The organism is [Flexibacter] sp. ATCC 35208, from assembly GCF_001975825.1.
In the GTDB taxonomy this organism is placed as follows: domain Bacteria; phylum Bacteroidota; class Bacteroidia; order Chitinophagales; family Chitinophagaceae; genus Chitinophaga.
Genome location: NZ_MTKN01000036.1, coordinates 1 through 57671, shown reverse-complemented (window position 1 = coordinate 57671; position 57671 = coordinate 1). Strand labels below are relative to the sequence as shown.

Sequence of the window (57671 nt, the reverse complement as noted above, 5' to 3'; positions counted from 1 at the left end):
GCAGCAATCATAATATTTTTTCACCCCCTAAAATCATTATAAAATGGCAGATGACGGATCAGCACAGTCACAGACGGTGTGGCCTTTGGTCAAATTCTCCTTCAAGGTGATGTGGGACGGCGCAGAACTGATTTTCCAGGAAGTCACTGGGTTATCGTCCGAAACACAGATCATCGAATACAGAGGTGGCAGTAGCCCTGTATACTCCACAGTGAAAATGCCGGGTATACAGAAGTTCTCAAACATTACCCTGAAGAAAGGCATCTTCAAAGGTGACAAAGCTCTGTGGGACAAATACAGCGCTATCAAGATGAACACCTACAAACGCTCCAGCATCGTTATCAGTCTGCTGGACGAAGGTCAGCAGGTAGCGATGAGCTGGACATTGAAAAATGCCTTCCCATCAAAAATTACGGTGACAGACATGAAATCTGATGCGAACGAAGTGGCCGTAGAAACTATGGAAGTGGCTCACGAAGGTTTAGCTCCAAGTTGATAAATTATGCCGTTTCCCAACACCACTTATTATCCGCCTACGGGCTTTTTTTTCAAGGTGGCATTCGTAGGCATCTTTGGTATGCAGGAAGGCAACTTCATGGAAGTAAACGGCCTTTCTGTATCTATTTCGCCCGAAGAAGTAAAGGAAGGAGGAGAGAACCGGTTCACCCACCGGCTCCCTTCTCCTCCCAAATACGGCAACCTGGTACTGAAGCGGGGCATGGTCATCGAATCTCCGCTCATACTATGGGCACAGCAATGCATCAATGAATTTTCCATCAAACCGAAAACCATCATTGTACAACTGCTGGAAGAGAATGCTATGCCCATCGCTATCTGGTCATTCTTCAATGCATATGCCGTAAAACTGGATTATAGCGGCCTCACTGCCAAAGAAGGACAGATCGTGATTGAAACACTGGAACTCGCTTATGATTTCTTCGAAAAAACCTTGTAACCATGGCGCTTGAAATACGTGAACTGGTCATCAAAGTCACCATTACCTCAGGTCAGACACCCAGACTGGAAGTACCGGATGCAGCCCTGATCCGCCAACTGAAGGATAAGATTGTAAAGGAGTGTATGCAACAATTAAAAGCAGGTTTGAAAACCAGCGCTGAAGACAGATAAACGACGCACAATGCCACAACTGACCAAACTAAAAATAGAGGCGTACAGTGATATGGCCTGTACGCAATCTGTGGGCAAATCTATCTATGCCATGATCAATCCTGCCAGCTTTTCCAAAAGCTATATGACGGATTATAAGAGCAGTGAGGAAATGAATAAGAGCAAGGATACTAAAACATTCAAAAGCAGTGCTGCCAGGTTTGAACTGAGCCTGGTGATTGATGGCACAGGTGTGATACCGTTTCCTGACGGCATCAGATCTGTTGATGATTATATCGACAAACTCAGTGATGTGGTATCCCGTTATGATGGAAATCTCCATCACCGTCACTACCTGAAAATAATATGGGGTGATGTGCTGGTCACTGGTGTCAGTGAAGGCCTCACCATTAACTATAAATTATTCGATTCCGGTGGCGCTACCCTCCGTGCAGAGGCGAAACTCAGACTGGCAGAAACGAAAGACTTTCTGACCAAGAACAAGGAAGCAGGCAAAAACTCTCCGGATCTTACACATATACTTACCGTCAGGGCAGGAGATACACTGCCCCTGATGGCATACCGTATTTATGGCAATTCTTCTTTTTACATAGAGGTCGCACGGTTCAATAACCTGAACAGTGTGCATGCCATCCGCCCAGGTGATCAGTTGTATTTTCCACCACTTAAAAAGATCTAAATGCCGGCTTCATCACCCGCAAATATACAGGACGTCAATTTCACCTTCACCGTTGCAGTTGCAGACAACCCGGTGGAGGAAAAATATCCTATTGTATCTATACAAATCGTGCATGAAGTGAACCGTATCTCATACGCAGAAATCGTGATTGCCGAGGGGCTGAATGAAGATACGGAAGGCGATGCAGGTAATTTTCCCATCAGTGAGGGAGATGATTTCATTCCAGGTAATGAGATCGCTATTTCTGCAGGCTATGGTACAGGTGAGCAAACAGGTATCTTCAAAGGAGTGATCGTAAAACAGGCTATCACAGCCAGTGCAGAAGGTGGAACCAAACTGATCGTGACCTGCAGGCACAAGGCCGTGAAGATGACATACAACAGGAAGGAATGTGAATTTGACGCTATGACAGATAGTGCCATCATGAGCAAACTCGCAGGTAATTATAGTTTAACTGCCACCGTGACCAGCACCAGTTCGCAACTGGAAACCGTATTTCAGAAGATGTCGACAGACTGGGATTTCCTGCTCACAAGAGCGGCATTCAATGGTTTCGTTACTACCATGTATGACGATGATATCACGGTAGGGCTGCCTGATTTTAGTACAGACCCCGTACTTAGCATTGTTATGGGCGATTCCATCATTGACTTCAAAGGAGAAGTGAGTGCTGAAAAACAACCGCCTTCTTTACAAACAGCCGCCTGGGATCCCGGCACACTGGCATTGATCACAGCCGATGCTACAGAGCCGACTGTGACTACACCTGGCAATCAAACAGCCACGTCATTATCCGGCAAACTGGATCAGACGGCCTTCCAGGTCACCTCCACTGTTCCGCTGGTACAGGCAGACCTGAAGACCTGGGCAGACAATCTGCTCCTGCGTATGCGTATGAGCGCTGTAAAAGGGCAGGTTTCTTTTATTGGCAATGGCACAGTAAAACCTGGCGATATGATTACACTCAATGGAGTAGGTGCACGCTTCAATGGCAATGCATACGTAAGCATGGTCAGGCATACCATGGAAGAAGGAGAATGGACTACAACCGTAGGTTTTGGTTTCTCAGAAAAACCTATATACGATAAAGAACAATATTCCTACAGCAATGCAAATGGCCAGGTACCGCCTATTCATGGTCTGCAACTGGCCACGGTGGTTAAGATCTCCGCAGATCCGGGTTCCACCTACCGGGTGCAGGTAAAACCGGTATCTGCCTATGCAGAACAAAAAGGCATCTGGGCAAGACTCGCTAATTACTACGCCACATCAGGCGCCGGTGCGGTGTTTTGTCCGGAGGTCGGTGATGAAGTGATACTGGGTTTCTTGGAAAACGATGCCCGCTATCCCATCATATTGGGCTCGCTGTATGGAAAAGCAAATACACCCCCTTTATCACAGGCAGATGAAAAAAATAACATCAAAGCCCTCTACACGAGGAGCCAGTTGCAGGTGAATTTTGATGATGATAAAAAGATCATCAAAATAACCACCCCCGGTAATAATTCCATTACCATCAGCGATGAAGGCAAAAGTATTACGCTGCAGGATCAGAACAGCAACAGTATCAAACTGGATGATAGCGGTATAACCCTTAACAGTGCAAAAGACATCGTGCTCAAGGCAACCGGGAACATTACAATGGAAGCTACGCAAAAGCTGACTGGCAAAGCCACGCAAGACCTGGAACTCAATGGTATGAACATTAAGCAAACGGCACAGGTAGGTTTTACCGCGCAGGGCAACGCCTCTGCAGAACTTTCTGCTTCCGGTCAAACCGTGATCAAAGGCGGTATGGTGATGATTAACTAAAATAATAACAACATGGGAACTCCCGCAGCCAGACTCACCGATATGCATGTATGCCCGATGGTAACACCGGGCCTGCCACCAATATCACACGTAGGTGGCCCTATAACTGGTCCGGGTATGCCGACAGTGCTCATTGGCAAAATGCCGGCCGCTGTACTGGGCGATATTTGCGTATGTACCGGTCCGCCGGATACCATTGTGAAAGGTTCCGCTACCGTCATGATAGGTGGCAAACCTGCAGCCAGAATGGGCGACAGCACCGCACACGGTGGTTCAATTGTAATAGGATGTCCAACCGTATTAATAGGAGGATAACATGGATATACAATCATTCTTAGGTACAGGCTGGAGCTTCCCGCCTTCTTTTGACAAGGTAGGCCGCACCGCCATTATGGTATCCGATATTGCTGATATCGAAGAAAGCATTCGCATCATTCTCAGTACCATTCCCGGCGAACGACTGATGCAACCCACCTTTGGCTGTGATCTGAATAAGCTGGTCTTCGAAAATTTTGCTTCTTCCCTGATGGGCGAAATGAAGCATATGATCTACTACGCACTCCTGAATTATGAACCAAGAGTGAAAGACGTCAATATTGAATTGCTGAGCAGAGATGAGTTGAAAGGAATACTGCACATTCAATTGAATTATACGGTCATCATTACCAATACCAGGCATAATCTGGTATATCCGTTTTACTTCCTGGAGGGTACAAGTCTTACATGAAGCATCTCTTTGACTATATCAGAGATGGGGTTACTCAGTCAGAGCGTTACCTGCCCGCCTTGCATCCATCGTATGTAAAGATCGATGACCGCAGTCCCGCAGACCTGCTCATGCAGCTGGTGGAGTTTTCAAAACAGATCCGTTATTATAACCTAAAGAACGAACCAGATGGTCACTGGCAGGAATTTCTGCAGGGTGACCTGCGGGTTGTTTTACAATATATCGCACGATTAGATTTTGGCGCTTATCAGACCGTACAACAGGACATTCGGCAGGGACTTGAAAAAGCAGGCAATGAAGAACAACTAAGGGAAGGATTGACAGCCCTGTTTGATCTGTTATATACCATCGCCATCTTACTGGGCCATCAGCTGCAACTGGCCAGAACAGCAGATACAGCGGCGGCCTTCTGGAATTACATTGATCAGGTGATGGACAGTGTGGAACTCGATGTGTACCATCTGTTGAGTTACGAAACCCAGGCACTGGCGCTCTTTCAGCCAGGGACGACCTTACATACCGTCGATCCGTCAGGACAATTCGCCAGAAGTGCACAACGGGCTGCACAGTATCCACATCCCGGCACCTTTCTGGGTTATGAATCCCTGAATGAAATCTACAACCGCCTTCGTGCCACGTTCTATCAGGTGACCAGCGCCGCCAACCGGCAATTGAAATTGCTGGAACCAGAACATCAGCACCATCCGCATATCGGGCTGTTGCTCGCATTTCTTGAATTATACAAACAACTGCAGCAACAGATCAACGGACTCACAGCTCGGCATCTTGAATATTACTATACGACGGTACTCGGCATTCCTTTTAAAAACGCAGAACCGGATGTTGTACATGTGCTGATAGTGCCCATGCCCAATGCCCCTAATCAGGTATTGCCGGAAAATACCTTGTTCCCTGCGGAACTCGTGAAGGGGAAGCCCCATGTGCTATTCCGCCTGTTGTTCAAAATACCCGTATCGCAGACCAGGCTGGTCGCCCTGCGAACCGTGTTTGTTGGTCATCACAAACAGATAAGGGCTCGTGACGATGCGCAACAGGATATGGTAGAAACACAGTTATATATGAAGAAGCAGACCATTCCAACTGCGGCCGCATATTTGCCGGATGCACCTCCTGTACAGTCATGGCCTATGCTGGGTGAAGAACAGGCAGAACTGGGTGACAATAACCGGACCATGGATATCATGTCTATGGGTTTCATACTGGCATCACCGGTATTATGCCTCGAAGAAGGTGCCAGAACAGTGACGATTCATTTATATGGTACACCAGCAAGTTTTGAAAAGCTCAATAGCTATATTTCCAATCTCTCTGTTTTGATGAACAGAAAGGAAGATGTGTTAAAATGGGAACTGCTCTCCTCCGCATTCCAGATCTATTATACCGGGCCGGAAGGATGGCTTTTGATAAAGGAATATACAGCAAGGTTTACAACAGATGGTATACAGATTTCTTATACAATAGGTATGACGGCTCCTCCCGCTGTTGCATACAATCCAAAACTGCATGGCGAAAAGTACCAGATCGTACACCCGATGGTAAAGATCGAGCTCAATAACAGCAGCTTCCATCATCCCTATTCTTACCTGCAATACATGAAACTGGACAGGGTCACTATCCATGCAAAAGTAAAAGGATTCAGGTCGGTGCAGTTGCAGAATAATGTAGGCCCGTTGAGTGCGGCGAATCCATTTCAGTTATTTGGACCAGCCCCTACTGTCGGCAGCTACCTGCAGATCACAAATGCGAATATCTTTAACCGTTATACGAAACAGTTTACCCTGCAGCTGGAATGGCTGGACCTGCCTGCTGTAGAAGGCGGCTTTGATAACTGGTATGCAGATTATAATGCAGGCATAACGAACGATGCTTTCCAGGTAAGCCTAAGCAATATGCGGGATGGCGTCTTTCTGCCTGCAAAAGAAAAGCGGCAACAATTTCACCTGTTCAAATTAGGACAGGATAAGAAATTGTCAGAAAAAACAGACATCCGGCATATCGATTTTCTCAGAATAAATTTCAATAACAGTCCCCGGAAAAGTAGTTACTACGAAGATGGGGTGGTGAGACTGGAACTCACAGGACCACCAGATGCTTTCGGGCATCGCCTGTATACGCAGCTATTCCCGGAAGTTGTAACCCACAATGCGAATAAATGGGCCAAAAAGCGCCGGATCCCAAATCCACCATATATTCCCATTGTGAAATCTATCACAGTGGAGTATGACCTGGAACATACAGAAGTGTTCAAACCAGAACTGGTGGAAGATGTGAATCGGCATACGGCATTGTTACATATCTATCCTTTTGGGTACAGGCTGGCCTATCCGCAGGCAAATGAATCAGAATTTACTTTGCTGCCTGAAGTTGAACATGCAGCGAATTTATATATCGGGCTGGAAAAGGTAAAACAACAGGAAATCCTTTCGTTCTTATTTCAGCTGGAAGAAAAATATTATTCCGACACCACCGGCACACTGCAAAGCTATCAATGGAGCTATCTGCATAATGACAAGTGGTTGCCACTGGAGCAACAGCATATACTGGCGGATAGTACACAAAGCTTTATCCGGAGTGGCATCGTTGTATTAAAAATGCCGATGCTGGATGCCGGCGGCCATACCCGTCTGGAACCCGGTATTCAATGGCTGCGGTTGTCCTGTGCCGAAGCTCCTGCCACACGACCAATGGTGAAAGGCATCTTTCTCAATGCAGGTATTGTCAGAAGGGAACAGGCAGACACTGCGATAAGCACTAGTCTTCCCCCCTTATCTATCAAAAGCCTGCAGAAAGAAGTGAGAGGTATACAGCAGGTCTACCAGCTCTTTCCTTCGTTTGGTGGCAGACCAGCTGAAACAAAGGAAGAGTATTATGTACGTGTGAGCGAAAGGCTCCGGCATAAGAACAGACCAGTATTAGGCGTAGACATTATTCAAATGGTACTGGAAGCCTTCCCGGATATTCTCATTGCCAAGTATATCTCGAATCATGAAGATACAGGGCCAGACCTGCAACTGATCGTGGTACCCCGACTACAGAAAGGAATGGAAATGCCTGAGCCCAGAACTGACCTGGCCACACTCTACAGCATCCGTGATTATGTAAAAAGTCTGATGCCGCCTTATATGGAAGTAGCCGTACACAATCCGGTATACGAGAGAGTAAAGGTGATCTGCGATGTGCGCTTTTATGACAATGATAGCAACTATTACCTGAACAGAATGCAGGATGACATCCATCACTTCCTTACCCCATGGCTTTACGATAAAGATGCGGACCTGAGCATCGGTAGCAGGATTTACCTGACAGACCTGATCAGCTTTATCAGGAAACTGCCATATGTAACGTATATGACAGCATTTTCATTAGTACACTTTTTTACAGAAACGGATCCAAAGACGGGGGAAAAAACATATTGTGCACTGGATACTGCTTTGGAAGATGTTGAATTTATCATGCCTTCCACACCCGGAGCTGTATTAATCCCCGCCAATCACCACCTTATCAATGTTATCAGCGAATCAATATACAGGGAGCCTTCACCCATCGGCATCAATGGCATGATTACCGGCGAAGAGATGATAGTAGGCAAAAAGCTGCTGCCCAATTATGGACATACAGCAGATAACAATGATATGGAAGGAGAAATGATACGATTAAGTATTCACTCAAAATAATTACATTATGGCATCTAAAACATTAGGCAGAGAAGAGCTGAAAGAGCATTTTAAAAATGGGAAAATACCTACTGAAACCCATTTTGCCTTCCTGATTGATTCTGCCATCAATAAGCAGGAAGACGGGTTTGCAAAAGATGAAGAAAATGGCTTACAGGTAAAGGCGTTGGGTACTTCTAACAAATTGATCAGCTTTTACCGCAATACAAACGAACAATCGCCATTTTTCATGATGGAAAAAGATGAGCGCACCAGCCCGACCCTGCGCATGCAGGCATTTACCACAGAAACAGAAGAAGTAAAGCGGGATGCGCATAGTGTATTCCTACATTCCAATGGCAGTATGGGGTTGGGAGCACCCTGTAGTGAAAACACCCGATTGCAGGTCAATGGTTTTATTGCCATGGAGGGCCGTGTAGGCAATTATATTTGTGGCACGATACCCGCCAATGGAAAATGGCAGGATATACTAATAGGTCTCAATAATTGCCAGGCGATGGAAGTAATGGCAAGGGTTGGCATAAAGAATACAGGCCGGTTTGCCATCATGCATGCCATCGCTGTGAGTGCCTTTGGTAACGGGCGCAATAGCATTCGCAGTACGGATGCGTACTATGGTTTCTTCTGGAACAGACTTCGCCTGCGATGGAAAGGAAATACAAAGAATTATAGCCTGCAGTTACGCACAAACAGCAACTATGGTAAAGATGTAGAAATTTATTACAGGATCACCCGACTGTGGGATGATGCATCGTTCTTACCTGCTGAATGTTATCACTAATGAACAGTAAGCCTATACAGATCAAAAAGGAGGGGCCCTCTGATTATGAGAGACTGAGAGATGAGGCATTGGTCATGGTGCAAAAGTTATCCGGGCATATATGGACAGACTATAACATTCATGATCCGGGTGTGACCATGCTGGAACAGTTGTGCTTTGCAATGACGGACCTGCGCTACAAAACAGGTTTCCCTATAGAGGAAATTCTGGCCGGCCCCACAGGACATATCGATCCAAAGGCACATGCCTTTTTTAACAAAGGAGAAGTGCTGAGCTCAGGCCCGGTAACCACTACCGATTTCTGTAAACTCCTGCTTGGGCAGGTAGTGGGTGTAGAGCAGGTGTGGATAGAACCCGTGGTTGCGAAGTCTGGTAGTACAATCTGTAAAGGTATCTTCAAAGTATTGGTACAGCCGGATGAGAGCATTACCACCACCGGGCAATACGATCAGCTGAAAGAAGATGTCAAAGGTTGTTTGATGCGGTACCGCAGCCTGGGAGAAAACTTTGAAGAGATTACGATACTGCGTCCCCTCAACATAGCTATTAAGGCTGCAATACTCGTCGATGGCAAACAACACGTCAAGGAAACACTGGCCTATATCTGCAATACAATTGAGCAGACCATTCATCCCCCGGTAAGATTTCTCTCAGAAGCTGAATTGCTCGCAATGGGAAAGACCACGGAAGAAATCTACTCGGGTCCTTTGCTCTCCGGCGGCTTTATTCCTGATGAAGACCTCAAACCATTAAGGATACAGGTAGATCCTGCAGAACTAATCAAAGCCATTTCCAGCCTTGATGGCGTATTGCAGGTGAAGTACCTGTACCTCTCTCTGGATGGTAACAACTTTAGTAACAAACAGGTGCGCATACCATCCGGTTATTTTGCATCCGTTGATATCAGTAACAGTATGAATGATATCAGCATCGTCAGTGACCAGTTTGAACATCATTCGCAGGACGCGCTTTTCTGGAATGTATTCGAGCGGATCAAGGAAATCCGGAAACGACATTATACAGGACAGCAGGTAGCAATGATCGATACTACGCTGCAAAGTACATACAGAGATCTGGGTAAATATTATTCCATACAACATTTTTTCCCTGCTATCTATGGGATAGGACGGGAAGGCATTTCCAAAGATGAAACAGATGCAAGAAAAGCACAGGCGAAGCAATTAAAGGGATATTTGTTGTTTTTTGAGCAGGTACTGGCCAATTACGCGGCACAGCTGGGCAATATCAGCCATTTCTTTTCCCCTGCGGAGAAATCTACCTACTTTTCCCAATCCCTGGATGACGTTCCGGGTATAGCACAACTATTGGATCCGGGATACCTGGATGCATTGCCACAGACCGGAGAATCGAACGAACGGAAAGAGGCTGTTTTAGACCATTTACTGGCCAGATTTAATCTACCCTTGCTACCATATCCAATTACCCTCTTTCAGCGCTTATATGGAGGCATTAGCACCTTGGAATGGAAAGCAGGATTGCTCAAAAAACTGCCCGATTTGATGTATGCACGTATACAGGCAGAAGCTGGTGGGTATCAGGAAGCCCTGCGGCAATTGTTGTTCATACACCAGGAACAGGGCGAACGACTGACGGCCGTATTTGAGAAATCCCACCTGAGTATTACAAATGATCATCCTTCGGAGGAATTTACGGTGTATATATCCGATGAGATACTGCATGTGGTGAGTGAAATACCACCGGATGAAGAAGGTTATTATTTCGGGCATCAACCGCTGCATTTACTCAAATATGGAATTGATCCGGTGCATTACAGAATTGTGGAAAACCACGATCATTATCTTGTATTATACAAATCGCCCGGTCAGCGCATCTGGCAGGCAGTAGCCAGACATACCACCCAGGAAGCAGCCCTTGCTGCGCAGATAGCCATGATCCGGCATCTCAAAAACATCAGTATACAATCGGAAGGGTTTTATGTGGTGGAACATACCCTGCTCAAACCCTTGTTTACAGATCCTGTTTATGGATTCAGGGTGAAGAACAGCAAAGGAGAAGTGTTGAAAGAAGCACATCACCTCACCTTCGTGGATAGAGAAAAGGCCCTGGAGGATGTAAGCGGGCATATAGAATTCTTTGTTATGGCCACTCCCTGGCATGTGCTGCCTGAATCCTTTTTTAAGTTTAATATTACCATTGTACTCTCCGCATGGCCGGCCAGGTGCCAGTATGAAGAGTTCAGACGATTCACAGAATCACTGTTCAGGGACCTGACACCTACACAATACAAATTGAAATTCCGCTGGCTGGGCGTAAATGATATGCGGAAATTTGAGGCCGCTTATTTTGATCAGGACAATAAAGATAAAATACTTGACTTTCTCACATAAGATACAGCAGATAGTGATGGATGCGACCTTTACAGAAAGGGAGCTGGCTGGTGAATTGCAGGACAGGATCAGCCGCGTGTTCAATCAAAGTATAGAACCGGCTACGGCCACGTTGTTCAACCAATTGGGCGCGAACGGAGAAAGTGTGTGGATTGAGCGGCTGGAACTGGATCTGGGGGAGCTCGCGTATGACAATTTTGAGCAGCAAATAACGGATCGCATTATCGCAGCACTCCGTGATGCGCTGGAAGGCAAGCTGGAACTGTTGACGCAGGATACCGGCAATTTGTATTTTAAAGATGAAACGGAACGACTATATGCCTTGCTGGAACATTACCTGGTGACAGGTACCTTGCCATGGTGGGCGGATAGTAGCGAAGGCGCATTGCTGGATGAATACATGATCCGGCTGACCACCACTACACCGGATCGCTTTGGCAGGTTTATCATCGGCATTAGTCAGACAGACTATGTACTGCGCCGGATTGTCTACCACTTTTCCAGGCATACGCTGGAAAAGCTGATATCCTTACTGGAACCGGATCAGGCGGAGTTTATCTATGGTTACATTGCCAATGTGCTGATGCTGCAACAACAACGGCCAGCAGTTAAAGCCACGCAGGAAGAATTTGAAAAAATGGTGTGGCTGTTTGTACTTACTTATCTCGTAACAGATAACAGCGGTCAGTTTAACAGGAAGACGTTCATTCGCCGTAACCTGGAACAACTGGCGCATCACTTCAATATCGGCTATATACGATTGCTGTATACCTTCAGACAGGCATTGATCTTTTATAAAAAAGAAATACCGGCAGGCTCACTGGCTGCCCTGATCAGGGAACTGTATGAAGAGAAATTCTCGGATGTATCGCCTACCATTGCGACTACAAGGGAATCAGTGCTGGCGTATTTTTTACTCGTTACATCCGGAGATGTTATGGTTCGGCGTATATTGGATCCCTATGGTCCCAATGTACCGCTCCCTGCATCATGGATCGGGTATGACACCATACCGGATCAATCGGATAGGGAAGAGGTATGGCAACAGGCTGTGTTCCTGATTACCTTATTCTTAAGCGGTGAAGCCCTGCCATATTGGTTTACACAACTGCAACCCGGTTTACAAAATGGGCTCTTGCAACAGGCGATTATATTATTATACCGAAAAAGAGCCGTGTTGTTATTTTCCCTGTGGGAGAAGTCGGTGCGGTTCCCCCAAATCCGACTAAGAATGCACCAGCTGTTTGCCAAACCTGTCAATCCATTGGAAGAGCAGATTCAAAAACAACTGGCAGAATATGTAGAGCGCGATACCATCCGTTATTTGCAGGAGACATTGAATGACCACCAGACGGATAGCTTTATAGAGGTCTGGCGCAAAGCCACCGATAAAAAACGATTTTACACACAGGTATTGCAGGCGGCACCGGCGATACAACGAATTGCCCATTTACTGAGAGAAGAAGAATTCTGGTTACTATTGGCAGATGCACCCATATTCACGGTGGATATACTGAAGGAAATGCAGGAAGAACTCGTACTGCTGGGTGCCGACAATATTGAAAGGGAACGGATCCGGCATTTATTCAGGGTCTTTAACCTGCAATGGTTGGGAGGGAAATTGATCCTGAAAGATGCGGAGCAATATAAAAAGGCTTTACATGATTTCCTGAAACAGTTTGATGAAAGAGCAACCCGCCGTATATTACAGCCAATAACACCAGAAATTCCAAAGAAGAAGATGGCTACATCAGAACAGGAAGGTATACGTATCAACAATGCAGGATTGGTACTATTGCATCCTTATTTCCATACCTACTTCAACCGGTTGCAATTATTGCAAAATGGTAAATTCGTAGATTCAAAGGCGCAACAAAGGGCTATCCGGTTATTGCAACTACTCGTAGATGGCCGGACCGATCATGCAGAACATGAACTGGTACTAAATAAGATCCTTTGCAATTATCCGCTGGAACAACCATTGACACCAGATATTGAAATTACGCAACCTGAAAAGGAGTTAGCCGTCCAACTCATCAACGCTGCCATTCAGCAATGGGAGAAAATGAGAAACAGTAGTGTAGATAGTTTTCGCGCCAGCTTTCTACAACGTGAAGGATTGGTATGGCAGGCCCAGGACGCCTGGTTTCAAAAAGTGACGCCGCGGGGATACGATATTATTTTACAAACCCTGCCATGGAGTTTTGGTATGATCAAAACTTCCTGGACAGATAAATTCTTTTATACGGAATGGACACCCTGCTGATCAGTTCAAATGCCATCGTTTTACAACAGGAGTTTACGTGGCTCAGAGAGGTACTGGAAGTACGCATGCAGCAATACTTTGAAAAAAGTACTATCTCTTCCCCTGCGCCACCGGCATTACCTTCCGATGATTCAGTGTATGCGCGGATCCTGAAACACTACAATGTCACCATCCCCGAAAGGATCTTATTATTACTCGCACTCGCTCCCCATATCCAACCACAGTTGCTTGATATCTTTTACCTCAGGAATAGCACTTACGATAGAGGGTTTACAGAATTTGGAGGTATCAAAGGCCAGCAACACGGCGGCTTTCTGCCTACCGGAGAAACTGCCGCTTTTGTAATAGCAGGCGATCAGCTGGAACAGCGATTCCTCTTGCAACAATTATTAGGACCCGATCATTTCTTCGCCAAACATAATATCCTGCGTATTCAACCCGCACATGCAGATGAACCATTCTTTAGTGGCGCATTGCAGGTAACGAATGAATACCTCAGTTATTTTACCTTAGGTACACCTCATAAACCTGACTACAGTATACACTTTCCTGCCAAAAGAATTGAAACGGGTCTGGACTGGAACGACCTGGTACTGGATGAACGAACCATGGCCGAAGTCGATGAAATAAGAACCTGGGTTGAATATGGACAGACACTGCTGCAGGACTGGAAAATGAGTAACAAAATCAAACCCGGCTACCGGGCATTGTTTTATGGGCCTCCGGGTACCGGCAAATCCTTAACAGCCTGCCTGTTGGGTAAGACCTTCGGGCTGGATGTATACCGTATTGACCTATCCATGGTCGTATCAAAATTCATAGGAGAGACTGAGAAAAATCTGGCGGGTGTATTTGATCAGGCCATCAATAAAAACTGGATATTATTCTTTGACGAGGCTGATGCATTGTTTGGGAAGAGAAGCAACACCACCTCTTCAAATGACCGCTATGCAAATCAGGAAGTAGCTTACCTGTTACAAAGGATCGAAGATTTTCCGGGATTGGTGGTACTGGCTACAAACTTAAAAGCAAATATAGACGAAGCTTTTGGTCGCCGCTTTCAGTCGATGATCTATTTTCCTGTACCGGGGCCTGCACAACGTGAACGGCTCTGGCAACAATCATTCCCAGCACATGTGACCATGGAAGACGCTTCTCTGTTATCTGAGGTGGCTAAAAAGTATGAGATGACTGGTGGGGCTATTATCAACGTATCGCGACATAGTTGTCTTGCAGCTTTAAAAAGAGGCGATATATCCATCTTACAAAAAGATATACTGGCAGGGATCAGGAAGGAGTTTGGAAAAGAAGGGAAAACAATTTAGGGACTGGCAGAAAATGCCAGCCCCTGTTTTTATTATTCATCCTCTCCGCTATTCTTCATTTTCATGAGAACAGAATAGGCATTGTCTATCACATATTCTCCTTCAGGTAAAACAGTTTTTATTTCAGTGAAACCATCAGTATGCGCACCTAGTTCTACAGGCACCATGGTATACATATAGCCGGTATCCGCTTTGAACACATAGTTTTTACCCTGCCACTTTACAATCGCAGCATCCGGTAATGCTTTTACCTGCGCATTGTTCAAGGCAATTTCAGCATTCATAAACATACCCGGTACCAGTCGCTTATCGTATTTCTTCAGGTGACAGTGTACTTCTGCAGCATGTGTTTCATCTACACCCTGTGTAATGAAGTGTACTTCCGCCTGATATTTTTCACTGCTGTTATTCGACCAGGCAATCACTTCCTGCCCATGACTGATCTGAGAAATGTCTTTCTCAAATACAGTGAGACTCAGGTGCAGGTCGGCCGGATCCATCAGTTCAAACAACACGTCAGTAGGCGCTACATACTTGCCGGTGTTTACATTCACCTTGCTTACAAATCCACTGATGGGTGCGGGTATGCTGATCTGGCGACTAATGTTTGATGATTGCAGGTTTGCCGGATTGATGTTGATCAGGTGCAGTTTCTCGGAGAGAGAACGTACGATCACCTTCTGGCTTTCATAGTCGCTCTTTACCTGTTGCAATACTTTGTCGCTGTTCGCCTTGGACTGGTTCAGCTCCTGCTGACGGGCAAAATCTGCTTCAAGGAAGGTCAGCTTGTTTTTGGCCACAAGGTAATCTTCCTGTAACTGTACATACTGCGGATCTTCCAGCACTGCCAATACCTGTCCTTTCTTTACCTGCATCCCCGGCAGCAGGTTCATGGTCTTCAGATACCCACCCAATGGGATGCTGATAGAGACGAGGTTTTGAGGAGGTACGTCGATCACACCGTTCACCCTCAGTGAGGTATGCATCTTTTTCAGTTCAGGCTTCCCGGTGATGACACCTGCATTCTTGACCTGTATAGCTGACAATTGTACGATATTGCTGCTATCTACAGCATTCGTTTTGGTCGTTTCCTTATTACCGGATGAAGAGTGACAGCCGGTCATGATGATCAGTGAGCTTGCAAGAACGTTTAATATATCCCGCATGTTGAGTATTTAAATAAGTTAGTTAATTCCGCTGATTTTCTCGATGTCAAAAGCGGCATCGTTTGTTTCTATGATCAGATTATAATAGTTGCTCCGTGTTTCGATGGCCTGATTGATCAGGATCGTCCATTCGAGGTAACTGCTTTCGCCACTATACAATCGTTTGTTGGCACCTTCGATCAGGATACCGGCATTGGGCAATTGGATAGAAATATATGATGCTAACAGCTCCTGGTATCGGTAATAGCTGGTCAATGCCCGGTTCAGTTCCTGATCCAGCTGCTGTTTATTAGCCGCCATTTCCTGCTGCTGCTGTTGAATGAGGATATTACCTGCTTTTATACGCGCACGCTGTGCACCACCGAAGATAGGAATGCCTACACCTGCACTGACTGCGGAGAAGCGCGTGCCGCCACCGTAATACCTGTCAGTTCCTGTTACATTCTGGTAGCCGATAATGCTGCTATTTGCATAACCTATATTAATAGAAGGCAGCATTCTGCTCTTTTCCAGTTTGTATTCGGCACTGGTCGCATCCAGGTGTCGTTGTTGCAATTGCAGGATAGGGGAGTTGTTCAGACTATTGCTGTCCGGCAGTGCTGCCGGGTGGTATACCAGGGTATCACTCGCTGGAACCACAGGCGTGCTGCTGTTTAGCAACACACCAAACAACTGTAATGCGGCATTATAGTCTGTTTGCAGGATGGCCAGTTGCGAGGCGATCTGTAAGCGCTGGTTTTCTGCCGTCGCTTTTTCCAGTGCATCGGTATCACCGGTTTTGAGTCGCAAGGTCGCTTTGGCTACAAAGGCTGCATAGATGCTATCCGCGTTTTGAAGCAGTCGTTGTTTTTCCTGTAATACCAGCAGGAGGTAGAAGGTAGATTTCACCTTTGCCTTCAGCTCATTCTCTGAGTTACGGGTACTGGCCTGACTGATTTGCCATTGTGCAATACCCAGATCACGCTGGCGCTTGTAGACAGTAGGAAAATCAATCCCCTGAGAGATGGTGAACCTGTTATCATTCGCCATACTGTTGATATGTCCATATTCCGCACCAATTTGTGTCTTCTCAGGATTGAAACTGCTCTTGCGCAACATGGCATAATAATCTTCCCCAGATTTCGCTGCTTTGATATGCAGGTTATTTTTTACCGCCAGATCCAGTGATTCCTGCAAGCCCACCTTTTGTTGCGCATTCATAGCTGTTCCAACCAACAAAAGTATGCCCACAGCAACCCCTTTTTTATAAAAGCGGAATCCTTTTTCAAAAAGGATGTATAATACGGGTAATACAAAAAGCGTCAACATCGTAGATATGATCAAACCACCGATCACCACGGTGGCCAGTGGTTTCTGTACTTCTGCACCAGCACCTGCACTGACCGCCATTGGAATAAAGCCCAGTGATGGAACCAATGCCGTCATCAATACCGCACGCAGTTTGGACTTGGTTGCATGGATCACAATGCGGCGTACATCATGCCAGCCTTCACTCTTCAACCTGTTAAATTCATTCACCAGCAGGATACCATTCAATACTGCCACGCCAAAGAGCGCAATAAAACCTACGCCGGCAGAGATACTAAACGGCATGTCACGTATCCATAAAGCGAAGATGCCCCCGATAGCAGACAATGGGATCGCTGTATAAATGAGCAAACCCTGTTTCACAGACTGGAAAGCGAAATATAATAACAGGAAGATCAGCAATAACGCGATCGGCACTACGATAGATAAACGCTGTTTGGCATTTGTCAGGTTATCGAAAGCGCCGCCGTATACAATAGAGTATCCCAAAGGCAATTTCACCTCCACAGCTACCTTCTGTTGCAGCTCCTGTACAATGGTCTGTACATCACGACCATTTACGTTGAAACCGACAATTATACGACGGCGGGTATTTTCACGCTGAATCTGGTTCGGTCCTTCGATCTCTTTAATTTCAGCCACCTGATATAGTGGTATTTGCATACCATTGGCAGCAGGCACCAGCAGGTTTTCTACATCAGAGATGTTCTGTCTCGCTTCACCAGCTAACCGGACTACCATGTCAAATCGCTTCTCGCCCTCATAAACCACACCCGCACGCTGACCTGCAAAGGCCGTATTCACCACCCTGTTAATGTCGCTAACATTAAGGCCATAGCGGGCCATGGCATCGCGGTTGTAATTGATCACGATCTGTGGCATACCGGTTACGCTCTCAACATAAAGATTCACCGCGCCTTTCACGGTGTGGATGACCTCTCCCAGTTTGTTCGCATAGAATGCGAGTGAGTCAAGATCTTCACCAAAGATCTTACACACCACATCCTGACGGGCACCTGTCATCAATTCATTGAAACGCATCTGTACAGGAAACTGAAAACCAACACTGAGACCCGGTACCACAGAGAGCGCTTCTGTCATTTTCTGAGACAATTCCGGGAAGGTCTTTGCAGAGGTCCATGCCTTTTTATCTTTCAGGATCACCATCATATCCGCAGCTTCCAGCGGCATCGGGTCTGTAGGAATTTCCGCACTACCTATTTTCGTCACGACCTTTTCTACTTCGGGGAATTCTTTCAATAAGATACCAGAGGCCTGCTGCGTGGCTTTGATAGTCGTTTTCAGGTTACTACCTGTAAGCAGGCGGGTTTCTACGGCAAAGTCACCTTCTTCCAGTTGTGGGATAAACTCACCCCCCATTTGTCCGAGTATGATCACTGCTGCTGCCATCAATACCACGCAACCTGCAATAATAGTCTTTGGGAAGTTCATTACACGTCCCAACAACGGTTGATAGAACCGTTCCAGGCGTACCATCATTTTATCGGCCATTGAGGCCTTATGAGAAAGCTTTTTATTCAGACACAGGGCGCTCATCATCGGTACATATGTGATGGAAAGCAGGAATGCTCCCAATATGGCAAATGCCACGGTAAATGCCATTGGTTTAAACATCTTACCTTCAATTCCCTGCAAAGACAGGATCGGAATATATACAATGAGGATGATGATCTGACTGAATACTGCGGAGCGGATCATCGTTCCCGTGCTTTTATTCACCTCCGTATCCATCTGCTCCTGTGTAATCTTCGACAACTTAGAATGCGAGAACCGATGCAAAATTGCTTCCACTACGATCACGGTACCGTCTACGATCAGACCAAAATCAATCGCACCAAGGCTCATCAGGTTACCGCCTACACCAAACTTGTTCATCAGGATAATGGCGAACAACATGGAGAGGGGAATTACGGAAGATACTATCAGCCCCGCCCTGATATTACCCAAAAAGAACACCAGCACGAATACCACAATGAGTGCACCTTCCATCAGGTTGTGCTCAACAGTCTGAATAGCATTGTTCACCATTTTGGTACGATCCAGGAAAGGCTCTATGACCACGCCCTCCGGCAATGCTTTTTGTATTTCTGCTACCTTTTCTTTCACTCTTTTGATCACCGCAGAGGAGTTTTCGCCTTTCAGCATCATCACGACCGCACCGGCGACCTCGCCTTCTTTATTAAAACACATAGCGCCATAGCGGGTGGCAGCGCCAAGGTGTACTTCTGCCACATCACGGATAAGCAGGGGTACACCGTTGGTGAGATTCTTTACAACAATCTTTTCAATATCTGCAAGACTACCTGTCAGCCCTTCGCTTCGGATATAAAGTACGGTAGGACCTTTTTCAATATAAGCACCACCGGTATTCTCGTTATTCTTTTCCAGTGCGTTAAATACATCGGCGATGCTAATGCCGTAAGCTTTGAGTTGTTCTGGCCGTACGGCGATCTCGTATTGCTTCAGTTCACCCCCAAAACTACTTACGTCTGCCACACCGGGTGTACCGAGCAGGAGACGGCGCACCGTCCAGTCCTGCAGGGTACGAAGGTCCATAGGGGTGTATTTACCTTCATAACCCTTTTTGGGCCTTACTACGTACTGGTAGATCTCACCAAGCCCGGTAGTCACAGGTGCCATTTCAGGCTTTCCGATGCCATCAGGAATAGCATCCTGTACCTGTGCCAGTCGCTCGGCGATCTGTTGGCGAGCCCAATAAATGTCGGTTCCATCGTCGAAAACGACAGTAACGAGCGACAGCCCAAAGCGGGAAAAGCTTCTGAGTTGTTTCAGACCCGGTATATTACTACAGGATTGTTCAATCGGGAAGGTAATGAGTCGCTCTACATCCGGGGCTCCGAGAGCAGGAGATACAGTAAGTACCTGCACCTGGTTATCCGTAATATCGGGAACTGCATCGATGGGTAAACGGGTGACTTCAAAAGTGCCCCAGCCGATAAGGGCTATTACAAATAGCCCAATGATCAGCTTATTCTTTACAGAAAAGCTAATTATTTTATTTAGCATAATATATCAGATTCGATCAAATAGAAATTTCAGGAAGGGTGCCTTCCTTAGCTAAGAAATATGTAAGAAGAGGTTATGCACGTGGAGGACGGAAAAGGGCACTGGTAGCAGGATTAGGAAGACGATCGTCGTCCAGCTCCGGATATTTTATAGTGATATTGGTTACCGCCTGTACTTTGAGATTTGTAATTTTGGCAAATGGTATGAATACCTGATGAACGGTTGTGGTACTTACTTTTTTGAAGGGTAACTGGTTGTCGCGTTCCTGGTCACCGTCATTGACATCCTCACCCAAATAGTGCATGGAAAGAAACTCCACCACGCTCAGATTTCCATCTTGTGCGCGATGCTCAATATAGTGCATCACCAGTACCGGTAGCTTCATGAGCTGATCAAAGGAGAGGGTATGCAGCGTAAAGAGACCCATTAATATGTATAGGCGTAATTTTCCCACGACAGAGCAAAGATAAAAATTCTATCTTTACTCCGAAGCCTTATCTTATATTATGCAGGAAGATATACTGATACAAATCGGAAACAAGATTAAAGAGATTCGTAAAGCTAAAGGGATCACTGTGCAGGAGCTGGCCAGCAAGGCCGAAGTGAGCAAGGGTCTTATTTCACAGATCGAGAATAACCGTACTATTCCTTCTCTGCTGGTATTGATGAATATTATTACTTCGCTGGACCTGGACCTGAATGAATTTTTCAAGGGCATCGAGCAACAGGCGACCGCATCGCATGTGATTGTTAAGCGGAGCGAAGACTACTATGAATTCGAAAAAGAAAAGACAAAAGGGTTTAAATATAAGCGCATTATGACGTGCAACCTGAAGAACTTCCCGGTAGATATTGTGATGCTGGAACTGAAGCCAGGCGCGAAAAGAACCAATATGGTGAAGACGGAGGCCTATGAATATAAATATATTGTACAGGGCACTGTCGAGTACCTGATCAACAATGAGAAACATACCTTATATGCTGGTGATTCCATCTTTTTTGATGGCAGACAGGGGCATCGCCCAGCCAATATCGGGGAGGATACTGCCTTAATCCTGGTAGCTTATTTCTTTATTTAACAAGAGTTTTTTAAAAAACAACATTCCCGTAATCAAGAGCACCCCTCCACCTATCGTCATGATGCAACTAAACTGGGCCATTGTATCTGACCACTTCACTGTTTTAGCAAAGAATTCTTTATAGAAGAGTATTCCTACACTGCCGAGATAGCCAAGGGCGTCGCAGAGGTATACAAAATAGCCGGCATTGGCACGGATGTGAAACAGCGCAATCATCCTTTCAAAAAGAGCGACCTGAACGGGCACATATGCTAAGAATAGTCCTATGCCCAACCATAACATCCAGTTAAATCCAGAGATGAGGTGTACATGATATAATAAAGTACTAATACCTCCCATACCAATACCAGCAATGATTACACCCATAGTTACATGAAAAGCTTTTTCATTATTCTTTATTAAACTGAGTGCGCCAACCGCAACCAGCACAAAAATGCTGCAGAGTACTTCGGTTTGGGCAAGGACAGCTTTGTTCCAGTGTGCGTCAAGTTCATTCCAGATCTCTACAGAGAAGTTATCCCTGAAATCGCGCATGGTAGCAAGCATACAGTAGACGATCATAATACAGGCAATACCCGGCCCATATTGGCGAAGCACATTTGTTTTGTCTGCCTGCGTCATGGGTGGTCGTTCTGCCCGTAGTGCTTTATCTGCTTCGGAAGGAGCAGGAATGACAGAAAGCATCCACACAAAAAAGCAGAAGAAAGGAAATGCGATGGCGCCAATAGTAAATGGAAGCCAGAATTCAGAGATACCTGGAAAGAGACTATGGACTTCCAGGTAGGTAGTTTTTAAAATACCGCTTGCCGCGATAATACTGATGCTGAGACCAATAGATAGGACTTCAGTGTATTTACGCCCTTCAAGAAAACTGAAAACTACGCCCCAGATCATACCCAATGGGAGACCGTTAAAAAACAGGAAAATGAAATTATAGGGATAAGGTACCAGACCAAAAAATAACAGCGCAATAGCTGAAAACCCGACCAACCCGATAATGAGTTTTACCCTCGCTGCCGGCCGCAGTTCAGAAATGACTTTGATACCTATGAATTTGGAAGTCATATAACCCAGTACCTGAGAAATGATCAGGATGGATTTGTACCCCATCCCAAATAGTGTGTATTCGGAATATAGACCTGTAGACATCGGTTTACGAAAAGCATACATACAAAAGTAAGTGCCAAAAGAAGCGATCAGGCACCAGATGGTAAACCAGGGGCCGGAAGCATTTTTAAGTAAACGATGCATTAGTGAGAAAGTTTAATATTTGTAAATATATTTTACAAAAGTTGCGATTAGGTTAAGCCAACATTAATTAAAAATTAAGTCTTTTATACCTGTTAGCCTACAACCGCAGGCAAAACGCCCTCCACGACGAATTTTCGGGTTTTGCCGCAGCCGAAATCCGAAAATTCTCAATTGTTTAGTATTAGTAAATTAAACCACATCCCTTATTTTTACTATTACTTAACAATTTGTTAAGCCCAACTAAACTATTTCTTTTAGATATTTGCCAATATGCAACCGCAATTTTCATCAAAAGAAGGGGATATAAACCTATCCGAAAGTCGCCAACAATGGTTGACCCGGCACACAGACGCCGCCACAACTGCATTACTGGCTGCAGATGCAAAAGTATTCCTGCACCAATCACTCTCTACCCCCTGCATGGACGTACTATCCGGCGCAGCCGGTATATACATCATCAACCACCAGGGCAAAAAATACATGGACTTCCATGGTAACAGCGTCCACCAACTCGGTTACCAGAATAAATACATCACGGACAGGGTGAAAGCGCAGATGGATACCCTCGCTTTTTCTCCCAGAAGGTTTACCAACCAACCAGCTATCCGGCTGGCGGAAAGACTGACTACAGGAGAACTAAGCAGGGTATTATTTGCGCCGGGTGGCACCTCTGCCATCGGAATGGCATTGAAACTCGCCCGCGTGGTTACAGGAAAATACAAGACCATCTCTATGTACGATTCCTTCCACGGCGCCTCCATGGATAGCATCTCCGTAGGTGGGGAATACCAGTTTCACCAGGATATCGGCCCCCTCTTACCCGGTAATATCCATGTTCCACCACCAGATACACAACGTGGCATCTGGAAAGATGAAATGGCTTATGTAGACTACATAGAATATGTCATCGAAAAAGAAGGCGATATTGGCGCATTGGTAGCCGAAACCATTCGCAGCACAGACGTCATCATTCCATCTACTCAATACTGGAAAAGACTGAGAGAGATATGTACCCGCCATGGTGTGCTGCTGATACTGGATGAAATCCCTATCTGCATGGGTCGTACCGGCACCCTCTACGCCTGGCAGCAATACGACATCGTACCAGACATTGTTGTATTAGGCAAAGGATTGGGCGCCGGACTGGTGCCTATGGCTGCTATGCTCTGTAAAGAAGAATTTAATAAAGCGGCACATATATCATTGGGGCATTATACCCATGAAAAGAACCCATTAGGTGCTGCCGCCGCTCTGGCTGCACTGGACTACATGGAAGAATATAAGGTATTAGATCACGTAATGGAAATGGAAGCACATATCCGTTCCCGCTTGAAAAGTTATTCTACACGAGGCAAAGGAATGCTCTGGGCAATAGAAGCGGACAATGCAGAGCAGGCATTGTACCGCTGCCTGGAGCAGGGACTGAGTTTCAAAGTATCCAGCGGCAGTGTATTATCGCTATACCCGCCCCTGATTACGACCAAAGAAGAAATGGACCATGCACTGGACATCATAATCAACGCTATATGAAAAAACTTTTGACAGGTTGTATCTTATTATTACCAGCCTTCCTGAAAGCACAGGAGAAACTGCCTAAAGGTATCGAACACGTCATCATCATCGGGGTAGACGGCATGAGCCCTGATGGGATCAAACAGGCAAAAACACCTGTGATGCATAACCTCATCGCCCACGGCGCCGTAAAGTGGAATGTGAGGACTGTACTACCCAGCAGCAGTAGTCCCAACTGGGCAAGCATGATCATGGGTGCAGGCCCGGAACAACATGGCATCACGGACAATGACTGGCAACGCGACAAACATTCCCTGCCACCGGTAGTAGCTAATGAAGAAGGTATCTTCCCTACAATTTTTGGCGTACTTCACCAGCAATATCCCAAAGCCAATATCGGCGCGGTATACCACTGGGATGATTTTGGCCGCCTGTTCGAAAAGAAAGCCGTCAATCATGACCGCCATTTCAATACAGAAGACTCCACCGCTATTGATTTTATTCAATATATACGTGCAGAGAAACCGCTCTTTGCCTTTGTGCACTTCGATCACGTAGACCATGCAGGTCATGAATATGGCCATGGTTCACCATTATACTACCAGGCAGTCGCCAAAACCGATTCACTCATTGGCCGCATCATGGAAAGCATCCCACCAAACTCACTGGTGATCATCACTGCAGACCATGGTGGTAAAGGCAAAAGTCATGGCGGCGCCACACCTGAAGAAGCAGAAATTGCCATGATCTTTTCAGGCAAAGATGTAAAACCCGGTTATGTGATCACACAGCCTGTATATACATATGACCTGGCTGCCACCATTGCATTTGCCCTGCATGCCAGACAACCTTATGCCTGGATAGGCCGCCCTGTAAAGAGCGCCTTTGAAGGATTTTCCGAACCACAAAACTAATCACATGTCTATATCCACCTTATCCTTTACTGCGAACGGCATTACTTACCAACCACCAGCTGCACCTATTGTTGTGATCTGCCTGGATGGTTCTGCCGATGAATACCTGGACATTTCACTCGCTTTTGATCGCATGCCTCACCTGAAGAAGATGATTCAACAAGGCTACAGGGGAATGGTCAGAGGTGCATTACCCTCTTTTACAAACGTGAATAATTCTTCTATCGTAACAGGGGTTCCACCTGCAGTACACGGTATTAGTGGCAACTTTTTCTATGATGCGGCAATGGACCAGGAAGTGATGATGAATTCCGCCTCTTACTTACGTGCAGAAACCCTGCTGGCAGCAGCAGCAAATGCAGGTAGAAAAGTGGCGGTGGTCACGGCGAAAGAAAAGTTGCGGGATATATTATCTCATAATATGAAAGGCATTGCGTTTTCTGCAGAGAAGGCAGCAGCAGCTACTATAGCCACACACGGCATTGATGATGTAGAACAATTGACAGGTCAACCCACTCCCGCCATTTACAGTGCAGATGCCAGCCTGTTCGTCTTACGGGCTGGCAATGCTTTGCTGCGTGCCGGCAGAGCCGATTTCCTGTACCTGTCACTGACAGATTTTATGCAGCACACCTATGCGCCGGAAGCACCTGAGTCTTTATATTTCTATGCTGCCATCGATCATGAACTGGGTCAGTTGCTGGAAGCAGGTGCCATCGTAGGCGCTACCGCAGATCATGGTATGAATGCAAAACAATTACCTGATGGCAGTCCGAATGTAATCTATGTGGAAACCCTGCTGGATGAACAATTCGGCAAAGGCAGCCGCGTCATTTGCCCGATCACCGATCCCTATGTAAAACATCACGGCGCATTGGGCTCTTATGTAGTCGTGCATTTAAAAGATGCTTCCCAGACAGACGAAATAGGCCGCTGGTTACTGGCACAACCGGGTATTACAGAAGTGTATGACCGTGCTACCGCGGTACGCCTGCTGGAACAACCAGCCGATCGTATCGGTGACCTGGTGGTATTGTCCGCACGCAATGTTGTGCTGGGCCGTACACCTGCACACCATGACCTGAGTGCGCTGGATAGCGGACTTCGTTCACATGGTGGTCGTTATGAAGAAATGGTGCCACTGCTCATTTCTCACCCGCTGAATACAACCTATATGCGAAAAGCGGCAGGTGATGCCCGCAACTTTGATGTATTTGATTTTACAATTAATGGAACCGGTAAATAAACTATCCCTGCATTGCTATGCAGCGGGCAAAATAATACAGGGCACAGATCAGCTCACGATCCGTAGCCCTTACGATAACAGGGTGATTGGTACCCTCTCCACGGTAAAAGAAGCCGATACCCTGCACGCTATCGAAACGGCCTTACAGCCAAAAGCGATTATGAGCCATTTTGAGCGCTATCAGGTATTAAATCAGGCACAGATACTATTAAGCGCCAGAAGAACCGAATTTGCGGCTTTAATTAGCGCAGAATCGGGGCTCTGTATCCGTGAGGCGATGTATGAAACCGGGAGAGCGATCGATGTGCTCACGTTTGCCGCTATTGCCGCCCTGCAGGAACCCGGTCAGGTCTTATCCTGCGATGTCTCTCCACAGGGCAAAGCGAGAAAGATTTACACCGTACAGGAACCCCTGCCACTGGCGGTCGCGATCACCCCCTTTAACCATCCCCTGAACCAGGTGGCACATAAAGTAGCACCGGCATTAGCAGCCGGCACCCCTGTGATCCTGAAGCCCTCTGAAAAAACGCCGCTGACTGCCGTACGCTTTGTGGAATTACTATACGAAGCCGGATTACCGCCACATATGCTCAGCGTATTGCTGGGACCCACCAATGAGGTAGCAGGTATGCTGGTAAGCGATCCAAGGGTAGCTGTCGTCTCTTTCACAGGTAGTGTAGCTGTGGGTAAGCGCATTGCACAAACAGCCGGCTACAAAAAAGTGATCCTTGAACTGGGTGGCAATGATCCGCTGATCATACTCGACGACGCTGATCTTGATCTGGCAGCCACCCTGGCCGCTGAAGGCGCATTCCGCAATTCGGGGCAACGCTGCACCGCCGTGAAGCGTATATTGGTGCAGGAAAATATCCATGACGAATTTGTGTCGCGATTTATCAAAAAGGCCCAAACTTACGTCTGTGGTGATCCTGCCGATCCCGATACAATTGTAGGTACAGTGATCGATGAAGGCTCCGCTATTCACCTCGCACAGCTGATTGAAAAAGCAGTAACTCAGGGTGCAAATTTGGTACAAGGTGGCACCCGCAATGGCGCCCTATTGCAACCTGCGATCCTGACACAGGTATCACGGAATGCTGAAATGGTGGTACAGGAAGCATTTGGTCCGCTCGCACCGATAATGGCGGTAGCAAACCTCGAAGACGCCGTGAACGTAGCCAATAGCACTGCTTACGGCTTATCCTCAGGTGTTGTGACAAACAACCTGCAACACGCCATGTACGCCATCAAACATATCAAAGCCGGTACCGTTAATATAAACGAAGTACCGGGTTATCGTATAGAACATTCTCCTTTCGGAGGTATTAAAGACTCAGGACTGGGTATCAAAGAAGGTGTCACTGAAGCCATGAAGACATTCAGTTTCACCAAGACTTACTCCCTTCCATGGTAATATTATTCTTATGCAACAATTTGATTTGATCATAACCGGCGGCGGTATCCTCGGTACCTTCCACGCCTTTCACGCTTTACAAAAGGGATTGAAAGTGTTATTGCTGGAAAAAGACAGCTATCCCGTCGGCGCTACCGTACGCAACTTCGGACAGGTAGTTCCTTCCGGTCTGGCAGATAAATGGTTTAATTATGGCCTGACAGGTCTGGCACTCTACAAATCTATCCAGCAGAAAGGGGATATCTCTGTAAGACAAAACGGAAGTGTCTACATCGCATCTGATGACGATGAGCAATTACTGATTCACGAGCTGAAAACCCATTATGACAACATAGGTTATAATGCACTGTTGCTGCCAGCAAAAGAAATAAACGAACGTTACCCTGCTATCAAACGGGAATATGCAAAAGAAGCACTCTTCTTTCCTGAAGAGATCAGTGTGGAACCGGATAAGATGATTCATCGCCTGCACGCATACATGCAAGAATCATTCAATAATTTCCACATCTCCTATTACACCCCCGTTACAGCGATAGAAGAAACACAAAGTCAGATAAAAGTCAATAATCAGTTCCTGGCCAATAAAGTCATCATCTGCTGTGGCCATGAAGGTAAACTGCTATTCCCCGACATCTTCACCAACAGCGGTCAGGTAGTAAGCAAACTCCAGATGCTGCGCACCATCCCCATGCCAGAACTACAGCTGAATGGCAATGTTCTTACTGGCCTTACCATCCGCAGGTACGAAAGTTTCGCTGCCAATTGTCCTTCTTTCAACCACGTTCAAACCCCACAGCATTATGAAGAACTAAAGAAGTGGGGCATTCATATTCTCTTCAAACAGGCTACAGACAATAGCATCATCATTGGCGACAGTCATGAATATGCACCCGTCAGCCAATCCGACGATTTAGGCTTCCATACCAATCACTATATCAATGAACTGATCTTAGAAGAAGCTTCACATATCATTAATATAAAGAACAAACAAATCGCTACCTGCTGGAGCGGCTTCTATGCACAGCACAATGAAAAGAACATCTTTGAATATGACATCACTCCGCAAATTCATATCCGTACAGGAATAGGAGGGAAGGGCATGACCGCAGGTGCGGGATATGCGAAGGAAAGTGTGGACCTGCTTTATGGGAATTAATACCCAAACTGCGGAAAATTATTTTCATCAGGGGGCGTTCCGGGGCCATGAATAAAGGCCCCGGACACAGGCACAGGTTTTGCTTCATGCCTGAGTATGAAAAAGGCATTGATATTTTCAGCTTTCGCGATTTCTTTGATCGCAGGTTGCAAATCTGATACGAAAAAGACCACCGGCGGCGATGCCGCACAGCATTATGATATACCTGTCACCCCCAGGAACAACGAAATTACCCCTGCAAACGCGTACAATGGTCTTTTCCTTGAAACCAAAGATGTTGAGAAGTTCATCACTAACCAGAAACTGGATAGTAGCCTCGCTAACAGGTTGCGTAGCTTTTACAACGCACGCAACTTTGAATACGCCTGGTTCGATACCAGTGGTCTGAATGAACAGGCATATGGATTCCGTAGTTTATACGATTACAGTGTAGACACCAGCGAAAACAATAAAGCCCTGGAATATCGCCTCAATGCCCTTATGAACAATGAACCGGATTCAGCTGTCTCTGCTACCGATGCTAATATCGTAAAGACAGAGTTGCAACTGACACAACGCTTTATTAATTACTTCCTCGATGCACATAAAGATGATAAAGATGCCGTGAAAGCCATGGAACACTACGTGCCCATGCAAAAGAACGACATCCTGAAACAGGCAGATGCTGTCATCTCAGGCAAAGGTTATCACGCTACCGATATTCATAATGTATATGGTGATCTGACAAAAGAACTGGAGAAATATACCGACATCGCCAGAAAAGGTAACTGGGATAGCATACCTGTAGAAAAGAAAAAGAAATACAAGAAAGGAGATAACAGCCCTGTCATAGCCGCCATCAAACATCGCTTGCAGGCAACCGGTGAACTGGACGGCAAGGACACGACCGGTGTATACGACGATGCGCTGGAAGCTGCTATCAATAAATTTGAAGGTTCACATGGTCACACGCCAAAAGGAATTATCACGGATACCCTGATACGTGAAATGAATGTACCGGCCATTATCATCGTAGAAAAACTCCTGATCAACATGGAGCGTATGCGTTGGACACCACCAGTACCCGAAGGCAGACTCATCATGGTGAACATACCCGAATTCATGCTCCATGCATGGGATGGCAAGAACAAAGACTTTGACATGGCAGTCGTAGTAGGCAAGGAAGGTAAAGGTACCACCAGCTTCTCCGGCGATCTGAACCAGGTTGTATTCAGTCCTTACTGGAACCTGCCCAGAAGCATTATCAAAGAAGAAGTATTACCTGCCATGGCCAGAAATAAAGGTTACCTGGCCAGCCATCATATGGAAGTGACCGGCGAAAGAAATGGCGTACCAGTGATCAGGCAGGTACCTGGCAAAGAAAATCCATTGGGCAGGGTGAAATTCCTGTTTCCCAACAGCTTCAATATATATTTCCACGATACGAATCAAAAGGAATTATTCAACAAGGATCAGCGCGCATATAGCCATGGCTGTATAAGACTGGCAGATCCTGTAAAAATGGCCAATTACCTGCTGCGTGATCAGCCGGAATGGACATCAGAAAAGATTGATAGTGCAATGAACAGTGGAAAAGAAAAGTACGTCAGAGTGAAGAACCCGGTACCCGTTATGATTTCCTATTATACCACCTGGGTAGGCGCAGACGGTCAGCTGCATATGGTGGAAGACATCTATGACCATGACCGTAAAATAGCTGCGAAACTATTTACTGACGTGCATTAAAAATACCGTACATCCCCCTGGCCCTTTTCATTCCCCTGCGCATCTGCTGTTAACCTCTGATGTGTCTGTTGCGTGATAATGTGTCATTGAGCGCCGAGGCGTGTTGATGAAGAGGGGCCAGGGTGGATGAAAAACGGATCGTCTGTCTTTATTTGAAAATGGATGTTGTTAGGCAATCGTAGTATCGCCAGGCAGTGATTCCAGGATTCTGGAATGTGCCATATAGTATTTATCAGGACTATATAGGAAGAGGCAGGTGCCGTCTTTGATCATTTCAATGATCTTCCTGTGTACCTTTTCAGGGATAGCCGGACAACCTAAGCTGCGACCAATATAACCCTGCAAAGCAGCTAATTTCTCATTTACATATGCTGCGCTATGCATCACGATTCCACGACTCATCGCGTTGTCATTGATACCCTGTTCCTGACCTTCCAGACGCAGGCTATAACCATGCTCGCCTCTGTAGGTATCACCCGTTACATAAAAACCCAGGCTGCTTTTAAAGCTCTCCGGTGAATTGGAGAACGTAGTTGCTACATCCGTACCGGAATTGCGGCCATGAGATACGAGGGTGTTGAACAGCACTTTCCCATTTTTCAGATCAATAACAAACAGTCTTTTCTTACTGGAAGCAAGACTGAAGTCAACGATGGTGATCAGGTCTGTGTTAGCTAATTTGCCTTCTGCTTCCAATTTTTCCATACCCTGTAAAGCATAATTGAAGGCGGTACGGGATAATCCCATTGAATCCAATGCCAGGTTATTGTACAACATCGCCCTGCTGCTCAAAGCAGATTTGTTAATGGCAATAGCGTTGTTGCTTGCTTTATGACCGGTAGAAGGTAGTACTCCAAATGTTGTAACTGCAAAAACTCCGGCGGCAAAGGTGTACTGTGTGATTTTTTTAATAACAGGTTTCTTCATCTAAGGAATTTAGTTAGGTTCTTTTAATAAGGATAATACACTGAAATATTAGGACATGACAAAGGTAGCACTGAAAATGTGAAAGAAATGTGAAGGGATCAATCTGACTGCGAACGGGGCGATTGCGCCAATCAGGGGATCTGCAACGGTGGTGCAGTTCTAAAAGGAATAGCCAGGTTGGGGCCGCTCCTGTTTTTTAACAATTAGATGACATTGGAAGTCAATCACATAGCGGAATTCAGGGATATGTTTGGGCCTAAAAAAAGGCGTTGTTGCGAGGCAACAGCGCCTTTTTGACAAGAATTTTATACCAGAGGTTCCTGCTGACTCAGGCAGTGAAAACTACCCAGTCCCCAGATGATCTCGGTCGAATCGATACCAACTACCTCACGGGTTTTAAAGCAATCCTGGATAATCCGGAGGGCCTTATCATCCTGTGCACAACGATAAGTTGGAACAATAACATGTTTATTGCTGATATAGAAATTAGCATAGGAAGCCGGCAGACGCTGGTCTTCGAACACAACTGCATCTGGCATTGGCAACTCAATTACGTTGAGTTGTTTGCCATTCAACAGGCGCATCTGCTTTAACTGTTGCAGGTTTTGCTGCAGCAGGTCGTAGTTCTCGTCCTGTTTGTTACTTTCTACCACAGTAAGCACGGTATCTTCGTTTACGAAGCGAACAGTATCGTCAATATGACCATCTGTATCATCACCGATAATGCCTTCCGCTACCCACAGTACCTTGTCCACACCATAATAGTCCTGCAAGTAAGTTTCCAGCTGGGCCTGCGTCAGGTGCGGATTCCTGTTTTCATTCAGCAGACAGCAGGTGGAAGTCAATACCGTTCCCTTCCCATTGAATTCTACAGAACCACCTTCCATGACGATGCCAGGGTGGAATACCGGTAATTTATAATGATTAGCGATCAGGGTAGGGATCACATCGTCCTTGTCGAACGGAGGATATTTACCCCCCCAGGCATTATAGCCCCAGTCTACAATCACCTTCTTTTCTGCAGCTGTTGGATTGATCAGGAAAGCTGGACCATGATCACGGCACCAGGCGTCGTTCGTAGGATGCAGGAAGAATTCCACTTTGTCCATTTGAACGCCTGCTTTTTGCAGGTGTGCAGCTGCTGCGGCTTTCATAACATCGTCTGCCACGTTGATGCGCACCAGCTCACTTTCTGCCAGGTATTTTACAAATTGGCTGTAGTAAGGATAGATAGCGTCGATCTTACCTGGCCAGCTAGCTTCTTTATGAGGCCAGCTCAACCATGTAGCCACATGAGGATGGAATTCGGCAGGGAAGAAGTATCCCTGCTGTTTCAGCGTTGGTAGTCCGTTCATTATGCTTCGTCGATAAATCTTTTAGTGATGTTGCCGTAAGAGTCGATTCTTCTGTCGCGCATGAAAGGCCAGTGAGTACGGTATCTGTCAGTTACAGACAGATCCAGTTCTTCCACATGGATCTCTTCTTCTTCGTGCGAAGCCTGATAGATGATGGTACCAAACGGATTGGAGATGAAGGAGCCACCCCAGAATTTCATGCGGCCTTCCTGCTCAAAACCGGTACGGTTCACGCTAACTACGTGGATACCGTTTGCAACAGCGTGGCTACGCTGAATAGTCTGCCATGCATTGTATTGCTCTGTATTGGTTGCTTCGTCCTGAGACGTTGCCCAGCCAATAGCGGTAGGGTAGAACAGTATTTCGGCACCCATGAGCGCGGTGATACGTGCAGCTTCAGGATACCATTGATCCCAGCAGATAAGTACACCGATGGTGGCGAATTTGGTTTTGAAAACTTTATAGCCTAAGTCACCAGGGGTGAAATAGAATTTTTCGTAGTAAGCCGGATCGTCCGGAATATGCATTTTACGGTATTTGCCAAGGTAAGATCCGTCAGCGTCCAGTACAGCAGTCGTGTTGTGATACAGGCCAGCAGCTCTTTTTTCAAAGAGGGAGGCGATGATCACCACGCCCAGTTCACCAGCTACTTTCTGAAGGGCATCTGTAGATGGACCAGGAATAGGCTCCGCGAGAGAGAAGTTGTCGTAATTCTCTTCATCACAAAAATACAGGGAGGTAAACAGCTCCTGTAAACAAACGATCTGTGCACCTTTGGATGCGGCAACTTTTACCTGCTCGATGGCTTTGGCAAGGTTTTCCGCCTTATTGGCCGTACAATTCATTTGCACAAAACCTACTTTGACTTTTGACATTTACCAGTGTTTAAATTTGAAAAAGAAGCGGCAAATTTACTGAATTTTAAGGAGAAATTGGTAGCCATCGCCAGTACGAAAGAAATTCTTAGAAGAAACTAAAGCCCACATGCCAGCCAAACCAATAACGTAGGTTGTCATTAAATTTAAATGCCCCATATGGGCCCGGCAGCCGGCTCTTATACCCTTCCACATTTGCATCCTTACTATTAAAATATAAGGTAAACGCTGGCCCTATAAAGATCCTGGCGTTTTTACCTATTTCCTTATTCCACGCCGTCTGCAACCGTGCCATCGTACCTACCATCTCCCAACTCCCCAGGTACAAATTCTGCTCCGTAATCTCTACACTATAATCTTTATACGACTTTCCAATACCATACCCAAAACTGTACGCCTTCGACCCTTCCATAAAACTTGCTCCTCCTATAATCAGGCTGTACAGCTTTTTATTCCCTGACTTAAACGCCAGGTTGAACGGCAACAGCTCTGTATTATATACCAATAACTGATGATACCCCCTGCGCACAATACTAATCACGCCAATACTATACCCATCAGACGAATCTGCATAATTCACCACACCTACCTGCACACCTTTCAATACCCGCGTAACGTTGATGAGGCCTGCTACCTGCACACCTTCGGTAGTATCAGCCGCATTGACAACACCAGCCACCTGCACACCTTTCAGCATTTCTGCCATATTGAACACCCCAGCTGCCTGCACACCCTGTATGGTCGTTGTATTCATATTTCCAACCCCCGCCATCATCACACCATAACTATTCTTCCTATAAATATTCACAATCCCTGAAGCGCCCAATCCCCGGGTTTCACCATTCGCACCATTATAAGTAGTAGAGAGTTGTACACCGACAAATCCCTTTGTTGTAATATTGCTGATACCCGCTGCCTGCAGACCTTTTACTGAATCAATGACCAGGTTATGCAAACCAGCTATCTGCACGCCTTCCATTTTACCACCCACCAGATTAAAAAGTGAGGCAAACTGGGCAAATCTCACATCTTTCTGATCTATATTAAAAGCACCGGATATTTCGACCCCATTTAACCCGGCCGTATACCCCCCAATAAAATTCACCGATATCTTATTTACTACCTGGGAACTCAACTTACCATGGGTACCCAACCCGGGTAATAAAGAGGTCTGATAAGGCTGATTTGCAAAGAATCTGCTTAAGTTCAGAGATTGCATACGCTGTTTGGAACTTAAAAACACCTTTCCAAACCATGTATCACTCACTCTCGAATACTGGTTCACATCCACTATACCCAACGTGATTGGTGCCGCAGGCTTGATACTCGCACTGATGTCCTGATCATACCCGCTCGCCACCATCATAATTGTATCTTTATATAATTCCTTACTCACCGTAAGCATCACAGGCATTGGCCGTTCTTTCTCCCTGAGCCGCAGCCGGTAATACCCCTGATCGTTTGTCATAGTCGAAATCAGCTGCACCCCTTCATACACACTCGCATTATTCAGTGGTTGCCCATTACTGCCATCCGTAATATGTCCGCTCACATAGAACCACTTCTCCTTATTCGGCTGCAGCATCAACTGGTTGCCCGCATCCTTATAAGCAACACTGCCCTGGAACAACTGGTCCAGTACCTGCTTCACAGTCCTGTGATTGGCGCGTACCGACACAAGACTATCGGCATGCACCATTTCCCGTACATAAGAAAAATGAAAATCACCCTGAATTTCAATGGCGTCCAGTACAGAAGATATCGGCTGGCGGGTCATGGTGACTGATACAGTCTTACTCAGGTTCCCCTGGGCATAGCTACACATAACGCCGCAAAGCAGGACCACAAACAGGAAAAGTTGTCTCAGCAAAACGGATTATTTAAAAATTTGCGGCAAGATAGGCGAAAAAACGTTTCAATTTGGTTATTCCACCCCCATAGTGTAGGTTTGTGCCGCATTTGGTGCCTGTCACTAGATAGGCTTAAAAGGGAATCCGGTGCAAAACCGGAGCTATCCCCGTAGCTGTAACCTGAGTATTATTTCCGGTTCTACTCTATGCCACTGTCCACCATGGATGGGAAGGCCGCCGGAAAATCAGGGAGCCAGAAGACCTGCCACGATGCAATAGATCCATTCAGCGCTTTCGGGTGAAAAGCTTCGGGATATACAATGATATTACGCTTATCATGCTGAATGATCTATTCCGTCGGGAACCTTTCAACTATTACAATTATTAAAACAGCATGCAAAGAAAATTACACACGCTCCTGTTAGCATTCGCCGTATTCTTCGTAGTCTCTTGTAAAAAAGATGATAATACTTCAGTTATCTCCAAAGGCACTTATGACAATGGTTATTTCATTTTAAATGAAGGCAACTTCGGTTCCAAAGGAGGAGACCTGAGCTTCCGCAGCTATAATGCGGATACCCTTTCGCAGGACAATTACCTGGCAGTGAACCCATCCAGTCCGCTGGCAACGACCTCCACCACCCTGGAATATGGCACCATTTATAATGGAAAACTTTACCTGGTAACCAACTATGGCGGTCCACTGGTAGCCGCTGATGAGTATTCCCTGAAAGAAAGCGCCAGAAATGCAGGTTTGCCGGCTAGCGGTCATGCATTCATCGGTATTGACAATAGCAATGGGCTGCTCAGTACAGACGATGGTATCTATCCGGTAACCTTATCTTCCCTGAGCGTGGGTACCAAAATCACAGGTGTAAGTGGTAGCGTTAGCGATATGCTCAAATCAGGCAACTATGTATTTGCATTAACTGCTAACGACGGTATCGTAGCATTGAAGACCAGCGACTACTCCATAGCAAAGAATTTAGGTACTGCAATAGCTGGTTTTGCCCAGGGTAAAGATGGCTACATATATGCTGCGCAAACAAATGCCCTGCTCAAAATCGATCCGTCTACACTGAAGGTCGATACGATCACCACCTCGTTTAATGTTCGCTATAACGAATGGGTATTCACCAGCAGCTCTATCGTCGCTTCTACCCAGGAGAATGCAGTCTATGTGCTGAGCGATGACCAGAAGATATACCGCTATGTTTCCGGCAACAACAGCTCCCTGAGCAGCGCTTATATCACCCTGCCAGATGACCACTACTTCTATGGTAAAGGTATTGGTTACGACGCAGCGAAAAACACCCTTGTACTGATCACAACAGGAGGTTTCTATGGGGACGCTAACAATACACTTTATACTTACAGCGCCGCAGACGCAACTTTAAAATCTGCAATTTCCTACACGGACAATCTGTATCCAGCCATGGTCGTGTTCCATTAATATGAAGACAACCAGTTTTATAATAAGCTTCATTTTGCTGTGCCTGCATTTACAGGCACAGCAAAATGATACGACTCATACCTTACAGACGATTACGATCTTCTCTGCCAAACCCGGTGCGATTACGCCCGTTCAAACCCTCAGCGGCAAGGCACTGGAAAAAATGAATAGCCTCTCCGTGGCAGATGCTGCCCGGTTCTTCTCAGGTGTTCAGATCAAAGATTATGGTGGCATAGGCGGCCTCAAAACGCTCAATGTACACAGCATGGGTACCAACCAGCTGGGTGTATTTTATGATGGCATTCAACTAAGCAATGCACAAAACGGCACAGTAGATCTAGGGCGGTTTTCCCTTGACAATATTGAACAAATAGACCTCTACAACGCCCAGAAAGGCGTAATCTTCCAACCTGCAAAAGGATTTGCTTCAGCAGCCTCTATTTATTTGCAATCCAGAAAACCTGTCTTTCAGGGAGCTGAAACCCTACATGGTAAAGCAGGCTTTAAGACCGGTAGTTTTGGATTGATCAATCCTTCCATGAGAATAGAAAAAAAACTGTCAAATAAAATAGCAGCTATTGTCAGCTCAGAATGGACCCATGCAGACGGACAATACAAATTCCGTTATCGCTATAATGATTATGACACCACTGCTGTACGAAAGAATGGAGACATCGATGCCTGGCGCGTAGAAGCAGGTGTATATGGCAATGGCAAAGATAGCAGTAACTGGCACGTACAGGGTTATTATTATAACTCCGCCCGTGGCCTGCCAGGTCCCATTGTGAAAGGGCATTTTGAAAACGGACAGCGTCAGTGGGATCGAAATGCATTTATACAGGGAGGCTATAACCAAAAATCCGGCAGGTACAGCATGCAGCTGAACGGCAAGTATATGCTGGATTATGTACGCTATCTCGATACTACGATTGTAACTACGAGTGGGCCGCTTATGAACCGGTTCCGCCAGCACGAATATTATTTATCTGCTGCCAATCAATACCGTATCAAAGACTGGTGGGATGTTGCGCTCTCCGCCGATTTCCAGGTGAACCAGATGACCGCTGTGAACCTTGATCACTTCTCTATTCCTACAAGGGTCACCACATTGGTAGCAGGCGCTACTCAATTACATTTTAACAGGATCGATCTGCAGGGAAGTGTATTAGCGAGTATCATCAATGAAAGTACAAAGCTCTATACCAGTGGTGGCAATAGAAGAGCTTATACGCCCACTGTCATTGCCTCCTGGCAACCATTCGCAGATCCGTCTTTAAGGATCAGGACATTTTATAAGCACATCTTCCGCATGCCTACTTTCAATGATCTTTATTACACCACCACGGGCAATCCCACCCTGAAACCTGAATATAGCAAACAATATGATATAGGAGCCAGTTATACAAAGACCTCCGCCGGCTGGTGGCAATACTTTGCTATTCAGACAGATGCTTACTACAGCAGGGTGACTGATAAGATCGTAGCTGTGCCGGGTAAACTCTTCCGCTGGCAAATGCAGAATATCGGATTAGTGAATATTTATGGCGTAGATGCGGGTGTGCAGACCTCGCCACGCTTCTTCAGAGAAATTGGAACAAACTTCTCGCTCAAGTATACTTATCAGAAAGCAACGGACAATAATAATCAACAGATCGTATACGTACCCTTACACAGCGGGTCTTTTACCACCAACCTGTCCTGGAAGGCATGGGACCTGAATTATAGCTTTGTGTATGTAGGAGCACGTTACTATGGTAGCGTCAATATTCCGGAGTATTATATAGAACCCTGGTATACGCATGACCTGTCTGTGTCATGGCATAACCGTCAGCTGAAACTGACAGGAGAAATCAATAATGTATTCAACCAGTACTACGATGTAATTTATAACTATCCCATGCCGGGACGTTATTATCGTATGACTGCCAGTGTAAATTTTTAACTGATATGAGAAAGTGGATCTTCGTCTTACTGGTATTAAGTGCATGTAGAAAGAGTGGTACTGACAGCAGTTCCAGCGAGGCTACGCATGTTACGGATGATACAAACCAAAGTTCCTTCTATTTATTAAATGAAGGAAATATGGGATTGAACCAGACCTCCCTCGATTATTTTAATGGCGCCAAAGGCGATTACAACCTGAATATATATGGAGAAATTAATCCTTCCATAGTAAAGGAATTAGGAGATGTAGGCAATGATATGAAAGTATATGGCAACAAGCTATATGCGGTGATCAATGGATCGGATAGGGTAGAAGTGATGGATAAACATACCGCCAAACACCTGGGTGAAATCAGCGTACGGAGCTGCAGGTATATTTCCTTTTATAACGGCAAGGCGTATGTGAGTTCTTACGCGGCCGCAAGTGGCAGTACAGATGGATCGGGGTTTGTAGCAGAAGCAGATACCTCCACTTTCGAAGTATTGCGCACGGTGACCGTAGGTCGCCAGCCGGAAGAAATGGCGGTAACAGGCAGTAAATTGTATGTGGCGAACTCCGGAGGCTATACATCTTCTAATTATGACCGCACCTTATCAGTAATAGATCTGAGCTCATTTACCGTAACCCAAACCATTGATGTTGCTATCAACCTGCAGCATGTAAAAGCAGATGGATATGGCAACCTGTATGTGACCTCCCGTGGAAATTATGATGATATTCCATCAAAACTGTTTATAGTCAGCACAACGAAAGATGCGGTGACAGATTCACTTAGCCTGGCTATAAGCAACCTCGCCATTCAGGGCGATTCTGCCTATATCATCAGCGTACAATGGAGTAATATTACAGGCGCAAATACCATTGGTTATGGCATAGTGAATGTAAAAACGAAATCAATTGTAAGCAATGGGTTCATTCAGAACCAGGCAATTACAACACCTTATGGCATAGCAGTAGATCCGGTTACAAGAGATATACTTATTACTGATGTAAAGGATTATTTACTGCCAGGTACATTGTATTGTTTTGATAAGACAGGTGCTAAAAAATGGAGTGTTACAACCGGTAATATTCCTTCAGTGATCACCTATATTCAATAATTTATGAAGAAGTGGTTATTTATATTATTAGCTTTTACTGCATGTAAAAAAGAAAACACAGGCACAAACACGACCAGTAAATACATCAGCACAGTATTTGAATACAAACCCGCCCCCGGCCAGTTTGTAAATACAAGTATCGGGGATAGCGCAGCTGCGCAAAAGCTGGTAGGTAGTACAGAAAATGTGCTTACCCTGGGTGCATTTGGAGGCTATGTCGTATTCGGATTTGATCATGGCGTGTCAAAATTCGGCATCTATAGCAATACCATCGAAAGCCTGTCAGAACCAGGTATCGTAATGGTAAGTCAGGATGTAAATGGAAATGGATTACCGGATGATGCCTGGTATACAATAGCAGGTGATCAATATACCAATGCCGTAAAGAACTACAAAATCACTTACTATAATCCCGGTGGCTATGCAGATGTAAAGTGGAAAGACAACCAGGGTGACTCAGGCACCGTCTCAATCAATGTATATCATACGCAGGTATATTATCCGTCCTTTATCTCCGCACGGGATTCCATGTCTTTTACAGGCATGAAACTACCAGCTACCCTGAAGGATAGTGCCGGGCTATATATCAATACCGGGTTTGCGTATGGCTATGCGGATAACTGGACCAGTGACTATGGCACCAGTGGGTATAATAGCTTTGATATTGCCGATGCAGTGGATGATAATGGAAATAAGGTCACCTTGTCTTCGGTCAGTTTCGTAAAGGTATATACAGGACAGAATAGCAAGGGCAATGCAACGATAGGAGAGATCTCTACCGAAATAAGAGGAGCGATTGACCTGAAAATGTAACAAAATCTGTAATTTATGTTTCCAGCCTTTCCGTTGGTGTAATTTCTTTATCGGAGATAAGACTATTTTGTATTTTATCAATATGAAAAACGTCATCTTCTTTACCCTGTTATGCTGCGTTATAGGACACGTTTCCTATTCTCAAACTCCGCCAGACAGCATTCTCCCCGTTCGCGGTTTCTGCATCGGGGCGCCCTCACCAGCTGGCCTGAACGAATTCATTCAATTCATCGACCAGGAACTGGCACCCCGCAAGGTGAATACCCTGGTCCTCCGCATCGACTACAATTACCAATACGAAAGCCACCCGGAATTCCGCACCGGAAACGCTCTGACCAAAGCCGACATCAAAATGGTGGTAGCTGTATGTAAGAAAAATCACATTCGTTTAATTCCACAGTTCAACCTGTTAGGCCATCAATCCTGGGCAGGAGAGGTCAATGCCCTTCTTGTAAAATACCCGCAGTTTGACGAAACACCCTGGGTAAAAATGCCTGAGAAATATGTATGGCCAAACCCCGACGGTCTCTATTGTAAAAGCTATTGTCCACTGGCGCCGGGGCTGCACAAGGTCGTTTTCGATATCATAGACGAACTCTGTGATGTATTCGAAACCACCGCCTTTCATGCGGGCATGGACGAAGTATTCTATATAGGAGAGGAGAAATGCCCCCGTTGCGGTGGCAGGGACAAGGCCGAACTCTTTGCCGGCGAAGTATCCACACTGCGCAACCACCTGGCAGAAAAGGGCCGCCAGTTATGGATATGGGGCGATCGCCTGCTGGATGGCAAAACGACCGGTCTGGGCATGTGGGAGGCCAGTATGAACAATACCTACCGCGCCATAGACCTGATCCCAAAAGACGTGATGATCTGTGACTGGCATTACGATCGTCCGGAGAAAACACCGGCTTATTTTGCCATCAAAGGCCTCAATATTATTACCTGTCCATGGAGAAAACCAGCATTTGCCCAGCAACAACTAAAAGATATGATAGAATTTAGAAATGCTGCTACACCCGAAATGAAAGACCGTTATCAGGGTATGATGCAGACCGTCTGGTCCAACGCAGAATCCTTTATGGACGAGTATTACGGCCGAAAAGTACCCAATGATACTTTGATGAGTACCAGCCGCTGTTTCAGAGTAATGTACAAGGATATAAATGTGGCACTTGGTAAATAATTGAAAATTAATATTTGGTCCGCGTATCTGAAAGAACTACCTTTATCCTTTACAAATTTTTAATTTTTTCAAATGACAAACAAATTTCAAGGAACTGTAAAGTTCTTTAACGAGACAAAAGGCTACGGCTTCATTAAACATGATGAATCCAATAAAGAGACTTTTGTTCACGTAAACGGTTTAATCCATGAGATCCAGGCTGACGACCGCGTGGAGTTCGAAGTGCAGGAAGGTAGAAAAGGATTAAACGCAGTTAACGTTAGACGTATCGACTAAGCTTGCTTTTTCATACACTGAAAGGAATATCCCGGCCCCCAAAGGCCGGGATATTTGTTTTTCATAAGGATTACATTCCCTCTTGAAATTATCTTTATAGAATTCCCGGGTTTCCTTAGTCATTGATCCCGCTATTTTAAATCGTTTCTATTTAAATTACAGATCTAAAGAAGAGCAATATTATGGCAGCACTATTTACGCCGCTAACGATTGGCGCAGTTACATTAAGAAATAGGATTGTGGTAAGTCCTATGTGCGAATACAGCTCCACAGACGGTTTTGCCAATGACTGGCACCTGGTACACCTGGGCAGCAGGGCAGTAGGTGGTGCAGGCCTGATCCTCACAGAAGCGATCGCCGTATCGCCGGAAGCCCGCATTTCCCCCGCAGACCTGGGCATCTGGAAAGATGAACACATCGAAAAGCTAAAACAGATTGTAGATTTCCTCCACGCCCATGGCGCCATTGCCGGTGTACAGCTGGCCCATGCCGGCAGAAAAGCCAGTACGACAGAACCCTGGAAAGGCATGAAACTGGTACCCGCGGAGCAGGGTGGTTGGGAAAATATCATGGCCCCCAGCGCCATTCCGTTTTCTGACACCTACGGACAGCCCAAAGCACTCGATAAGGAGGGAATCGACAAGGTGATTGCCGATTTCAAAGCAGCGGCTGTACGTACCCTAAAAGCAGGCTTTAAAGTGATCGAAATTCACGGTGCCCACGGATACCTCATGCACCAGTTCCTGTCACCACTCAGTAACCACCGGACCGATGAATATGGCGGTAGCTTTGAAAACAGGATCCGACTGCTCACGGAAATAGTGAGCGCTGTTCAGGAAGTATGGCCAAAGGATAACCCATTATTGGTCCGCATTTCTGCAACCGACTGGGTAGAAGGTGGATGGAACCTGGAAGAATCTACCAAACTGGCAGCCATCCTGAAAGATGCTGGCGTGCACTTAATCGACACCTCCTCCGGTGGCCTCGATACCCGTCAGAAGATCCCGGTAGGCCCATTATACCAAACCGAATTTGCTAATCATATAAAGAAAGAAACCGGCATCCCAACAGGAGCCGTAGGCCTCATCACCACTGCCGAAGAAGCCGAAATGATCGTGAGTACAGGCAAGGCTGACCTGGTGTTCTTAGCAAGGGAATTACTAAGAGATCCTTACTTCCCGCTCCATGCAGCCCATCAGTTAAAAGATGAGTCTTTAAAATGGCCGGTTCAGTACGAAAGAGCTAAACCCAGGCATTAAACAAAAGGAGGCCGTACGGCCTCCTTTTGTTCGGGTACCTAATGAAGATAGGTAGTCCTTTAAGTAATTCTGAGAAGGATTATTTATTTTTGATACCCCTTCCCTTCAATATTTTAAAACCAACTGGTCGGCTTTTCCTCTTCCACAGGCAAAGGTAGGTCCGGTTCTGGCTCGGTATCCAGGGGTACCGCGTTCTCCAGATCATTTACATGTTTTCGGATCGCCCCTTCTATTACAGCTTCTTCTTCCAGCTCCAATATCAATGCCGTCACATCGCCCTTTATATAGGCTTTATTACTGATCACCGCCTTATTGGTGATAAAGATATCACCATATACTTTGCCGAAGTGGATCAGATCTGTCGCGTACACATTACCTCTTATACTGGCGGTATTGCCTATGGTCAGCAACCCGTCTGTACGCACATCGCCACGAACAGTGCCATCTATACGGCCCGGAATCGGAGATTCGATAGCGCCCTGTACAGACACTTCTTTCGGTATCACGAACATGCCTTTCCGGAAGGCGTTTTTGAGTATTTCAATTATTGCAGACACATCATATTTTTGAAACCGCAGATATATTTTCATCTTCAAACACAGAAATGATAGAGGAGGCATTGCCCAGGTCCAGGCCCACACTACGCTGATGCTTATCATCTGAGATACGCAGTGAGTTATAAAGGTAACCTATACTCACGAGGTTTTCAGGATCTGGCGCCACATCTACAGGAATAAAATCCTTAAATTCTTCCAGGAAGCAATCCGTCAGTTCACGATAATGTGCACCGCCACCCATCAGGTAGATCTTGCTACAGGTTTCAAAATCCTGGTCTGTGAAATAATTACGCATCAGCGGAGATACTACTTCTTTGTAATACTGCTTCAGCAGGGCTTTACGCGTTTCTTTGAGGTCAATGCGTTTGCGGTTGGTAAAGATGGAACCCTTCATGAAAGCATCGTCCAGCTGATGCTCATTTTTCATATCCAGGTAATATGTTTTATTCAGCTCACGGGCCAGGTTGTTAATGGCATATTTGATACCGTGAGAACTGAAGCAGGTACGGTTTATCAAACCATCGGCGGTAGCCAGACCTCCTTCGATAGTACCAAATCCAAAGCTCACTGCAATAAAGTTGTCATTCTTAGGCTCATTCAGGGTCTTCTTCAAACCGATAATACCACCCACTATTTCAGGAATCACTTCAAAACGTTCAATATCCAGCATCCCTTTTTTGATCGTGCCTTTGTTGTTGAAAGTCTGCGTATCATATTCTATCAGAAAATGTCTTTTACTCAGGAATTGTTCTGCGGCGGCCTTGTAAATATTATAGGTAGAGAATGGAAATCCCATGGTGATAGACAAGGGTTGTTGCACCTTGTCCAATACATTAACCAGCGCGGCTTTGAAGAGTATTTCATAGTCATCTTCCTGGGGAGCCGCATTCGTAATACGCCCCGGGTTGATGCCGCCTCTTCTGGCGAGGTTACCAACTATGTACCAGTTATCGTCTTTTTTGATTTTTAAACCATTCAACAGGTCTTTTGAGGAGTTTTCTGTGTTACCATACGCAGACTCGAACACGCTGGGAAAACTGATAGCAGATACTTTCATGATGCAGGATTATATGATTAAAACTTTCTAAAGTTTACAAAATTTTATACCTGGGCAACCTGGGAAACAGGGGAACCAATCGCTACAATAGCGGGAAGGGATTATTATTCCCGCGTTACAATAACATTAAATATATAAAATAATATTAAACATCACCCAAAACAAATTTAGCTATAACTTAAAAATATTGATAATCAAGCGGGCAGAACATAGCGAAAACCCGCTTTGAAGCGGGTTTTCGCAAAATAGTGTAACCTTATTCCGTTACATAATTGAACTCATATCTTGCTGTGTCATAAATTGACCAGTCCATAAACCCTCTTAGCATGGTGCCCATTGCATCCAGGTGGTCCTGGATGGCAGTATCGATCCTGATACCAAAAGTAGGTAACTGTGCCTTTAATTCATTGAACTGTGCAATCTCCCGGTCGTGTATCCGGGCGGTCTCTTCTATGGCCTGTTCCAGCGAAATGTTTCTTTCGTGTTCAATAACTACTACCAGATTGTGCTCATCCCCATGCTCCAATTCCTTAGAGAGCGAGAAAAGGTCGTTTGACCAGCAGATGGTTCTGCGCGCCAGTTCTACCAGGCGCTGGAAATCTTCATTTTGCAACACAAAAACGGGCAGATTCTGTTTGGTAGCTACTTCCAGCAGATCTGTAGCCAGGTTGGCCGCCGCAAAATAAGGTCGCATTTTCATGTACTGCAACATACTCGGATGCCGCTGTGCACGGGAGTTTTCGATCTCCCACATGCCCGCTTCAAACACCGCCTTCAAACTAAGGGTAAACTGGCATTGCCAGGAGGCACTGCTCAACCGGCGCATCTTTTCCCAAAAGTCACTGAATGCCGCCATGATCGGGTTTACAGAAACAGGCACCCGCTTGTTGAGTCGTAATACATTTACAAAACCCCCAATGATACCTTGTACATAATCCGCGGTTCTATAACCTGCGGTCTCTGATGAAGCATGGTCCAGCAAATCATCCATAACAAACAGCAGGGAGTTCAGATTGTTGGCCGCGCAAAGAAAATCGTAATCTGCATCCGGATAAGTCCTGCAGGTCATCCAGGCAAACTTGTAGTTCGCGTACTTCCCGTACAATTCCTCCCCTGACAGGAGCTGAAATCGGTGTAGCCAATTGGTAGTGTGTCTGTCTACCTTGTCTACAAATGGACTGATCCTTGACTCAAAAGGACAGTAAAGCTGCGGAACGTTAATAGTCTTCATACTTGTGTGTGTTTTATGAGTGAAAGAAAAACAAGCCTGGATTAGTTGCTGATAGTGCTGCGGAACTCCGCAGTAGCACAAGAGAAGACATTCAAAAGTATAAGTACGGCATAAACGACTATGAGCCTGGTGAAGGCTGAGTATTTGACAGCATACTACGGGTTGTAAACCAACATTATATAACGTGAAGATACGGCAAGTAGAGAGATTAAAACAGGGCGGGAAGCTTGAGACAGTTATTGATCTCCTGGGTCAGTACATTGAAATCGATGGGTTTTGTAACATAGCCGGCTACGCCTGCATTCAATAGCGCATCCCTGGCTTCTTCAAATACATCACCTGTGGTGATAATAACGGGAATATCTTTTAAATGGGGTATAATTTTTAATTGCTTCAGTAACGTGTGTGCATCCATATCTGGCAGATGGCTATCCAGCAGTATGATATCCGGTGGCTGCTCCTGCATCACATTCAATGCCTGCTGACCGGTAGAAGCCGTTTGCAGGCGGCACCCCAGACTTGACAAATAACGCGTCAGGTAGATCTGACTCATCTGGTCATCTTCCACTATCATCATGCGGATGTTCGTAAAAGAGGGCAGGGGCGGCATTTCCGTCATCACCGGTTGTGCTGGTTTATTCCCTTCAAAGGCCACCAGCGGGAAGGCAATACAGAACAAAGTCCCTTTCCCCGGTGAACTGTCCGCTGTGATCGCGCCTCCCAGCAAACTTACCAGGTAACGCGCAATATGCAACCCTAACCCTGTACCATTTGAGAAATCACTCTTACCGGTGAAAAACGGATCGAAGATCTTTTCCAGCTGCTCCTTATCCATACCCTGACCCGCATCCTGGATGCGGATATAACAAATGTTCTTTTCGGTAGACACCTGGATGAATATAGTAGAATTATCAGCCGTAAATTTAATGGCGTTGAAAAGGATATTGTTAACGATCTGTGTCAGTTTCACTTTGTCACTGCAGATCTGTGCAGGCATCTGCTGCCTGTCGTAATCCAGCGCGATTTTCACCCCTTTATTTCTTGCGATATACTGACTGGTGATCACAATATTATCAATCCAGTTTTTGACATCAAACGGTTCCCGGAATACCTCATGGATCTTACCAACTTCGATCCTTGATAATTCCAGTACATTATTGATAATTTCCAGTGCGTGATAGCTCGCCGCACACAGGTGTTCCGCCGTAGCACGGATAGGCGCAAGCTCTTGCTGCTGCTTACTTTGTATGACTAATAGCTGACTGATAGAATGAATGGCATTCAGCGGTACGCGGATTTCGTGGTTGGTTTCCCGCACGAACACGCTCTTGTAGTCATTGGCCTTTTCCAGCTTTTCCCCTCTTTCCCGTAGCTCCGCCACCAATATGTCATTCTGGTTCACATAAAATGCGATGATAAGTATATTGAGACTAAATACAACTACAACAGCAGAGAAGTGAATAATACGCTGATTGGTGATACCAAAGGTCAATGGCGTTATCAAATGTATCTCATCATTGACCTGCAGTAATATCACCACAGCCATGGTCAATGCAACTGATATTATCCTGTACTTCGTGTCTTTGATAATGAGAAAACTGGTACCAATCAGAAAAATAGCCAGCAGACTTGCTTCTATCACAGCCGATAATATGATACCAAAATAAAGTGTAGCGATATTGGGAATTAACTGGGCCAAAAGGGCAGCAAGATCATATTTACCTTTACTGTTTATCCATATAATAGAAAAATAAGCAAACCCCTCCAGCGAAGCCGCGATAAGGATTTCCATTTTCCCCGAAATAGCATAAAAGAACCATGCAAAAAAAGTAACTAACAACCCAATGATCAGCGATATCGTATTCACCTTGATAATACGTGTTCGCAGATCCAGGTCATCCACTTGCGCTCCAGTGTGTGTAATAGTTGTAAGTGTGTCTCTGATATGCATTCGCTTTCGTGTTTATTACAGCACGGCCAAACTCATCCTAATTAGTTGAGCTTTATCAATTTGCTGCAATATAACGAACTATATATAAATGCTACATACAAAAATCGCTTCTACCATAGGCAGAAGCGATTCATGCAAATTACTATATTTAAAACGAGTTAGATATTAAATTATTTAAACTCGCTATCATTCAGACCACTGTTTACCTTCACCTCGTTCACCTTAAAATTGATCTGCTGATTGCCACCAATTGTATTGACAAGGGTGAATGGGAATTTAATACCGCTAACGTCTTTGTAATCACTGAATTCCAGCATACCGGTTATCTGGTCGCCCTGCTTGTTGATGGACTTCACCTTGTAATAACTAGCCGCATCAAAATACAGTTCAATCACTTCGCCGTCGGTTTCAGTCACAGTTACTTTATAGGCATCCTTGCCATTCACCTGTTCGAAGTCAGGAGACAGCACAAGCTTAGCGCCATCACTCAGGTATTCCCTTTCAGGGAAGAGTTCCAGGCTACCTTTCAGTTCTTTCCTCATGTCTGCATCTACCGGCATCCTGTTACCCATTTGTTCAGCAACCACGCTGTCGCCATTGATGATCAGGCGGCTTGCATGTGCACCCATGGCAGCAATGTAGATGTCCATGTAGTACTTATCAGGAGATTTGTACTTCTTTGTCATGGATATTTCTGTACCCTGTACACTACCCATAGCAGACATTGACTGATCCTTAATGCCATTCAGTTTGTCCATACCTCCGATCGCAGCAAAATAACGATTGATCACATCTGTTGCGGTGGTACCTGTCGCTACTTTACGCACTTCACCTTTCCATACGTTGTTGGAAGGATCTATATCCGGTAAGCCTTTCGCAGGATCGATCACTACCCCTGTCAGTTTGGTAGCAGAGTTATATTTAAATGTCCAGGTACCGGAACGTTGCCAAACTTCAGCAGGCAGTTTCACGGTATCTGTTTTGCCATTGCTGTCGGTAATCGCCAGTACAACCGGCATTACCAGCTGGTCACGGTTTTCGATGGTGATCAGGGCGCCTTTGGCAGGATCACCGCTTACATATTTTACATCTTTTACCGCCTGGTCCAGTGCCCAGTTTTCCAGGAACCAACCACGCCAGAACCAGCTCAGGTCTTCACCAGCTGCATTTTCCATCGTACGGAAGAAATCCCATGGAGTCGGGTGCTTGAATGCCCAGCGATTGATATAAGTGCGGAATGCAAATTCAAAACGCTCTTTGCCAAGAATATAATTACGCAAAATAGTCAGACCCGCAGCCGGTTTGTAGTAAGCCGCCGTACCCAGGTAACTGTTCTGGATCACATCCGGAATCGTCATGATAGGATCTGTGCCAAACATGCCACGGCCGGTATTCTGTACCTGCATCGGTGTGTAGTACTCTCCTTTGTTAAATGCTTCAGTAGAACCCTGGTTGATGAACGTATTAAAGCCTTCATCCATCCAGGCATATTTACGTTCGTTGCTACCCACGATCATCGGGAACCAGTTGTGACCGAATTCGTGATCGGTTACACCCCATAGACCGGAACCGGTGCTTCTCCAGGAACAAAATACGATACCCGGATATTCCATACCACTAATGCTACCAGCTACGTTGGTGGCTACAGGGTAAGTAAATTCAAACCATTGTTTGGAGTAAAACTCGATACAACCTTTTACAAATTCAGTAGATCTGAACCAGCCGTTCGGACGCCTGATCGCTTCGGTCGGATATACTGACTGTGCCAGTGCCTTACGGCCACTTGGCAGTTTCAGTCGTGCCGCATCCCATACGAATGCTTTGGAAGCTGCCCAGGACACGTCTCTTGCATTTTTACATACAAAGTGCCAGGTCAGGTTCCCCTTGCGTGATTCAGTAGGCTTTGCGACTTCGCTGCTATCCCTGATCATCACAGTCTTATCACTTTTATAAGCCTGTGCCAGACGCGCTTGTTCTTTAGCAGTCAGTACCTGGGCGCTGTTCACCAGTTCACCACTACCTACTATGACCAGACCTGCAGGTGCGGTAATCTTGTAGTCGAAGTTGCCATACTCAAGGTAGAACTCTGCCGCTCCCTGGTAAGGAATGCTGTTCCAACCCAGTACATCGTCGTATACTTCCATGCGTGGATACCACTGGGCAATCTCGTACACCCAGCCATTCTGGGTAGTTAAGCGCCCCATACGGTCAGTACCGTATTGCGGAATATCAAAAGCATACTCAATTTTTATCTGTAATGCAGCGCCATTCGCAGCCTGTGGCTTAGGCAGGAAGATCTGCATCCGGGTATCGCTGATTAAATACCTGACAGGGGTAGCCTTGCCATTGCTCACTACACTCACCGATTTGATTTCATCACCCTTGGTGTAGCTCTTGTTGGCAAAACGACCACCAGTGACTACTGCGGTAGCAGAACCACGGCTATCTTCCCTGAAAATGTTCTGATCCAGCTGTAACCACAGGAAAGGTAGCTGATCAGGGCTGTTATTGGTGTAGGTAATGGCTACGGAACCAGTCAATCTGTGCGTACCCGTATCCAGGGTAGTATTGATGACATAATCTGCCCTGTTTTGCCAGTATTTGTGGCCAGGAGCACCGGAAGCGCTGCGGTACTCATTGCCGTTTGAAGAGTAGAATAGTGGATTAAAAGCCGCGTGCGGATCGTATTTGGGGGCTTCTGTCTGTGCTAATGCAGGACCCGCCAGACTTGCTCCTAACAGACAAAAAAGTAAGAACTTGTTGCTTCTCATTATATCATTCAATTGTTAATAATAATGCATAAATATAATAAAAGGGGCGAAAGGACAAGTAAAAAAGGATAAAGGGCAAACAATCAGTATGTTCTCATTAAACATTTGGGAAATTAATTATACATTTACATTCATAACCTTTTTTTTACCTATGAGATATTTCTGGCAAGGCACCAGCCTTCTTGCCGTGTTATTTGCATCACAACTTTCCGCGCAGGTACCACAAGTACAACTTAGCAATAACTTCCCTGAACCAGGAGATGGATTTGATAAGATTCTACTCCTCAACAACAGTTATACAGCTTACCTGCACTTTGATAAAAAAGCAGGTATTATCGTCAACATGTACGATGCAAAGCACAAGATAGCTACAACCGATACGGTAACTGGTCAACTGTTCGATATAAACGCATTGAATGACACAGAAATAGATGGTATCTATGAAATAAACAACCAGGTAGTCATCTTTCTCCAGCAACTGGTTAAGTACAAGCCACGTCTATACAGATTGATACTGGATGGCAAAACCGGTCAGTTAGTAAAGGAAGATCAGTTAGGCGAACTGCCTACTATCCAGCACAGGGATGTTGTCGTACAGGACAACTTTGCCTCACACGATTTCTATGTGGCCAAAGACCCGCGTAGCGGCTATTATGCCATTGCTGCATTTGCCGGCGGTGAAATGGATCGGAAGGAAACGCCAGGCGAACGGGTACAGGTTTATCAGTATTCCCCTGATCATCAGCAAATTGGGCATAGTACTACTTACCTGCCTTCAGCAGATTACCCTTATCACGGATACCTGGACATGGCCGTGCACAACGATCAGGTATATCTGGTCACAGCTCCTTTGCGCATCCGCAAGAATCCAAAGGATACTGCCTGCATGGTAGCCGTATCAGGTATTCATAATACAGAGGTGAAGCACCAGCTGCTACCTTACACATCGAATATGCAGGACATCCATGCAAATATCCAGTATATACCTGCGGCTCAGAAACTCGTATTACTACTAACCAATGCTACCGGCAAAGGAACCAAAACCCCAGGTGTAGCTATGACGCTCAGTTACCTGGATGCCGGCACATTAGAAGAATATCGGCATCAGGCAGTAACGCCGGATCAGATCAGCGCTACTTATTCAGGTGTACCGCAGCAGCTATTGACAGCGGATGACGGTACTGCCACATTGCTGCTGGAAAATACAAGTCTGTTCAGTTCCGGCAATGCCAATGCCTGGAATAATATGCATACCAATATGAATGATATTGGTATCATGACCCTGGATAGCGCAGGTGCGGTAAAATCAGGTATGGCGCAAATCAAGATGCAGGTAGCGAATGGTCTCTATGACCCTATGTTCCTGCACCGCAGAAAGAAAGGGCAATGGATGTTCCGCAACAGGATTCAGGCCCTGAATACCACGCCTTACCTGTCATTCGATTACCTGACCACAGCACGTGGTAAGTTTATCATTTTCAATGATTACCTGCAATACCTGGATCCGGGTGGTGTGTATACCGACAAGAAAGCATTGCGCTACCTTACCGATGCCAATACCGTTTGTTATAATAGTGCCGGCGAAAGGATGTTCCTCTTTGGTACCCCTGAAACCTACAAAGGCTACTATACCATGCTGGGTGCCAGTGATTTTAGGCAGGAGAAAAGCCAGTATGTGACGCTGCTGATCACAAGAAAGGGGGAGACAAAAACTGCAAATATTGCCTGGGTGCAATTCTAAGCAGAAAAGGGTGGTACCTAATAAAAGAGGCCGTATCATGAGTAATACGGCCTCTTTTTCTCTGAAAATGGTTTTCATCCCTGTAGGTGAATCCCCTTTTTTACTCAATATATTTCGTAAGTGTGGCATGCAATGCCTTGAACTCAATAGGTTTTACCAGGTATTCATTCGCCCCCGCATTGATCATTTCTTCACTGGCTTCATTAAATGCATCTCCACTGGCGATGATGACCGGCACATTTTTCAGTACATCATCTTTGCGAATATGAGTAAGTGTATCTTTGCCGCTCATGCCCGGAATATGCGCATCCAGGATAATGATATCCGGTTTTGAAGCCCTGCCCAGGAGCATGCCCTCCACACCATCGCTGGCCAGCGTAACCCTGCTACCCAAACTACAAAGGAACCGTGATAAAACCATCTGACTCATTTTATCATCTTCTATAATCAGGATGCTGGCGGCATTCAGGTTCATCATTCTTTCCGGCCAGTCTTTCAGGTCTTTACCCGGCAAGCCTGCTGCACCTTCCAGCGGCAGACATACCGTGAAGGTCGTACCAATGCCTATCTGACTCTTCACATCAATAGTGCCACCCATAGCTTCCGCCAGGTGACGCGTAATGTGCAGGCCCAAACCAGTACCTTCCAGGAATATATTCCGCTCTGATACAAAGGCATCAAAAATAGTAGCCTGCCTCTCTTCGCTGATCCCTTCTCCCTGATCGGCCACGGTGATATTCAACCGTTCTCCTTTAGGGAAAATATGAATGGAGACATTGCTCTCACTCGCTGTGAACTTGATCGCATTTGACAGGAGATTATTGAGCATCTTCGTGAGCAACATTTTGTCCAGGAAAAGGAATTCCGGTACTTCTTCTGATATATTATACCGGATCCGGACCATTTTAACCCCTGCTATATATTGGTGTATATTCACCACATTGTCCAGCCATTCCCTGATATCCAGCGAGGAGTTTTGCGCCGTATCTGCCTTGCCGGCTTCGATCCGTGAAAACTCTAATACATTGTTAATGATTTCCCTGGTATTAAAACTGGCGGCGTAGAGGTGATCGGCCAGTAGCCGGATGGGAGCGAGGCTTCTGTCCTGCGCTACTTTGAGTTGCAAAAGCTGACTGATACCAAAGATGGCATTCAGCGGGGTCCGGATCTCGTGACTGGTTTCACGTACAAAAACAGTCTTGGCATCTGTAGCCCTGGCCAGTTTGGCCGTGAGCTCTTCCAGATCCGAATTTTGTAGCCTGACTGTTTCCAGCATTTTCCGTACCTGTGTCATTTCGCGGTTCCGTAGTCTATCTGCATTCTTAATATAAAAGGTGAACACCATCATATCCAGGATCAGGATGGATGGAATGGTCGCCCAGCGAATCACGAATTCAACAGGAAAAACAGTGGAAAAATTTATGGCAGGCGGATAGAAACCAAAGTACATATTGATTTCGCCGGCCATAAAACACCCAATAGTAATACCAATAGCTAACCTTCTCAGAAAAGGTCGCTGAAATAATAGCAATGATAAACCAATCAAGAAAATAAATAGAAGATGAAATTCTGTGACCCGCCCCATGACGGCGCTGTAATATTGAATGGTCACATTGCTGACGATGATCAGGAGAATGCTGGCGAGGGTATGCCTTCCCACCCAGTTCACGCAAATGATAGTGACAAAGGCAGCGGCTTCTGCGAAGGCTGGCCACACAATGATCTGGTTTCCAATCAGGTAGTGACAGCACAAACTGAGGGATAAGGACATAGCAGCACAGGTCAGACACAATGTATTCACGAAGCGGATAATTCGTTGTGTGTCTTCAACCTCCTGCAATGAAGTTGCCTTCACGTTACTGCAACCAGTGGTAACGATTCGTTGTAGTAGGTTCATGTACCGATATTTTAAATTAACGGAACATAACATTTCGTAGACTTACCGACAAGTTCCCGGCTTGTACAGTAAATCCAGTCCATGAGATGGTGTATCAGAGTTAAGAAGCAGGCAATGAGCTGAAACTGATTAATTTTGGGGTGGATAGCTACAATTGCTTGTACAGTTTAGGTAATAAAAGGACCCCCATTGCTATGTTTTTTCATTGTGATTTGTTTTGTGATAACGGAGATTACTATGCTGATAGTTTTTGATAACGAAATTAGAGGATAGTTCGCTTGTGTGATCAACTAAAAAATTAACAGTTGATGACGCAAAATAGTTCAATTGTGAGAGGAAATAGTTAATGATCTGTTAACAAAAAGAAAATGTTGTTTAAACAACAAAAAAACGCCTTTCCCTGTGTAAAAGCGTTTTTTCGGAGTAGAAGCTAGTGTTTACACCACATTCCACCAATTATCATCTCCTTTTTGGGGCGGATTTTTTTCAGAAGCAGGAGCCGGTGCACCCGTCATCAAAGTGCGTGCCTGGGATTTTATATCGTCCCTGTTCAGGAGTAACCTGATTTTATCTTTTAGCAGGCGTCCGGTTTCGGGTTTTACCATGGCTACATAGTTGGCAAAACCTTCTATGCTGCTAATGATGTTTCCATTGCCCCATTTTTTATTAGCCAATCCGGATACGCTGATCTGGTGGAGCAAGGCCCTGAATTTACGGAGGGTATCCCTGTCCAGGCTCAGTTTCTCATTCACCACAATACCGGTTACTTCCCGTTTGCCACCTTTGCGCATTACCTTCAACTTATCAGGATGGAGGTGGAAGCCTTCTTCTTTCACGACCTGCTTTACTGACCAGAGTAACTGACCGATCTTGTCGGCAGGTTCGCCTTTGGTAGAGAAAGTCATATCATCTGCATAGCGGGAGTAGGTATACCCAAACTTTTTAGCCAGACCTTCAAAACGCTTGTCCAGACCATAGCAAATAAGGTTTGTGATGGCCGGACTGCTGGGCGCACCCTGTGGCAGGTGCCGGGGAGTATTGGCCACAAAATATTCCTGGCCGTCCAGGGCTACCTGGTCTACTTCGGGCTCAGTACATAGCAGGCAGAGAATAGTGGCCAGTTGTTCGCTGTAACCAAGTTTTATAAAGAGCCCTTTCACACGTTTATATTCAATTGTCGGGAAAAAGTCTTTCAGATCGATATTGATCACCACATCCTGACCTACGTGATTAGTTGCATTGGTCACGATGGATTTGCCCGGCACGAAACCATGTGCGGCTTCGCTGTTGGGTACCTTATACAGGATATTTTCCAGCACCCAGTACTGTGCAGCTTTTAGTTGTGGCATAGGAGCAGAGATCAGTCTGCGGCCACCTGACTTCTTAGGCAGGTAAAAGCGCTTGTAATGGGAGATAGTACCTACCTTCCTGTCAAATGCCAGGAAACGTAGTTTACCGAGGGTAATGCCCATAGCTGCGGAGAGCTGTACGGCATCATGAAGCAGCGGGAGGCCGAAGCGCTGTAGCAGTTCAGTATTGGAGGAGGTTTTATTTAATCCTGCAGAAACGTCTTCACCGAGATAGACGATAGATTTCGACTTTTCTTCTGCCCAGACTGCGGCGCGCTGCTGGCGTTTCTCTTCATTCCGTTTTTTGGTCTCAGCACGTTTTGCCTTGGCGGCAGCCATGCGGGCTTTACGCATGTCCGTGAGTACCTGTTGTTTATTTCTGTATTCGTTAAAGAAAGTAGGCTCACGCCGGGTATCAGGTGAAAATGAAATTCCTGCTGATGTAGCATTGCTATATACCTGCGTACTGCCGCTATATCTATAATTGAATAACATGTGATCAGGGTTTAAGATGAATGCTCAGGAATAGCAATAAATTGAACAGGCAGCGTAATATCCGGATATTGTTCGTGGATGTTGCGCATGATCTGAATGCAACGTGCTTTGTCGCCAATAGCCACTGTTGCAGAGATATGTGCAATGATCACCGCAATATATTGCGCAGCTTCGTCCGATTTCAGGGCTTCCTGTTCCAGGAATGCAAAGATGCGTTCTTTGGCCACTCTTGCTTTATTGACCCTGGATAATACAGAGCGGAAATAAAACTCAAGTTCCCGCAAGCGATCCGGTTCACCAGCTGCATATTGAGCCAGGTAGTTGGTCGCAAAGGTTTGCATACTTACGCCCGGGTGCTGACTGAGTTTCAGGAGGTAGTTGAGACCGTCTTCTGCTTTGAAGAAACGGGTCAGCAATTCCCTGCCAAAAGCCTGTACGATTGGGTTCACGCTGTCTGCAATGGCAACGAGGGTTTCCGGCGACCAGTCTTCATCCCTGAAGTGGGTACGGAAAAACTGCATGGCGAATGTGCGGGTATCATCCCATTTTGCATCCAGTAAACCGATAGCATCGTCCCTCTCGTAGCGGATACGTGGAAGTTGCTGCTCATAAAAACGCCAGCACCATTCACGTACTTCTCTCAGTTCATGATTGCCGGTAGCGATCACCTGTTTGAGGGTTAATTCTGCAGGTGGAATATATTTTTCCAATACAAGTACACCAAATGCCTGTGTAGCGCGGTAGTTGGAATAGGTGAGTCTTAAAGCAGTAGCCTTATCGATATCATGCAGGTGCCCCACGAGTTCATTGCCAAGAATATTAGCGATGTCATTGTGCAACCCTTCAGAAGTTTCTTTTCGCATGAGCAAAGGCACGAGTTCGTTCACCAGCCATACAGCGAGGTCGTTGTAGTCCTTTACAAGCCTTGCAAGCACAGGACGAATACCCTGCCGTACATCTGAGTAAGAACATGTTTAAAAAT

44 protein-coding genes and 1 riboswitch (1 of these 45 running past the window's edge) are annotated in these 57671 nt (G+C 45.8%); of the genes, 28 read left to right on the top strand and 16 right to left on the bottom strand.

Annotated features, from left to right (window positions below):
* The 13 genes in view from BW716_RS21360 to BW716_RS21305 are tightly spaced (at most 30 nt apart) and all read left to right on the top strand, a layout consistent with a single transcriptional unit that may run on beyond the window.
* On the top strand, positions 1-13 hold the final stretch of the coding sequence (locus BW716_RS21360; RefSeq protein ID WP_083725804.1) for a phage tail sheath C-terminal domain-containing protein. 1487 nt of this gene lie to the left of the window's left edge; only the last 13 of its 1500 coding nucleotides appear in the window; its start codon lies beyond the left edge, outside the window; its stop codon occupies positions 11-13.
* 30 nt (positions 14-43) lie between these two features.
* Complete coding sequence (locus tag BW716_RS21355) at positions 44-496, top strand: phage tail protein (RefSeq protein WP_083725802.1); 453 nt, start codon at positions 44-46, stop codon at positions 494-496.
* Between the two features lie 6 nt (positions 497-502).
* Positions 503-955: a phage tail protein gene (locus tag BW716_RS21350; protein WP_083725800.1), complete on the top strand. Its 453-nt coding sequence runs from the start codon at positions 503-505 to the stop codon at positions 953-955.
* A 2-nt stretch (positions 956-957) separates the two neighbouring features.
* Entirely contained in the window at positions 958-1128 is a 171-nt protein-coding gene (locus BW716_RS36850; protein ID WP_179091212.1) for a DUF5908 family protein, read from the top strand.
* Between the two features lie 10 nt (positions 1129-1138).
* Positions 1139-1807 carry a hypothetical protein gene (locus BW716_RS21345; RefSeq protein ID WP_083725798.1) on the top strand — a complete coding sequence of 223 codons (669 nt, stop codon included), beginning with the start codon at positions 1139-1141 and terminating at the stop codon, positions 1805-1807.
* Positions 1808-3619 carry a type VI secretion system tip protein VgrG gene (gene vgrG / locus BW716_RS21340; RefSeq protein WP_083725796.1) on the top strand — a complete coding sequence of 604 codons (1812 nt, stop codon included), beginning with the start codon at positions 1808-1810 and terminating at the stop codon, positions 3617-3619.
* A 12-nt stretch (positions 3620-3631) separates the two neighbouring features.
* Entirely contained in the window at positions 3632-3934 is a 303-nt protein-coding gene (locus tag BW716_RS21335; RefSeq protein WP_083725794.1) for a PAAR domain-containing protein, read from the top strand.
* Position 3935: 1 nt separating this feature from the next.
* Positions 3936-4346, top strand: a complete 411-nt coding sequence (locus tag BW716_RS21330; RefSeq protein ID WP_083725778.1) for a GPW/gp25 family protein — start codon at positions 3936-3938, stop codon at positions 4344-4346.
* The gene (locus tag BW716_RS21325; RefSeq protein ID WP_083725776.1) at positions 4343-8041 is read left to right on the top strand and encodes a hypothetical protein; all 3699 of its coding nucleotides are present in this window, start codon (positions 4343-4345) and stop codon (positions 8039-8041) included. Before BW716_RS21330 ends, BW716_RS21325 begins: the two co-directional genes overlap by 4 nt.
* 7 nt (positions 8042-8048) lie before the next feature.
* Positions 8049-8822 (top strand): hypothetical protein, encoded by a 774-nt coding sequence (locus BW716_RS21320; RefSeq protein WP_083725774.1) that lies wholly within the window; start codon positions 8049-8051, stop codon positions 8820-8822.
* A complete protein-coding gene (locus tag BW716_RS21315) occupies positions 8822-11191 on the top strand; it encodes a hypothetical protein (protein WP_083725772.1) in 2370 nt (789 codons plus the stop codon). Before BW716_RS21320 ends, BW716_RS21315 begins: the two co-directional genes overlap by 1 nt.
* Positions 11175-13457 carry a contractile injection system tape measure protein gene (locus BW716_RS21310; protein WP_083725770.1) on the top strand — a complete coding sequence of 761 codons (2283 nt, stop codon included), beginning with the start codon at positions 11175-11177 and terminating at the stop codon, positions 13455-13457. Before BW716_RS21315 ends, BW716_RS21310 begins: the two co-directional genes overlap by 17 nt.
* Entirely contained in the window at positions 13442-14782 is a 1341-nt protein-coding gene (locus tag BW716_RS21305) for an ATP-binding protein (protein WP_083725768.1), read from the top strand. Before BW716_RS21310 ends, BW716_RS21305 begins: the two co-directional genes overlap by 16 nt.
* 32 nt (positions 14783-14814) lie before the next feature.
* Here BW716_RS21305 and BW716_RS21300 read toward each other — a convergent pair whose 3' ends face one another.
* From BW716_RS21300 to BW716_RS21290, 3 genes are all read right to left on the bottom strand, one after another.
* Positions 14815-15948 (bottom strand): efflux RND transporter periplasmic adaptor subunit, encoded by a 1134-nt coding sequence (locus BW716_RS21300; protein WP_083725766.1) that lies wholly within the window; start codon positions 15946-15948, stop codon positions 14815-14817.
* Positions 15949-15966: 18 nt separating this feature from the next.
* Complete coding sequence (locus BW716_RS21295) at positions 15967-20304, bottom strand: CusA/CzcA family heavy metal efflux RND transporter (protein WP_083725764.1); 4338 nt, start codon at positions 20302-20304, stop codon at positions 15967-15969.
* Between the two features lie 73 nt (positions 20305-20377).
* Positions 20378-20758 carry a hypothetical protein gene (locus tag BW716_RS21290; RefSeq protein WP_143708949.1) on the bottom strand — a complete coding sequence of 127 codons (381 nt, stop codon included), beginning with the start codon at positions 20756-20758 and terminating at the stop codon, positions 20378-20380.
* 52 nt (positions 20759-20810) lie between these two features.
* On the opposite strand from BW716_RS21290, the gene BW716_RS21285 reads away from it, so the two are divergent.
* Positions 20811-21383 carry a helix-turn-helix domain-containing protein gene (locus BW716_RS21285; RefSeq protein ID WP_083725761.1) on the top strand — a complete coding sequence of 191 codons (573 nt, stop codon included), beginning with the start codon at positions 20811-20813 and terminating at the stop codon, positions 21381-21383.
* On the opposite strand, the gene BW716_RS21280 is transcribed toward BW716_RS21285, so the two are convergent.
* Positions 21354-22634: a DUF5690 family protein gene (locus BW716_RS21280; RefSeq protein ID WP_083725759.1), complete on the bottom strand. Its 1281-nt coding sequence runs from the start codon at positions 22632-22634 to the stop codon at positions 21354-21356. The genes BW716_RS21285 and BW716_RS21280 overlap by 30 nt on opposite strands.
* A gap of 270 nt (positions 22635-22904) precedes the next feature.
* On the opposite strand from BW716_RS21280, the gene BW716_RS21275 reads away from it, so the two are divergent.
* From BW716_RS21275 to BW716_RS21250, 6 genes are all read left to right on the top strand, one after another.
* Positions 22905-24164 (top strand): aspartate aminotransferase family protein, encoded by a 1260-nt coding sequence (locus tag BW716_RS21275; protein WP_083725757.1) that lies wholly within the window; start codon positions 22905-22907, stop codon positions 24162-24164.
* Positions 24161-25060: an alkaline phosphatase family protein gene (locus BW716_RS21270; RefSeq protein WP_083725745.1), complete on the top strand. Its 900-nt coding sequence runs from the start codon at positions 24161-24163 to the stop codon at positions 25058-25060. The genes BW716_RS21275 and BW716_RS21270 overlap by 4 nt, the downstream gene beginning before the upstream one ends.
* Positions 25061-25064: 4 nt before the next feature.
* Positions 25065-26306 carry a phosphonoacetate hydrolase gene (phnA, locus tag BW716_RS21265; protein ID WP_083725743.1) on the top strand — a complete coding sequence of 414 codons (1242 nt, stop codon included), beginning with the start codon at positions 25065-25067 and terminating at the stop codon, positions 26304-26306.
* Complete coding sequence (locus tag BW716_RS21260) at positions 26275-27720, top strand: aldehyde dehydrogenase family protein (RefSeq protein WP_235643924.1); 1446 nt, start codon at positions 26275-26277, stop codon at positions 27718-27720. The genes phnA and BW716_RS21260 overlap by 32 nt, the downstream gene beginning before the upstream one ends.
* A 10-nt stretch (positions 27721-27730) precedes the next feature.
* Positions 27731-28876: a TIGR03364 family FAD-dependent oxidoreductase gene (locus tag BW716_RS21255; RefSeq protein WP_083725739.1), complete on the top strand. Its 1146-nt coding sequence runs from the start codon at positions 27731-27733 to the stop codon at positions 28874-28876.
* A 96-nt stretch (positions 28877-28972) separates the two neighbouring features.
* Positions 28973-30601, top strand: a complete 1629-nt coding sequence (locus BW716_RS21250) for a murein L,D-transpeptidase (protein WP_083725737.1) — start codon at positions 28973-28975, stop codon at positions 30599-30601.
* Positions 30602-30769: 168 nt separating this feature from the next.
* Here the strand turns inward: BW716_RS21250 and BW716_RS21245 are convergent, their stop codons facing one another.
* The 4 genes from BW716_RS21245 to BW716_RS21230 all read right to left on the bottom strand — a co-directional run bounded on the left by BW716_RS21245 (position 30770) and on the right by BW716_RS21230 (position 35628).
* Positions 30770-31528 carry a murein L,D-transpeptidase catalytic domain family protein gene (locus BW716_RS21245; RefSeq protein WP_083725735.1) on the bottom strand — a complete coding sequence of 253 codons (759 nt, stop codon included), beginning with the start codon at positions 31526-31528 and terminating at the stop codon, positions 30770-30772.
* A 305-nt stretch (positions 31529-31833) separates the two neighbouring features.
* On the bottom strand, positions 31834-32883 hold the full coding sequence (locus BW716_RS21240) for an agmatine/peptidylarginine deiminase (protein WP_083725733.1): 1050 nt from the start codon (positions 32881-32883) through the stop codon (positions 31834-31836).
* Positions 32883-33758, bottom strand: a complete 876-nt coding sequence (locus BW716_RS21235; RefSeq protein ID WP_083725732.1) for a carbon-nitrogen hydrolase — start codon at positions 33756-33758, stop codon at positions 32883-32885. The genes BW716_RS21240 and BW716_RS21235 overlap by 1 nt, the downstream gene beginning before the upstream one ends.
* Before the next feature lie 88 nt (positions 33759-33846).
* Positions 33847-35628, bottom strand: a complete 1782-nt coding sequence (locus tag BW716_RS21230) for a hypothetical protein (protein WP_143708947.1) — start codon at positions 35626-35628, stop codon at positions 33847-33849.
* Between the two features lie 73 nt (positions 35629-35701).
* Positions 35702-35893, top strand: a riboswitch (cobalamin riboswitch).
* Positions 35894-36002: 109 nt separating this feature from the next.
* On the opposite strand from BW716_RS21230, the gene BW716_RS21225 reads away from it, so the two are divergent.
* The 7 genes from BW716_RS21225 to namA all read left to right on the top strand — a co-directional run bounded on the left by BW716_RS21225 (position 36003) and on the right by namA (position 43640).
* Positions 36003-37061 (top strand): DUF5074 domain-containing protein, encoded by a 1059-nt coding sequence (locus BW716_RS21225; protein ID WP_083725718.1) that lies wholly within the window; start codon positions 36003-36005, stop codon positions 37059-37061.
* A gap of 1 nt (position 37062) precedes the next feature.
* Positions 37063-39003, top strand: a complete 1941-nt coding sequence (locus tag BW716_RS21220) for a TonB-dependent receptor (RefSeq protein ID WP_083725716.1) — start codon at positions 37063-37065, stop codon at positions 39001-39003.
* A 5-nt stretch (positions 39004-39008) separates the two neighbouring features.
* Positions 39009-40106, top strand: coding sequence for a YncE family protein (locus BW716_RS21215; protein ID WP_083725714.1), 1098 nt, complete (start codon positions 39009-39011; stop codon positions 40104-40106).
* 3 nt (positions 40107-40109) lie between these two features.
* Positions 40110-40919 carry a hypothetical protein gene (locus tag BW716_RS21210; RefSeq protein ID WP_083725712.1) on the top strand — a complete coding sequence of 270 codons (810 nt, stop codon included), beginning with the start codon at positions 40110-40112 and terminating at the stop codon, positions 40917-40919.
* A gap of 82 nt (positions 40920-41001) precedes the next feature.
* Positions 41002-42105 (top strand): family 20 glycosylhydrolase, encoded by a 1104-nt coding sequence (locus tag BW716_RS21205; protein WP_083725710.1) that lies wholly within the window; start codon positions 41002-41004, stop codon positions 42103-42105.
* Positions 42106-42177: 72 nt separating this feature from the next.
* Positions 42178-42381 (top strand): cold-shock protein, encoded by a 204-nt coding sequence (locus BW716_RS21200; RefSeq protein ID WP_072357632.1) that lies wholly within the window; start codon positions 42178-42180, stop codon positions 42379-42381.
* A gap of 182 nt (positions 42382-42563) precedes the next feature.
* Positions 42564-43640: an NADPH dehydrogenase NamA gene (namA, locus tag BW716_RS21195; RefSeq protein ID WP_083725708.1), complete on the top strand. Its 1077-nt coding sequence runs from the start codon at positions 42564-42566 to the stop codon at positions 43638-43640.
* Positions 43641-43753: 113 nt separating this feature from the next.
* Here namA and BW716_RS21190 read toward each other — a convergent pair whose 3' ends face one another.
* The 5 genes from BW716_RS21190 to BW716_RS21170 form a co-directional block, all read right to left on the bottom strand.
* Positions 43754-44197: a polymer-forming cytoskeletal protein gene (locus BW716_RS21190; RefSeq protein WP_179091211.1), complete on the bottom strand. Its 444-nt coding sequence runs from the start codon at positions 44195-44197 to the stop codon at positions 43754-43756.
* Position 44198: 1 nt separating this feature from the next.
* Complete coding sequence (locus BW716_RS21185; RefSeq protein ID WP_083725705.1) at positions 44199-45254, bottom strand: ParM/StbA family protein; 1056 nt, start codon at positions 45252-45254, stop codon at positions 44199-44201.
* A 256-nt stretch (positions 45255-45510) separates the two neighbouring features.
* On the bottom strand, positions 45511-46485 hold the full coding sequence (locus BW716_RS21180) for a hypothetical protein (protein ID WP_083725704.1): 975 nt from the start codon (positions 46483-46485) through the stop codon (positions 45511-45513).
* A 208-nt stretch (positions 46486-46693) separates the two neighbouring features.
* Positions 46694-48436 (bottom strand): ATP-binding protein, encoded by a 1743-nt coding sequence (locus BW716_RS21175; RefSeq protein ID WP_083725702.1) that lies wholly within the window; start codon positions 48434-48436, stop codon positions 46694-46696.
* Between the two features lie 170 nt (positions 48437-48606).
* Positions 48607-51207: a M1 family metallopeptidase gene (locus BW716_RS21170; protein WP_179091210.1), complete on the bottom strand. Its 2601-nt coding sequence runs from the start codon at positions 51205-51207 to the stop codon at positions 48607-48609.
* Positions 51208-51358: 151 nt separating this feature from the next.
* Here BW716_RS21170 and BW716_RS21165 point away from each other — a divergent pair, with 151 nt between their 5' ends.
* The gene (locus tag BW716_RS21165; protein ID WP_083725700.1) at positions 51359-52948 is read left to right on the top strand and encodes a hypothetical protein; all 1590 of its coding nucleotides are present in this window, start codon (positions 51359-51361) and stop codon (positions 52946-52948) included.
* 100 nt (positions 52949-53048) lie between these two features.
* Here the strand turns inward: BW716_RS21165 and BW716_RS21160 are convergent, their stop codons facing one another.
* The 3 genes from BW716_RS21160 to BW716_RS21150 form a co-directional block, all read right to left on the bottom strand.
* Complete coding sequence (locus BW716_RS21160) at positions 53049-54845, bottom strand: ATP-binding protein (RefSeq protein WP_179091209.1); 1797 nt, start codon at positions 54843-54845, stop codon at positions 53049-53051.
* A gap of 437 nt (positions 54846-55282) precedes the next feature.
* The gene (locus BW716_RS21155; RefSeq protein ID WP_083725697.1) at positions 55283-56689 is read right to left on the bottom strand and encodes a reverse transcriptase family protein; all 1407 of its coding nucleotides are present in this window, start codon (positions 56687-56689) and stop codon (positions 55283-55285) included.
* 11 nt (positions 56690-56700) lie between these two features.
* Entirely contained in the window at positions 56701-57624 is a 924-nt protein-coding gene (locus tag BW716_RS21150) for a hypothetical protein (RefSeq protein ID WP_143708946.1), read from the bottom strand.
* Between the last annotated feature and the right edge of the window lie 47 nt (positions 57625-57671).

Excerpts from the sequence above, each read along its gene's own strand:
- BW716_RS21355 (WP_083725802.1), top strand. The coding sequence starts at position 44 with ATGGCAGATGACGGATCAGCACAGTCACAGACGGTGTGGCCTTTGGTC.
- BW716_RS21350 (WP_083725800.1), top strand. The coding sequence starts at position 503 with ATGCCGTTTCCCAACACCACTTATTATCCGCCTACGGGCTTTTTTTTC.
- BW716_RS36850 (WP_179091212.1), top strand. The coding sequence starts at position 958 with ATGGCGCTTGAAATACGTGAACTGGTCATCAAAGTCACCATTACCTCA.
- BW716_RS21345 (WP_083725798.1), top strand. The coding sequence starts at position 1,139 with ATGCCACAACTGACCAAACTAAAAATAGAGGCGTACAGTGATATGGCC.
- vgrG (WP_083725796.1), top strand. The coding sequence starts at position 1,808 with ATGCCGGCTTCATCACCCGCAAATATACAGGACGTCAATTTCACCTTC.
- BW716_RS21335 (WP_083725794.1), top strand. The coding sequence starts at position 3,632 with ATGGGAACTCCCGCAGCCAGACTCACCGATATGCATGTATGCCCGATG.
- BW716_RS21330 (WP_083725778.1), top strand. The coding sequence starts at position 3,936 with ATGGATATACAATCATTCTTAGGTACAGGCTGGAGCTTCCCGCCTTCT.
- BW716_RS21325 (WP_083725776.1), top strand. The coding sequence starts at position 4,343 with ATGAAGCATCTCTTTGACTATATCAGAGATGGGGTTACTCAGTCAGAG.
- BW716_RS21320 (WP_083725774.1), top strand. The coding sequence starts at position 8,049 with ATGGCATCTAAAACATTAGGCAGAGAAGAGCTGAAAGAGCATTTTAAA.
- BW716_RS21315 (WP_083725772.1), top strand. The coding sequence starts at position 8,822 with ATGAACAGTAAGCCTATACAGATCAAAAAGGAGGGGCCCTCTGATTAT.
- BW716_RS21305 (WP_083725768.1), top strand. The coding sequence starts at position 13,442 with ATGGACACCCTGCTGATCAGTTCAAATGCCATCGTTTTACAACAGGAG.
- BW716_RS21300 (WP_083725766.1), bottom strand. The coding sequence starts at position 15,948 with ATGCGGGATATATTAAACGTTCTTGCAAGCTCACTGATCATCATGACC.
- BW716_RS21295 (WP_083725764.1), bottom strand. The coding sequence starts at position 20,304 with ATGCTAAATAAAATAATTAGCTTTTCTGTAAAGAATAAGCTGATCATT.
- BW716_RS21285 (WP_083725761.1), top strand. The coding sequence starts at position 20,811 with ATGCAGGAAGATATACTGATACAAATCGGAAACAAGATTAAAGAGATT.
- BW716_RS21280 (WP_083725759.1), bottom strand. The coding sequence starts at position 22,634 with ATGCATCGTTTACTTAAAAATGCTTCCGGCCCCTGGTTTACCATCTGG.
- BW716_RS21275 (WP_083725757.1), top strand. The coding sequence starts at position 22,905 with ATGCAACCGCAATTTTCATCAAAAGAAGGGGATATAAACCTATCCGAA.
- BW716_RS21270 (WP_083725745.1), top strand. The coding sequence starts at position 24,161 with ATGAAAAAACTTTTGACAGGTTGTATCTTATTATTACCAGCCTTCCTG.
- phnA (WP_083725743.1), top strand. The coding sequence starts at position 25,065 with ATGTCTATATCCACCTTATCCTTTACTGCGAACGGCATTACTTACCAA.
- BW716_RS21255 (WP_083725739.1), top strand. The coding sequence starts at position 27,731 with ATGCAACAATTTGATTTGATCATAACCGGCGGCGGTATCCTCGGTACC.
- BW716_RS21250 (WP_083725737.1), top strand. The coding sequence starts at position 28,973 with ATGAAAAAGGCATTGATATTTTCAGCTTTCGCGATTTCTTTGATCGCA.
- BW716_RS21245 (WP_083725735.1), bottom strand. The coding sequence starts at position 31,528 with ATGAAGAAACCTGTTATTAAAAAAATCACACAGTACACCTTTGCCGCC.
- BW716_RS21240 (WP_083725733.1), bottom strand. The coding sequence starts at position 32,883 with ATGAACGGACTACCAACGCTGAAACAGCAGGGATACTTCTTCCCTGCC.
- BW716_RS21235 (WP_083725732.1), bottom strand. The coding sequence starts at position 33,758 with ATGTCAAAAGTCAAAGTAGGTTTTGTGCAAATGAATTGTACGGCCAAT.
- BW716_RS21225 (WP_083725718.1), top strand. The coding sequence starts at position 36,003 with ATGCAAAGAAAATTACACACGCTCCTGTTAGCATTCGCCGTATTCTTC.
- BW716_RS21220 (WP_083725716.1), top strand. The coding sequence starts at position 37,063 with ATGAAGACAACCAGTTTTATAATAAGCTTCATTTTGCTGTGCCTGCAT.
- BW716_RS21215 (WP_083725714.1), top strand. The coding sequence starts at position 39,009 with ATGAGAAAGTGGATCTTCGTCTTACTGGTATTAAGTGCATGTAGAAAG.
- BW716_RS21210 (WP_083725712.1), top strand. The coding sequence starts at position 40,110 with ATGAAGAAGTGGTTATTTATATTATTAGCTTTTACTGCATGTAAAAAA.
- BW716_RS21205 (WP_083725710.1), top strand. The coding sequence starts at position 41,002 with ATGAAAAACGTCATCTTCTTTACCCTGTTATGCTGCGTTATAGGACAC.
- BW716_RS21200 (WP_072357632.1), top strand. The coding sequence starts at position 42,178 with ATGACAAACAAATTTCAAGGAACTGTAAAGTTCTTTAACGAGACAAAA.
- namA (WP_083725708.1), top strand. The coding sequence starts at position 42,564 with ATGGCAGCACTATTTACGCCGCTAACGATTGGCGCAGTTACATTAAGA.
- BW716_RS21185 (WP_083725705.1), bottom strand. The coding sequence starts at position 45,254 with ATGAAAGTATCTGCTATCAGTTTTCCCAGCGTGTTCGAGTCTGCGTAT.
- BW716_RS21180 (WP_083725704.1), bottom strand. The coding sequence starts at position 46,485 with ATGAAGACTATTAACGTTCCGCAGCTTTACTGTCCTTTTGAGTCAAGG.
- BW716_RS21175 (WP_083725702.1), bottom strand. The coding sequence starts at position 48,436 with ATGCATATCAGAGACACACTTACAACTATTACACACACTGGAGCGCAA.
- BW716_RS21170 (WP_179091210.1), bottom strand. The coding sequence starts at position 51,207 with ATGAGAAGCAACAAGTTCTTACTTTTTTGTCTGTTAGGAGCAAGTCTG.
- BW716_RS21165 (WP_083725700.1), top strand. The coding sequence starts at position 51,359 with ATGAGATATTTCTGGCAAGGCACCAGCCTTCTTGCCGTGTTATTTGCA.
- BW716_RS21160 (WP_179091209.1), bottom strand. The coding sequence starts at position 54,845 with ATGAACCTACTACAACGAATCGTTACCACTGGTTGCAGTAACGTGAAG.
- BW716_RS21155 (WP_083725697.1), bottom strand. The coding sequence starts at position 56,689 with ATGTTATTCAATTATAGATATAGCGGCAGTACGCAGGTATATAGCAAT.